Genomic DNA, 54775 nt, shown 5'->3' with positions numbered 1-54775 from the left:
ATGCTCAAAGCCTAAATATCAATTTTACCCACTTCGTTAATCTTCAGGCTATGATGCAAAGCCGTAGAATTAGACCTGAAAGAACCCAGGCCGCACTTTTTTATTGCCGAAAATAGCCAAACTCAAGTGGGCTGTCAGGGGACAGCCCAGGGTCAGAGGACGACCCAAGGTGTGGAAGTCTGAAAGAGGTGGGAGGGGTCATCAGGCATTTGTTGAAATGTCAAAAATCAACCTCAAATAAGCAGTTGAGCTGGTATAAGGAAATCCCAAATAACAAAAGGACAAATCTCAAATAAGCTCCAAGGCACAAAATGAGAAACCTCGAAAACAACCTCCAACTCCGTGGTCTGTCCCCCGACGGACCTTAACGAAAGTCTTTTGCGATGTGTTTGGGCTGTCAGGGGACAGGCCAAGGTCAGAGGACGGCCCAAGCGACGGCGGATCTGGTGGCGTAGAAGGTTTCGAATTTCGCTTATTCGAATTTGAGATTTATTTGCCTTTTGGCGCTTGTTATTTGGGTTTTGTCTTCAATAAAAGTGCTATTCTCTCAGCTTCAGCGCTTTCACTTCCTCAATATTCTTGCAACCAGCCAAGCCCATATTGAGCTCAAAATCTGCCGCCATGTTCCTGATCACGTCATACACCCCTTGCTCTCCGGCAATGGCAAGTCCAAACGCATAACTTCTTGCCATGCAAACGGCTGAAGCACCCAGTGCCAGTGCTTTCATCATATCCGCCCCTGAGCGTACGCCCGAATCGAGCAAAATGGGGAAGTTTTCACCAACGGCTTTTTTCACTTCTGGCAACATTTCAATAGTGCTGACAGCACCGTCCACTTGCCTGCCCCCGTGGTTAGAAAGTATAATGCCATCCATTTCATGCTCCATGGCCATTTTCGCATCTTCGGGGTGCAGAATGCCCTTCAACAGTATGGGTAGCTTGGTTCTTTTTCTCAGAAATGCGAGATCTCGCCACGTAAGGGAGGGCCGGGAGTAGATGTTGATAAATTGTCGGACGGCTGCCAGTGGCTCGCCTGAAAAGGCGTTTTTAAAGAAGTTGCCTGGGTAGTTGTTTAATAATTGAATAAGGGACAGAAAGGTAGTTGGCCTGATTTTCCTTTCAACAGGAGTTTCCTCGCCGATGGCTTTCTCTTTTAGCAGGCGCATAAACACCGGATCGCTTGTGTATTGTGCAATGCCCCTGGCTTTCAGGAAGGGGAGGAAGGCCAGGTCGAGGTCCCTGGTTCTCCAGCCGAGCATGGAGGTGTCGAGCGTTACGACGATGGCCGAACAGCCACAATTCTCGGCCCTTTTCACCAGGCTTTCCACCAGCTCATTCGACTTGCTCCAGTAGAGTTGAAACCACCTTGGGCTGTCGCCCATGGCCCTGGCAACCGTTTCCATAGGCACAGAAGCCTGATTGGAAAAGATAAAGGGAATACCAGCTTTTGCAGCAGCCTTTCCCACCGCCAGGTCGGCTTTTTTGTGCACCATTTCGAGCACGCCCACTGGAGAGAGCAGCAGTGGTAGGGGAAGCTTTTGGCCAAAGAGGGTAGTAGAAGTGTCTCTTCGTGATACATCGTTGAGCATGCGGGGAACAATCTTCCATTTTTTGAAGCCTGAGAGGTTTTCAGCCATCGTAGTCGCCCGACCTGCGCCACCAGCAATATAGGCCCAGGCCTCTTTGCTCATTTTCTTTTTGGCGGCTTTCTGAAGTTTGGCAAAGTCGACAGGTACCTTCGGTAAAATACCAGCCATGCCGTCAAGGTAAATCTTCTTTTGCCAACTGAGGGCATCCATGGGTTCGCTCATGTGTGTGTTGTTGTTATGCAAAATGCCCATCAACCATTTGCTTTTCGGGCGTTCAGCATAGCTATTAAAAAATCAAACTAGCGTCATATCAATCTAATGCAAAAGACGCACATTCTCAACTGATCACACCTCAATCCCGTCGACAGTAAGGCGTCCTTCCTGCCAGTCATTGTTGAGGAGCACCATCACTTGCGTGAGGCCGGCACTGATCAACTGCTCGGCTGTTTCGATGAAAAATCCAGTCATTTCCTGCGTATGATGGCTGTCGGAGTTTATCATGATGGGAATCGACATGTCCTTCAGGTAGCGAAAAACCCACGGTGAGGGGTAGCTCGTTGTGGTTTTCTTTTTATATAAACCTCTGGTGTTAATTTCCAGCATCAGCCCTTTTTCTTTCACCGCTTCCAGCGTTTCAATAATCTCCTTTTGGTACCACCTGTCGTTTTCATTGAAGAGAAGCCCATTGCCATTCTGCATTTTGATTTTATCGAGGTGCCCAACGATGGTGGGCGGAGCTTCTTGTATCATTTGTCGGGTAAGGGCGAAATATCTTTGAACAGCAGCTTTTGCATCACCACCAAAAATAGATTGTAATCCATACTCAAAAACTTTCGATGCTCCGTCTATTTCCCAGGGCGTGCCATCCTCAAAGGCATCGACAAAATGAACCGAGCCTATGCTGTAGTCCAGATCGGCGTCTATGATCCAGTCGCTGTTTACCGACACAACGCCAGGTATAAAGTCAACCTCAAGACTGCTGTATACATCAATAATCCCAAGGTATTTCGCTTTGCAGTCTTGTATCTCAGTGAAATAGTCGGACATGGCCTCCTTTTTCATCGTCCACGGCCAGGTAAATGGCGTGGGTGCGTGCGATGAAATGCCATAAGAAATCATGCCAAGCGCAACCGCCCGGCTGATATACTCTTCTGCTGTGCCCTTGCCGTCGCAGTAGTGCGTATGGCTGTGGTAGTTTGTCCAACCCTTCATTTACACAATTTGCAAAAAAGAAGCGGCGTTTTTAGAAAAAATGTGATGAACGAAATGTTATGCGTACCTCAAAAAATAGAGATGAAAAATTTGTTGATGACGATAACCACCAGGAGGGAGAAAAACAATGTTACCTCAACGATTAAAAGGACTTTGCTCCAGGTCTTTCCAATTTTCATTGAACTTAGGGGAAGTAGGTTTCTATTTCAATATTAACAATTCTTCACCTTTCATAAACGATTGTTAATCAGAAGTTTTCCACAATCCGACAACAATTTTGTTGATAACCTGGCCTGGTGTTTCGTATCTTCATGCGAAAATAGACAATCATGCGTAAACTATTCTATATAGGTATTTCAGCATTGCTGCTGACTGCCTGCCAGCAAAAGGAAGTGAAAAATGAGCAAGCTGTTGTTGCTGAAGAGGCGGTCTACGAAAGCTTTGGTGCCACTATATCCGACGATCAGGCCGCACCGGTAGCCGAACTTATAGCGATGCCGGGTGATTCAGCCTACACCAAAGTGAGAGGGACTATTGTTGAGGTGTGCCAGGCAAAAGGATGTTGGATGAAGCTGGATCTTGGCAACAACGAAACCATGAGGGTAACATTCAAAGACTATGGCTTCTTTGTACCAAAAGACGCCAAAGGCAGGGAGGTAGTAATAGAAGGAGTGGCATTGAAATCGCTGACGCCTGTTGAAGAACTGCAACACTATGCCAAAGATGCCGGAAAGACAGCCGAAGAAATCGCCGCTATCATTGAGCCCGTTCAGGAATTATCCTTCGAGGCCGTTGGGGTATTAATGAGATAAGGGAGAATGACCCACATCCGTTCGGCATGTGGGCACTCAGGCTTTAAATTTTGTTGTACGACGTTATGATTCCTTTGATCAGCGCCGAACTGAAGCCCTGATGTTCCATTTCATTCAAGCCAGCAATAGTACATCCCTGCGGTGTAGTTACTTTGTCAATCTCATATTCAGGGTGTCGCCCGCCTTCAAGCAATAGGCTCGCCGCTCCTTTTACTGTTTGCGTGGCGATTAGCTGCGCTACTTTGGCACTAAATCCAATTTCGATGCCGCCCTGAGAAGCTGCTCTGATGAACCTGAGCGCATAGGCAATGCCGCAGGCGCCAAGAATAGTAGATGCATTCATCAGCTCCTCCTGAATGTAGATAGCAGAGCCAAGCTGTGAAAAAAGCTTCAGAACTGCCTCCGAGGCATCTTTGTTGCTCTCGTCTCCTGCCAGGCAGGTCATCGACTCGCAAATGGCGATGGCGGTATTGGGCATGGCCCTATAAACTAAGGCCTGTGCTCCCAGTATGGCCTTCATGTCCTGAATAAGTACGCCAGTAACTACCGACACAACGATAGGTCCCTTCTTTTCTACTGCGAACTTGATTTGCTGCAACACCTCTTTGGTTTGCTTGGGCTTGATGGCAAGAATCACCATGTCGGCCGACTCGGTGGCCTGCACATTATCGGCGCTGATGTTCACACCCTTTTCGGCCAGGTGATCCAGCAACTGGACGTTTCGACGGGTAACGGTAATGTCTTCCGCTTTAGCGTACTTCTTTTTAATTATCCCTTCGGCAATCGCCACCCCCAGGTTGCCACCACCTATTATCGAAATCTTCATAAAGCGTCTGTTAATTGAATGTTTATCTAAGCGAGCGCAAAGGTTAATGAAAATTTGGTCAAGAAGGAAATACGCAGCTCATTTCTGCTAAAAATCCCCCTGTTTCACCTCGAAAGAGAGAAATTGGCAGGTCACTTACTTTGGTTTGTGCATAGCGGTTTGATGATGATTTCGATGGCATTGCAGGCGGTGCTCAGGAATAAAAAAAAGGAGGCTCCATCACCAGGAACCTCCTTTTATAAAGCCATTTGAGCCGTCTTTTACTTGAAAGCAGGAATTCCCGTGATATGATTTCCCAAAATCAGCAGGTGGATGTCGTGCGTGCCTTCGTAGGTCAACACCGATTCCAGGTTCATCATGTGGCGCATCATAGGGTACTCTCCGGTGATGCCCATACCGCCGTGTATTTGTCTGGCTTCTCTTGCTATGTCCAGCGCCGTTGCCACGCTGTTTCTCTTGGCCATCGAAATCTGTGGTGTGGTGGCCTTGCCTTCGTTCATCATTTTGCCGAGCTTCCAGTTAACCAGCTGTGCTTTCGTAATTTCCGTAAGCATTTCCGCCAGTTTTTTCTGAATCAGCTGGAAGCTTCCGATTGGCTTGTCGAACTGAATACGCTCCAGAGAATACCTGCGGGCTGCATCGTAGCAATCCATAGCCGCACCAATCGCTCCCCAGGCAATGCCGTAGCGGGCGCTGTCGAGGCACTTCATGGGAGCGCCAAGGCCGCTTTTGCCGGGCAGTAGGTTTTCCTTAGGCACTTTTACATTGTCAAACACCAATTCGCCGGTGCAGCTGGCTCTCAGCGACCATTTGCCGTGAGTTTCCGGCGTAGAAAAGCCTTCCATGCCCCGCTCTACTACCAGGCCATGGATCCGGCCTTCTTCGTTTTTGGCCCACACCACGGCGATGTCTGCTTTAGGAGCGTTTGAAATCCACATTTTGGCTCCATTGAGGAGGTAGTGGTCGCCCATGTCTTTGAAGTTAGTTTTCATGCCTGACGGGTTCGAGCCGAAATCAGGTTCCGTCAAGCCAAAGCAGCCAAGCATTTCGCCACTTGCCAGTTTGGGCAGGTACTTCATTTTTTGCTCCTCGTTGCCATAGCTATAGATAGGATACATGACCAGAGACCCCTGCACAGAGGCGGTAGAGCGCATGCCCGAGTCACCTCTTTCTATTTCCTGCATAATCAGGCCATAAGAAATATAATCCAGCCCGCCTCCGCCATACTCTGTAGGAATGGTGGGGCCAAAGGCGCCAACTTCTCCGAATTTCCGAACGATCTCATAGGGAAAATGGTTATTTTCGGCCCAATGTTCGATATAGGGAGTGATTTCTTTCTTGACAAAATCCCTTACTGAACTCCTGATCAGTAGATGTTCCTCAGTTAGCAGGTCATCGATTTCATAAAAATCGGGAGATTCGAATAGGTCTTGTTTTTGATTTTTAATGGCTTGGGTGCCTGGGGTTAATGTATTTACGGACATGCTATTTTTTGGTTAAATCCCTTTAAACATTCAAATTTACAACTAAAACAATTAATTCCTTTGTTTGATGAGCAATTCGGAAAAAGATCAGAAGATCGTATCTCAGATCAGAAAATTGGAGGAGAAGTATGAGGCGATGGGACAAGATCTGTCATCGTATCTCGACGGTCTTTTGCATGCTGATTACCTTACCTACTGGGACTATATTCACCTCGATACCCTGCTGAGTTTGCAGACGCCGAGAACCGGTTTTCCTGATGAAAAGATATTCATCCTTTATCACCAAATTACGGAGCTCTACTTTCAGCTGATAAGAAACGAAATGAAGCAGCTGTCGTTCGACGACGCCGATGATATTGGCCTTTTTAAAATGAGGATCAAAAGAATCCTTCGCTACTGGAAACACCTGGTGGATTCTTTCGAGGTAATGATCGATGGCATGGAGCCTTCACAGTTTCTGAAGTTCAGAATGGCGCTGCTGCCTGCAAGCGGATTTCAGTCTGCCCAATACCGACTGATAGAAATCGGATCGACATCATTGATCAACCTGACGGATAAGGCCTACCGGGAGAGTGTGCACGGCGAACCTTCGGTGGAGTTACTTATCGACAATCTGTACTGGAAAAGAGGGGCAACGGAGCTGGCTACATCAAAAAAGACGCTGACACTTCGCCAGTTTGAGGATAAATATCATCGTGAGTTCATTCAATTTGGTGAGGAGATCAAGCACCGAACGATTTGGGACGTTTATCAGCAGCAGTACGAAAAGCACCTGGATGAAGAGCTTATAGAATTAATGAGGGCTTTAGATCAGGAGGCGAACGTTAAGTGGCCGCTTTCGCACTTTAAGTCGGCCACCAGGTACCTGCAAAGAGAGCCTGATGTAATTGCTGCTACAGGTGGCACCAACTGGCAAAAATACTTGCCACCCCGCTTTCAAATGGTTACATTCTTCCCTGGTCTTTGGAGTGAAGCCGAGCTGGATCGATGGGGGAAGTCAACCGGTGTAGTTGCAGCGCCAAGTCAATAACTAAATGGTAGCGACGGTCTTTAAACAGGTGTTCTTGCTGGCCTTTGGCCTTTTATGTGTCGTTCAGTCGTTGAAGGCGCAGGAGGAGAAGTCTGTTTACTATGACCAGGAAAAAAAGTACCTGAAGGAAAAATACCACGTTTCCTATGCCAACCCCAGAGAGCTGCAGGGACTTTACGAATCCTACTACGTGACTGGCAACAAGCAGATGATGGGCAACTACAGCCGGGGAACAGCTACGGGGCTGTGGGAGTACTATTATGAGAGTGGTGGGATAAAAATGAAGGGATATCTCGAAAATGGAATCCCCTTCGGAAAATGGGAATACTTCTACGAAAGTGGCAAAAAGAGCATGCAGGGAAGCCTCTATGGCGAAGTGCGGGGAGGCAACTGGACGTTTTACTTTGAGCATGGAGACATAAAGAGTGAGGGGGCATTCAAAAATGGGGAACGCCAGGGTATTTGGAATTACTTCTACGAAGACGGAACGCTGAAGGCTCAGGCGTTTTATGAAAACGGAACAGGTATATATAAAGAGTTTTATCCATCAGGACAGCTAAAAGCACAGGGCTTGAATAAAGGCGGAAAAAGTGAAGGCAAGTGGGTGTACTATTTTGAAGATGGAAGCAAGCAGGCTGAAGGCATGTTCAGGGAGGGTGAACGAGTAGGGGATTGGAAATATTTCCATACCAATGGAGAGATTTCTGCAGAGGGGGCGTTTGAAGCCGGGACGAAGGAAGGCAACTGGAAGTATTACCATGAGGATGGAACGGTTAGTGCTGAGGGCAATCTGGCAGACGGCAAGAAAGATGGCTCTTGGAAGTTGTTTGAAAGAGATGGGCAGACGAAGGGGAGTGTTCTTTACCAGGACGGCTTTGGCACCTACACTGAGTACTTCGAGAGCGGTAAAATAAAGGTGAAAGGCGACTTGAAGGATGACGTGAAAGTTGGCCAGTGGTACTATTATTTTGAAAGCGGGGTGCTGGAGGGAGAATGCTTTTTTACCGATGGTGTGGGCATTTTTCGTGGCTATTATGAGAATGGTACCCTAAAAATGGAGGGAGAAGTTCGAAATGGCGATAGAGTAGGCGAGTGGAAGCTCTACCACGAAGATGGTAGCCTGGCAGGCCTTTATAGACCTATTTACGAGGATGATAAACCGGTGTTCAGGCTTTCGGAAACTGAAAACCTTGTGCCTGACAAGGTGCCATATAACAAACCAGAGTATAAATTTAAGAATCGAAACTCCCGGTATTTTACACCACGGGTGGGTGAGTACAAGGGGTGGATTTTTGCCACTAACCCCGTTGCACCTTTACTTGGGGGCTTGCCGGTGTCTGTCGAACACTATTCGCAGGAGAGGCTGGGCTACGAATTTCAGTTTATTTATCTGAAGCAACCATTTTTCAAAGGATCCTCCTCTGTGCTGGACAATAAACTCTTTCTGCAAGGAAGCAGAATTAAGCTGCGCCAAAAGTTCTACGATAGCGATAACCTGTTTGGGATGTTCTACTTTGGCCAGGAGGTGGCATTTACTTCTATTGACCACCGGGCCCATATCATCGATTCGACGGGAGTGAACAACCGCCGCATTACAATAGGCACACAGGAGCAGAAAATTGAATACGGACTATTTATTGGCAACCGGTGGCTGAGCGACCCGGGAGGTAGTGGGTTCACCGTGGACGCTTATATTGGAGCAGGTATCGGCTATAGACTCCTTAGAAAGAATTATCAGGAAACGGCTGAACGAAATAATGTGTTTTCTGATTTAAACCAGAGCAACATTTCATTTCCAATAATAATAGGGGTGAATATAGGATTCTTAGTTGGGCCCAAAAATGGCCCCGGTTTTTTTGTTAACTAAATGAGTAAAAAGACAGTAATACTAGGCGCTACCACCAATCCTGAGCGGTATGCCTATATCGCAGCTGACAGACTTTTGAAGGCAGGCCACGAAATTGTTCCCGTAGGCATCAAAAAGGGAGAGGTCTTTGGTCATAAAATTTTAGACGTAACATCCTCGCCAATAGTCGATGAGGTAGACACAATTACAATGTACGTCGGCCCTCAGCATCAGAAGAGCCTTTACGACTATATTACCCAACTGCACCCAAAGAGAGTAGTGTTCAACCCAGGCAGTGAGAACCCTGAGCTTGAGGAACTGCTTCGTAGTGAAGGAGTAGAGGTAGTTGAAGGATGTACACTCGTTATGCTTTCCACCAATCAATACTGAAAAAGGCTGATTTCGAATTTTCGGGATTTCGGTTCATCTAAGGATAAGCATAGTTGGGCGAAACCGTATCCTGCTTAGTCGAGTCTTCAACACCTGTGTGATTTGGCGCCGTACTTTTAGGAAGATTTAAGAATTTCTAAGAGTACGGCTATGAAGAATGTATTAGTTTATTTTACCATTTTATCAGGAATATTTACCACAGCGCAGGGGCAGTCAGTAATCAATGCCTATGCTAAAGTCACCAACGTTTCTGGTGCCAACCTTTCACTATCAAACGTAAATGAGACTTACGCCACTTTCGAAGCGGGTGAGAAAGTTCTCATTATGCAAATGCAGGACAATGTTATCGGCTCTAACACTGGTAACAATGCAAACTTCGGAAACATATCAACAATAGGTAGTGCCGGGCTATATGAAGAGGCGACGATTCAGTCTGTTACCGAGTCGGCGGGTACTCCCACATCAGTTATACTAACTTCGTCACTCACCAACTCATACGTGGTGGGTACAAATAGCTCAATTCAAATTATCTCATTCCCCGAATACGTCAACTACACTACCTCAGCTAACCTTACTGCCCTTCCCTGGAATGGGAATGTAGGTGGTGTTTTTGCTATCGACGTGAATAACACGCTGACCCTTGCAAATAACATTTCTGTGAACGCTCAGGGTTTCACTGGTGGGCTTCCAAACCCCACAGGCGACGGAACAGGCTGTGATGCAGCTACCTATATTACTAACTCGAATAGCTACGCCAGAAAAGGCGAGAGCATTTATAAAGTAACATCTACTAACTATCGTGCTGCCAGAGGCAAGGTTGCCAACGGCGGCGGTGGGGGCAACTTCCACAATGCAGGCGGGGGTGGTGGTGGCAACTACACTACAGGTGGTGCCGGTGGCCCGGGTTGGGACGGTTCTACAGGCGGATGTACCCCCACATCCGGTGGCCTTGGAGGGCTGGACCTTAGCTCTTATATCAATGCCTCACGGGTGTTCCTTGGCGGCGGAGGTGGCGGTGGTCAGCAAAACAACGGTGCGTCTCTCACAGGCGGAGCAGGTGGAGGAATCATCATCATCAGGGCTTCAACTGTTCAAACCAATGGGGGTTGTGGCGGCTTGTCAATCACAGCTAATGGAGCAAGCAAAGGCCTTACCGGAAACGACGGAGGTGCTGGTGCTGGTGCCGGAGGATCGATCGTCTTCCAGGTAAACAACTGGAGCCTGAGCTGTGCTGTTGCTACAGAGGCCAAAGGAGGAAACGGAAGTTCTGTCAACGACGGTAATACGCATGGCGGTGGCGGTGGCGGCGGCAAAGGAGTGATTATTTTCTCCGGAACAGTGCCGGCAACCAATTTTTCTACAAGCAATGCGCAGGGTACTGGTGGTGCCAATGGAACCAACGGAGGTGCTGGAACTGCCGTTGCCGGAGGCACAACTCCTTCGAGTGCAACGGCTGATGCTGATGGTGTTATGGAGTCTTCTTCAGGTGTGTTGCCGGTTGAGCTGCTTAACTGGAACGGAAAGGAAGTTGACAATCAGGTTTTACTAACCTGGACTACCGCCGCCGAAAAGAACAATCATTACTTCACTATTGAAAGATCTTCTGATGCCAAAAATTGGGAAGTCTTTGAAATAGTAGAAGGCGCTGGCACCACTGACCGCAAAATGTATTACGACCTGATGGATGAAGAGCCAATGCCTTCAACCAACTATTACAGGCTGTCGCAAACTGACTATGATGGAACCACAGAAGTGTTTGAAATAGTGTCGGTGAAGCTCGACCTTTTTGCTACGAACTTGCTGCTATACCCCAATCCAAGCAACGGATTGTTCAAAATCAAGCTACCCGACGTATTGCTGGAGGCCGACTATGCCATACAGATGTTTGATGTGAATGGAAGGGCGGTTGAGGCCAACGTAAGCCAGGAGTGGGGAGAAGTTGTTGTGGACGCAACCTCGTTGTCAACTGGATACTACTTTGTAAAAGTGGCCGTCGGCAGCTATATCCAAAACATCAAAGTAATTATCGATTGATAGCTTAGTTATATCTGAATATCAGCCAGTTATGTCTGATTATAAAAGCTCTACTTGTTCGGTGGTTGCTACGATGGAAAGTTTAAAAGTAAGGTGTCTTACCAACGATCGAAATTCTGGACTGTATGCAAGTTGGCTCTCGATTCCCGTTGCCGGCCGCTGGTTGGATCGTACCGGGCACGACGGGCAGCCGCTGAAATTTGGTCTGAGAAATGATAATGTTCGACGAATTTTTCCGGGAGTTAGTCGACACTTTCCATTTCACATCTTATTGATACCTATATTCATTTCACCTAAATAACAGTGCCATGAAGTCAACGCTCATTTTTCTCGCCTTTTTATCCGTGGCACTTCTAAGTGCCGAAGGAAAAGCCACCACTGATGGAACGAAATTAGTTAATAACGAGACTGAGGTTAACAACCTGGAGGTGACCAACCATGCTCGGTCTCAAGACAACTGGAGGTTGGACTTTGAGGGCGAATTGCTGGATATTATGTTCGAAGTTAGCCCGGAACATTGGCCAATTGCAGACGATGAGACAGAGGCCATTGTGGGTGATAACGTTAGCCGAGGTGCACATGCCTTATTTCCAGAGGCTTCTAAATTGAGCTTACGTGGCTGGACTGCCAGTGCCACTAATGGTCACGTGGAACTTTCCTGGGTTACAACCAGCGAAAACAACAACAAGTACTTCACAATAGAAAAGTCGTCTGATGCCCTCAACTGGTATGTTTTAGGCATCGTAAAGGCAGCTTGCACAAAACCCAGTGAAACGCAATACAAGTTTGAGGATAAAAACCCACTGCCGGCTGCCACTTATTATCGTCTGTCGCAGACAAGCAGCGAGGGTGTCACGGAGATGTTTGACGTGCGAAAAGTAGCGTTTGATTTTGTTGACCGCAAACCTGCCGTTCGCAAAGCCAAAGAGCAAAAAGCTTTTGAAATCAGGCTGGAAGATCCTTTGTACGATCTGGAATACGCAACAACTGTGCTTGATCACAATGGCACTCCCGTTGAATTTAGTATGAGGCAGGAATCAGACGGAATCTTTTTTGATGTTTCGTCCCTTGCTCCAGGTCAATACTCAGTGCAGTTTGATATTGGCGACTACGATGAGCAGTTCGACGTAGTAATTGACTGATCGGTGCGTATTATGCAGCTAACCCCTTAGCTGGTTATTGTTCGAGCGTTGAAGCGCACCATCTAGTTGGCCATTGCTTTATAATCAATAAGGATGTCATTGGCCGTCATGTATTTTTTTAGGAATTCCACTGTGTCCGCTTCTTTACCTGTGAAATCCCTTATGAGCTCATTGTTAAAAAAGAAAACCTTGAGCTTATCGAGTTTTGTTACCTCCCTCGGAAAATCCCTGATATCATTGTTAGATACTTTTAGCTCTCTTAATTTTTTCAAAGTCAGAACAAACAAAGGAAACGTACTGAGATAATTGTTGTTGACGTGGAATATTTCCAGATTATTCAGTTTCCCAAATTCTTCCGGCAGGTAGCTAAGCCGGTTGTGGTGAAGGTACAGGGCTTTGAGATGAGCCAGGTCTGCTATTTCGGCAGGAACAGAATAGAGCTTGTTGTAAGAAGTATACAGTATTTCCAACTCACTAAAATTGTTGATAGCGGGATCAATCACCTCAAGCTCATTGTGATAAATGTCGATCACTTTAAGCTTTCTCAGATTGTAGAAACTTGCAGGTAGTTGGCTGATCCTGTTTTTGTACATTGAAAAAGCCTCCAGTTGTTCAAAGCCATCGATCCAGTCTGGAATATCAAGAATCGCATTATTGTTGAACTGCAGGTTGTTGAGTCCTTTTAGTGCCAGGAGATTTGGCGTGAGGTAGTTGATGTCGTTGTTGTCCAAATTCAATAGCTGCAGGCGCCGTAGAGGTCGCAGGTTTTGTCCGTCTGTCTGAATGCAGTTGTTCTCCAGCTTCATGGCCCTAAGTGTTCTGATGCGGCCGGTTCTCGATGGGAGCCTCGTTAATTCATTATTCATGATTACCAGTTCTTCAATTCTCCGAAGCCTGTTTATCTGCTTCGGCACTTCAGTAAGATTGTTTTGATTCAAATAGATCTTACTGATTCGCCAATTCCATCCTGCCGTCAATCCCAGGCTGTCTAGCCGATTGTGCGAGAGGTCAACTATTTCCAGCTGTTTGAGCTTTCGCAGTTTGCCTGGAATCCTGTCAATAAAATTGCTTCTCAGGTCAAGAGACTCTAGTTGCTTTAACCGGAAAACAAAAGCCGGTATTTCCCGCAGACTATTGCCTGACAAATCAAGTCTTTTCAGAGAATCGAGCTTAATACCAGGCAGCTCATCGGGATTAAAAAGCGTGCTGTTTAGACTTAAACTGGTAATATGAGGATAGCTATTCAGGATGATGCCTAAACTATCTGTTCTACAGTGCGAAAGATTGAGAAATTTAATTGTGTCTTTTCGACTGTTAGCAACAGCGTTTCGCCAATTAAATTCCCCCATTTCAATGGAGAACTTGCTCCTCATTTCGTTGCCCCTTTTTACTTCAGATGACTGTTGAGCCAACAAAAAAACAGGGAAAATAATGATTAAAAACGATAACGCTGCATATTTGCTTTTCATACCTTAAAACTAAGAACTTAGTTAATTATTTCCTACTGTTAAACATGTATAAGAGTGATAATTATACTATTTTTGACGAGCTTAAAACTGAAAGATGAGTGACGAAAAAGGAAGTAGCAAAAGCAACAATTATTCAGCACAAAATATCCAGGTCCTTGAAGGACTAGAGGCCGTAAGAAAGAGGCCAGCCATGTATATAGGTGACGTGGGCATCAGAGGCCTTCACCACATGGTTTGGGAAGTAGTAGACAACTCCATTGACGAAGCGCTGGCAGGCTATTGTGACCTTATCAAGGTGACAATTGAAACTGATAATTCCATTCTTGTCGAAGACAACGGTAGGGGTATTCCCACTGATATCATGGAGAAAGAACAGAAGTCTGCCCTGGAGGTAGTAATGACTGTACTCCATGCCGGCGGTAAGTTTGACAAAGACACTTACAAGGTATCGGGAGGTCTCCACGGAGTGGGTGTTTCTTGTGTGAATGCGTTATCGACGCAATTGATTGCCACTGTTCATAGAAATGGTAAGATTTATCAGCAGGAGTTCGCTAAGGGTATACCCCAAACCAAGGTAAGCGAAATTGGCGAAACAGATCAGCGTGGTACTACGATTCATTTCAAACCCGACGGAAGTATCTTCACTTCGCTGGAGTACAACTATGAGACAGTTGCCAGCCGGTTAAGGGAGCTGTCTTACCTCAACGCCGGTATACACATCACGTTGACAGACAAGCGGAACCTCGACGACAATGGTCTTCCCACCACTGACGATTTTCATTCGGAAGGAGGGCTTGCCGAATTTGTTGAATACCTTGATTCCACCCGGGAGAAGCTCATTCCAGCACCCATCTATATCGATGGTGAAAAGGGAGATATCCCTGTTCAGGTAGCAATGAACTATAATACCTCTTATTCTGAGAATGTGGTGTCGTACGTGAACAACATCAATACCATTGAAGGAGGTACCCATGTGGCCGGCTTCAGAAGGGCGCTGACACGTACATTGAAGGCTTATGCCGACAAGTCAGGGCTTCTTGACAAGGTGAAGATGGAAATTGCCGGTGATGACTTCAGAGAAGGACTTACGGCCGTCATTTCGGTGAAAGTAGCTGAGCCTCAGTTTGAAGGACAAACCAAGACTAAACTTGGCAACTCCGATGTAATGGGCGCTGTTGATACCACTGTTTCGGAGATGCTTCAATATTACCTCGAAGAGCATCCGAAGGAAGCGAAAATGATCGTTTCTAAGGTGATTCTTGCTGCTCAGGCACGTCACGCAGCTCGCAAGGCCCGTGAAATGGTGCAGCGCAAGAACGTATTGTCAGGAACAGGCCTTCCTGGTAAGCTGGCCGACTGCTCGGACAAAGATCCCGCAGCATGTGAATTGTATCTAGTGGAAGGTGACTCTGCCGGTGGTTCGGCCAAGCAGGGCAGAGACAGGAAATTCCAGGCCATTTTGCCTTTAAGAGGTAAGATTCTAAACGTTGAAAAAGCACAAGAGCATAGGATATACGACAACGAGGAGATCAAGAATATGATCACAGCGCTTGGCGTGAGCTTTGGCACTGAGGACGATGAGAAAGGCCTCAACATGGAGAAGCTTCGCTATCACAAGGTGATCATTATGACGGATGCGGACATTGACGGAAGTCATATACGCACGCTTATCCTGACATTCTTCTTCCGTTACATGAGATCCTTGATTGAAAAGGGCTACCTCTACATCGCACTACCGCCTTTGTACCTTTTGAAAAAGGGCAAGGAAGAGCGTTATGCCTGGTCGGAAGACGACAGGATAAGAACAGCCAAGGAAATGGCAGGTGATGGCAAAGAAGATTCTATTGGCTTGCAGCGTTACAAAGGTCTCGGTGAAATGAACCCTGAGCAGCTATGGTCTACTACGATGAATCCTGAGTTCAGGAGCTTGAAACAGGTGACCATAGAGTCGGCTGCGGAGGCCGATCACCTTTTCAGTATGCTTATGGGCGATGAAGTGGCTCCAAGGCGTGAATTCATTGAAAAGAATGCCAAGTATGCTAAGGTAGATGTTTAAATAATCGAATCGGAAAAGCTAATTTAGGGTTCGACATTGTCGAACCCTTTTTTGTTTACAAATATATACTTACATGAGCGACCTGATCCTTAAAGACCGCTATTCAACACAAATAGACAATAGTCAATACATTAGCCGGGATTTGAGCTGGCTGAAGTTTAATCATCGGGTGCTTGATCAGGCCAAAAAGGAAGGCAGACCCTTGCTCGACCGACTGAAGTTTCTTGCCATTACGGCTTCCAATGCTGATGAATTTTTCATGATCAGAATGGGGTCGCTGTACAACTACCTGGACTATGGGAAGGAAAGAGTGGATCTCTCCGGACTCAAGGCAATTCCGTTCAAACGCAGGCTCTTAAGTGAGTTCAAGATATTTACCAAAGAGCAAACAGACTACTTCGTTGAGCACCTTTTGCCAGAGCTCCCAAAGAATGGTATAAAGATTACTCATGTAGAAAACCTGCAAAAGAAGGAGCAGGAAAGGGTTAAAAACTACTTTCAAAAAGTGGTTCACCCCATGCTCACTCCAATGGTATTCGACTCCTTTCATACGTTTCCTATCCTGGTCAACAACGTGCTCATATTCGGTGTGGTTACCAGAAGCAGGGAGGAGCATGAGGAGAAAAGGAAGATGTCTTTTATTCAGATTCCCACTAACCTTCCCAGGTTTTATGAGATAGAACGGAACGATACTTTTTATTTCGTGCCGATAGAAGACATCGTCAGAACATATATCGACTCTTTTTTCAAGAACGTCGAAATAATTTCTGAGACCTTGTTTAGGGTAACGAGGAATGGTGATTTTACTTTGGAGGAATCGGAAGACCTGGAGGCCAACTTTATCGATGAGCTAAAGAGTAAGCTGAAAACAAGGAAAACAGGAAGGGTCGTTCGGATTGAGGTGGAGGATAAGTACGATAAGTGGCTCATAAAGCAATTGAAGCTGAGGTGGGAGCTGGACGAAGAAAACGTTATCACTGTGCACAAACCCGGCTTGATGGACTACACCGGCCTCTGGCAGATCGTGAAACATCCTGAGTTTTCGCACCTCTGCACGCCTATTCCAGCTCCGGTTCAGCCGGTCAGTATCAGTCAGGATGCCGACGAAAACATCTTCAAGATATTGAAGCGCAGAGATATCATGCTTCATCACCCATACAACTCGTTTGAGCCGCTGATGAACCTGCTTGAAAAGGCAGCAGAGGATCCTCATGTATTGTCGATTAAGCTTACCATTTACCGGCTGGCCAAAAATAGCCGAATTATAGAAGCTTTGTTAAATGCAGCTGAAAACGGGAAGCACGTGTCTGTGCTTTTTGAAGTCAAAGCACGATTTGACGAAGAGAACAACATGCGGGAGGCCAAGCGCCTGCAAAAGGCGGGGTGCTTTGTGATCTATGGTGTGGGACTATTAAAAACCCACACAAAGCTGATGCTGATTGTGCGTAAGGAGGGGGAGAAGGTTACCCGCTATGTGCACCTCGCCAGCGGCAACTACAATGAGGCCACTGCCAGATTGTATACTGACGTAGGTATCCTAAGCACCAACGAGGTATATGCCAGCGACGTGTCGGAGTTTTTTAACGCCATTACCGGACATTCTTACCCTGAAAAATATGAGAACCTGATCACAGCACCGAGGGAAATGAGAAACTCATTGATAGAGCTCATTCTCAATGAAGCGAAGAACGCCACCTCAGGCTTACCCAGTGGCATAGTCATCAAAATCAACTCGTTGCAAGACATCGATGTAATCAATGCCCTCTACCAGGCTTCGCAGGCTGGTGTCCAAATAAAGCTGACAGTTCGGGGTATTTGTTGCCTTCGTCCTGGCAGAGCCGGGCTAAGCGAGAATATTACTGTGAGCTCGATTGTAGGAGAGTATTTGGAGCATTCCCGTATCTTTTACTTCCACAACAATGGCGAGCCAAAAGTGTATGCAGGCAGCGCCGACATTATGGTAAGGAGTTTTGATCGCCGCCTGGAATCACTTTTTCTGATTAATGACCCATTCCTTAAAAAGCAGGCCATCAATATTCTGAAGTTCAACCAGAAGGATAACTACAACAAGTATGTAATGCAGGAAGACGGTAGCTACGAAGCTGTTCAACCTGGGGAAAATGAACCGATCTTCAACATCCACAAAGAGTTTTACCGGGTAACGAGGGACATGATTGAGAATGCCAGCTTGTTTTAAACTTTCGGCTGGGTGGCTGGAAAACTCCACAATGCTCCGCCATCACAAGGCATTGTCTTGAATGATAGTCTGAAGTTGCTCGTTATACTCGTTTAGTCTGGAGAGCAGTCTTTCTTTCGATTTGTCACTATCTAGTTCTATTTTTTGACCATCGTCAAACTTGATGTACGCCTGGCAGCTCTGCGACTGGAAATCAAATTTTGCTCCGCTTCGGCTCACCATCCTTTCTGATTCCACTATTTTGTTGATGAAAATCTTCTCGATGCCAGTATAGTTCTTCCAGGTACCGCTTTGAAACCAAAGCAGCGATACGAATTCTTTGTATTGCTTTTGAGAGGTGTCAATAGACAGCCCATATCTGGCAGTAAGCATAAGTGCGCCTAAAAAGATCGAAGCGGAAGAAACCAGAAAGCCGAACAGGTTGATGTGTTGTGTGAAAAATATGATGGCAAAGATTAAGGCGAGTATGCCAAAGAACCTGAATTGCTTTGGCAGCACATAGTCGTGCATGATATTGAGAGGCTCCATGGCGCTAAGTTTTTGGATAGATGAAATTACGATTCAATGGATAACAAAAAAAGCCACCTCGCTGGAAGTGGCTTTTGTAAATTCGGTTTTGACTTTGTTAGTGTGCGGCCTCAACGGCAGGCTTCTTGCCTTTCTGCCAGAAGAAGAAGATGGTGAATGCCACTATCAGGATGCCTGGGAAGAATAACATGGTAGTCAACGTCTCTTGTCCTGCAGCTAATTCCAGTGCATCTCCGGTAAGGCCCTGCGACAGCGCTTCAGCTCTGGCATCGTCAATCCATCCGCCAATTATTGGCTGCCAGATAGAAGTAGAAAACATACCTACACCACCGACGATAGACATACCGAGAGCACCACTAAGGGGAGCTCTTTGCGCAACGGCTCCAACCATAACTGGCCAGAAGTAGCAAACGCCAATGGCAAATATAACGGCTGCAGCGTAGGCCATAGGGCCGGTAACGGTACTGAATAGGTAGATTCCAATGAAAGTAAAAATAGCTCCTCCGAGTAAAACCCCGGTTTGGCCGAGAGCTTTTACAACCGGGCCGGCGAAGAATCGGCCTACTGCCATTACACCTGTGGTTAACGCCAATAGTACCATTCCGCTAACGCCACTGCTATTGAGTACAATGTTTACCCACTGCTGAGGGCCAAATTCTGAAATGGCTGTAAAGGCCATGAATACAAAGAGGAAAATGTAAACTGGTGAGATCATCGCCTTGAAGTTTTCAGCCAATGAGGACTGGCCTTCAATCTTAGGTTTAGGGAATGTTTGTCCCCAGAACAAATAGGCATACACAAGGGTAGGGATGATAAGCACCCAAATTTGAGACTGCCAGGTCATGCCGGCGTCGGTCATGAACTTTGAAATAAGGCTACCAATAACAATACCCCCAGGGAACCACATATGGAACCTGTTTAGCATTTTATTCATCGTTGTACCCGAATAGGAGTCAGCAATCATTGGGTTACACGCTGCTTCAGTACAGCCGTTGCCAAAGCCAATGAAAAGTGTCGAGATGATCAGGGTCCAGTAACCACCTGCATAGATGGTGAGCAGAATACCTATAGCATGTGACAAGAGGGCCACCTGCATGATAACTTTAGGGCCTACTGAGTAGTAAACCAGCCCACCAATGATCATGGAGATGGGAAAGCCCAAAAACCACATTGAATTGATGAAGCCGAGTTGTTCGGCAGTCAGGTTGAATTCCTGGCCCAGCTGGGGTAAAATTCCCGCCCGAATCGAAAAGGTGAAGGCAGTGGTGATCAGAGCAAAGCAACTGCCATAAAATAGCCTGTTCTTGTTATCTGTTTCAGACATGTGTAGTGTAGTTTAAGTGGTTCATAGAATTCCCTGAAATTATCATTATTTAAATTTTTTTAATATCCCTTTCACGTAAAAATACTTTTTACTAAATTTATTGTCATAAAAGCTAAATATTATGGAGTTAAGAGCTTTAAGCGACAATAATGTTAGTATGAGTAGTGTCTCGTCTTATGATTCGAGCCATTTCGATGACCAATATAAGATAAAGATCACTTCGAAGAAGCTTCACTCGGGAAGATGCCAGGTAAAATTTTATGCCAGTATTGCTGATCGCAAACAACTGTATGGCTATGTGCTGGTGAATGCTGAGGAAACACTTAAAAAAGTGATCGAGAGAATCCGTATGCGGCTTGATCGGATGAATACCAGTGATTCATTTCACCACATTAATTTGTACAGCATCGGCAAAAAGGATGCTGACGACCTTAACTTTATTATTTTTGACGCTTGATAACGCTATTGATATGGTTAATATAAACGAAAATATACGTTTTTTGAGAAAGCAGAAGGGCCTTACTCAGGAACAGTTTGCTGAGAAAGTCGGCATCAAGCGATCTGTGGTAGGAGCGTACGAGGAGGGGAGGGCATCGCCACCACTTGAAACGTTGCTTAAGATGGCTGAGCTTTTTCAAATCACAGCGGACGATTTTATCAGCAAAAACCTGAGTAAGGGAGAGACGGCATCGCCAATTGGAACTGGTGGAAGCTCACCACAGTTCAAGGTGTTGTCCATTACTGTGGACAAAGATGACAATGAGAACATAGAACTCGTGCCACAAAAAGCTTCTGCCGGCTATCTGAATGGATTTGCTGATCCGGAGTATATCGAAGAACTGCCACGTTTTCAATTGCCAGTGCTTCCAAAAAATGCTACTTACAGGGCATTTGAGATTAGCGGTGATTCCATGTTGCCCCTTGAAAGCGGCACGATTATCATAGGCCAATACCTGGAGAGTTCGGATCACATAAAGAATGGGAAAACCTATGTGCTTGTAACTAGCAAAGAGGGCGTTGTATACAAAAGGGTATTTAATTACCTGAAGGACAACGGCAAGCTATACCTGGTGTCCGACAATGCCGTTTACACACCTTATGAAATTCAGGGAAGTGATGTGCTGGAGATTTGGGAGGCGAAGGCTTTTATTAGCTTCAAGTTTCCTGATGACGGAAAGTCATCAGAGCTGAGCCTGGAAAAGCTTACACAAATAGTATTGGAGTTACAACAAGAGGTTGTTAAGCTGAAGGACCGCTAATAAGGTCTTCAAATGAAGCTTCCAGCTTGCTGAGCCATTCTTTCTTTTTACTGATATGGAGGTTGGTCTTTGACAGGTTGAACCATTGACCACCCCCAATATTCAGGAAGGTATCTCCCTTGGTATTATAGTTTGGTTGCACGTCCTCCGGGTAGTATTCGGCGATATAAATTTGCTTTAACACCTTTCCAAGCTTTTCCCAGGGGATTTTTTTATTGACAACCAATCCACCAAGCCGCTCTTCAATGAAGGCTTCTCTTTTTTCAAACGAACCTTTCAATGAAAGCTTTCTTTCGCCTTTCACAAAGTCCATCTCAAGTGGCTTTTCAACCTTAGCAGTTTCGATGCAGGCTTGCTGCAACTCCTGAAGCCAATATTCCCAGCTACCTGTGTTGGCAGGATATTTTGCCTCGTCTCCCGCAAGGGTCACTTTTATTTTGCACCGACTCAGTTTGTCAGCCTTGCCACTCCAGCTAGTTTTTTTGATTAGGTCTTCCAGCGATTCGTTCCATACGCCGGGAAGTGAGCCAGACCAGTTGATGTCATCATCTCCAGTGAATCCTTCGTTTAGTATTTCATCTTCCTCAAGCGCTTCTCTGTCTGTATATGTGAGGCTAAAAGAAACCGATACACTGTCAGCGGGTGCTAGCTCTGCATGAATATGAAAAGAATATGGAGCAGGAATGTTCTGTGTGAAATAGTCAATGGAGATTGTGTTGGTCATGTAGTTGTGCTTCAAAGGACAAATTTAAGACAAAACTGAATCAACTGTTTTCAATTTGTCGACTTTGCCGGACGATGTTTTTATAAAGTGCTCTAAAAAATAAATATGCTTCGGGGCATGATAGGCTGGGAGCTTGGCCTTTAAAGTTTCAATCAGACCAGAGACCTCGATGTTTTGAGCCGACTCAATGCAGAGAACTAACCTTTGGCCCAATTTTTCGTCAGGCACCCCAGATGTGAAGAACTGTGCGCCGGGCACCACAGCTTCGAGTTCGGAGGCAATGAGTTTGTCCACTTCTTCAGGGAATATTTTAATGCCCCCTGAATTCACGACATTGTCATAGCGGCCTTTCCATAAGAAGGTGGAAGGACTTGTTAGTTCCACAATATCGTTGGTGGTCACCGGTTCGTTCCCGGTTACCCCCCCGCTAACTACAAGGCATTCACGCTCGTCAGTTGCTAGTTCAATGCCGGGCAACGATTTAAATTCGTCGGAGATGTCTTCACCGTTTAGGAGTTTTAAGGCCACGTGGGAGATAGTCTCCGTCATTCCATACGTATGGTACACAGGAGGGGTAGTCAAGGTTAATTTTGTCAGATAGATTGCCTGAACAGGCGCTCCTCCGATGAGTATGGCACTGGCCTTGTTCAAAATTTGCGGTGCGGCGTCGAGCAAGTTGTATAATTGAACAGGAACCAGGGATATTAAACCCAAAGAAGGCAGCGCCTCAAGGTGATTCATTAATTGTGTTGTTGGGCTAATGATCTGCAAGGGCAGGTCATGGATAAGTGCTCGCACCAGTTGCATTTTTCCTCCAATATATCGGGCATCTATGCAAACCGTGACCGGTGTTCCCGGTGCAATCTTCAGAAAATTTATAGTTGCCTTGGCGCTGGCAATCATCTGGTTTCTGGTCACTTGAATTTCTTTTGGAATGCCAGTGGATCCAGATGTGTGGAGGGTGAAACTATTTGCGCCTGACAGCCATTGTTTGATGAATAGGAGAATTCCCTGTTCGTAGTTGTCGAATGTACTCAGGTTGTTAGCTGACGTCAAATCAACTTTTTTGTCGTTTAACCAGATGGTGCTATTGTAGGTCAATCAGTGGACAGTATTTAATGTTAATGATCAAATGAGGGCAAATAATAGATTTGTTGGACTGAATTTATATTTTTGATTTTCCATCAAATATAAGTTGATAACAATACTAGAACTTGGCAGAGTCTGATTTTTTACTGGTTGAGCGGTTACGCAATAAGGAAGAAGGGGCATTTGAGATTGTTTTCAACTCGTTCTACTCGATTCTTTGCAGCTATGCTAACAAATACCTGAATGACCCGGAGTCGGCAGAGGAAATTGTGCAGGATGTATTTGTTAAGTTTTGGGAGAAGTGTGAGTCACTGGCGCCCGACTCATCAGTTAAATCTTACTTGTTCAGGTCAGTACACAACACTTGCCTTAATCACCTGAAGCATTTGAAGGTAAGGGATGCCTATAAGCAATATGTTGTCAACTACCTTGAAAAAGAATCAACCTACGCCTATGGGATTCACGAAGAGCCGGATTTGGAACAGAGAATTGAGGTGGCAATAAGCTCGCTGCCCCCACAATGTCAGCGAATTTTTAGAATGAGCAGGTTTGACGGGCTGAAATACCAGGAAATAGCCGACCATATTGGTATTTCCGTAAAGACCGTTGAAGTGCAGATGGGTAAGGCACTTAGACTGCTGCGTGAAAAGCTGAAAGATTTTTTGAAAGACAATTGACAGTTGTTTTTTTGAATTAGCCCGCCAAATTTCAGAACTTAGGAAGCTATTGATACATAGCTTGATCCACTGCTAATGAACCGCATGCACATATGAAATCGCATAGATTTCATTTTTTGTTTTCAATACTGCTGTTAGGCTATTGCTGTACTGTGAGTGCGCAAAGTCAGAAGTCTGTGTTGGACAGGGTAATTGACGTTCAGGTTTGGGAGGTAAATCTGGACTCTGCAATTATCAGGGTGTCGGAGGTTTCTGGTATTTTTTTCTCTTACAACGCTGATATCGTACCCATCAAACAGAAATTCACATTAGCTGAGTCCAATAAGTCAGTCAAGTATGTGCTGAGCAAGCTTCTTACCGGCACTGGCCTGGAATATAAGCTCATCGGCGATCAGGTCATTATATTCAAGCCTCAGGTGACTGTTGAGGAGGCCAAGTTTAAGGAGCATGTGATGCTTTTTGGTACGGTAACCGACGACGCCACCGGCGTTCCTATTGAAGGGGTGAATGTTTTTGTTGCAAAGTCAATGTTGGGAGACGGCACTGATCAGAATGGCTTTTTTAGTATTGACCATCTGCCTTTGGGTACCTATGAGGTCACTTTTTCACATGTGGCCTATCAGCTGGGAGTAAAGAAAATCAACATTCAGGACACTACCGACATTGCGCTGCGGATAGCTTTGATTTCGAAGCTGGGTCAACTTGAAAGCATTGAGGTTATCTCCACCAGAGACAAAAGCTGGGAGAGGCACTTGCGAGCTTTTCAAACAGCCTTTCTGGGCTCTACACCTAATGCTTCCCGCTGTGTGATAACAAACGACCATGTACTGGACTTTCAATACTACGGAAACGACGACCTGCTCATAGGCTACGCCAGTGAGCCATTGATCATAGAGAACTGGGCCCTGGGTTACAGGATTTACTATGTGCTGGAGTTGTTTGAGCAACGGGGAGGAACGACGAGGTATGTAGGAAAATCCAGGTTTGAAGAGCTGACCCCTTCTGACGAGGGAGAGCTAAAGCGGTGGAACAAGAACCGTTTGCGAGCCTACCGTGGTTCGCTGGAACACTTTATCCGATCCTTAACGGCTAACAGGTTGCGAAAAGAAGGGTTTCTTGTTTATAAAGTATACGATTTGCCGACTTCCGGTCCTGTGCCATTTTACGAGGTTACTATCAATAACATACTAAAAAATGGATCACATTCGTATGAGAAAAAGTTGTCGTTTAAGGACTACCTCCAGGTAATGTACCTTCGGGAAACAGAGCCAATGTCGTACCTTGAGGAAAAGCAGAAGCTTCTTAGTAATAACCTGGCCTCACCGGCAGGACTTAATTACAGGATGGCTGGAGAGTCAGGAGGAAGCAGGCAGGTGTCCTACTTGCAGTTGAACATTCCAACGGTGTCGGTAGATAGACGAGGATTTATTTACGACCCATTGGCCGTTACAACTTTGGGGTACTGGTCATGGGAAAGGTTGGCGGAAAGTCTGCCGATTGAATATGAGCCCGAAACCCGACCTCGCAAATAAGTTTTCTGTGTATCTTTGCACGTTTATTGTATAATTGGATAAGGGTCGGGTAAGCAGATAGTGTTACAAGACTAGATATTTCTAATAGGTCGAAAATGATAGAATTGTTGGCTAAATACCTCTCAGGTAATGCCAGTTTAGAAGAGCAGCAGCAAGTTGAAGAATGGAGAAACGAAAATCAAGAAGAGTTTCTTTCGTTCTCAGAAGCATGGTCTGCTACTGACGTAAAGTCCTTTGATGTTGAGAAGGCAAGGGGCTCCGTTATGGGGAGAATTTCCACCCAAAAGAATTTTGCTCAGGTAAGAGAGCCAGCTAGCGGCTTCTCCGGGAAGATATGGGCTGTAGCAGCATCTATTGTTGTGCTGCTGGGTATAGGATACTTTCTTTTTGTGGGTAGCGGTGCTAACACCAGTGACGAAATAACCGTTGACGGATGGGTGGTAGTAGAAACCGATGCTGGTGAGTCTAAGGATGTTAAGCTGTCTGATGGGTCTGTGGTTGCTATGAGCGAGATGTCACGGCTTAGTTACCCCACTCAATTTGCAGATGAAAGAAGAGTTGTGTTCAATGGCAAGGCATTTTTTGACATAACGCCTGATCCTGACCATGCGTTCAAGGTAGAAACTATCGAGGCGCTGGTAACTGTTGTTGGTACTTCGTTTCAGGTGAAGACCGAAAGTGAAGCGAAGTATTCGGAGGTAATTGTTGAAACTGGCGTAGTGAGCCTGACTAAAAAACCACAGCCCAATGTGGCTGAGAGGCCGATAAAGGTCGAGCTGTTTCCAGGTGAAACAGGTGTGGTTAGAAGGGAAGGTCAGGGCGTGTCCAAGTCGAAGAACATGAACCAAAACTACCTGGCATGGAAGACCAATAAGATGGTGTTCAAGCAGACAAGCATGAAGGAGGTGGTGAATACGCTTAACGAAGTTTACAAAGCCGACATCAGGCTGGCTAATAAGGATATTGGCGATTGCCGATTGACAGCTACTTTTGATGGCAAACCTATCAGCGAGGTGATGGAAGTAATCAGCCAGACGTTTTCTTTTGAAGTGACTGGTTCTAAGAATAAGTATGAAATAGACGGAAAAGCCTGTAGGTAGGCTTGTCTGGCAAGAAATAAAAAAAGGGTGCGCTAGCTCCCTTTTTTCGTTTATGGAAACTTTGGAAATTTCTTGAAGTCAGGTGCTCTTTTTTCAAGGAAGGCATTTTTTCCTTCCTGAGCTTCCTCAGTGAAATAATAGAGCAAAGTTGCATTGCCTGCCAGTTCCTGAATACCAGCCTGCCCATCCAGTTCAGCGTTGAGACCCATTTTGATCATTCTCAAAGCCATAGGACTGCGCTGCATCATGATCCTGCACCATTCCACTGTAGTCTCCTCCAGCTGATCCAGCGGCACAACTTTGTTGACCATGCCCATGTCTTCAGCTTCTTTGGCGCTGTATTGCTGACAAAGAAACCAGATTTCACGGGCCTTCTTTTGCCCTACATGGCGAGCCAGGTAGCTCGAACCAAAGCCAGCATCGAAACTTCCCACTTTAGGGCCTGTTTGCCCGAAAATGGCATTTTCTGAAGCAATGGTTAGGTCGCAAACCACGTGAAGCACGTGACCACCACCAATGGCGAAGCCATTGACCATGGCTACCACAGGCTTAGGCAGTGACCGTATTTTCTTTTGCAGGTCAAGCACATTCAGGCGGGGAACACCGTCTTTGCCCACATATCCGCCAATGCCTTTTACGTTTTGATCGCCACCGCTACAAAAAGCCTTGTCGCCTTCTCCGGTAAGCACAACCACGTAAACGTCCGGGTCTTCCCGGCAGTAGTCCATTGCCTCCGACATTTCATTGACTGTTTGCGGTCTGAATGCGTTGCGTACTTCCGGGCGGTTGATAGTTATTTTGGCTATTCCTTCCAGGAATTCAAAGCGAATGTCTTCGTACTCCTTTATCGTTTGCCATTCAAATTTTGATACCATGTCAGGTGTTTATATGAGATTTGAAATGATTAAAGAACAACTGATTGTTTTCCTTGTTTGTTTCAACTTCAAAGATAGCCCGATTCTCATCTTCCATAAATGAGATCAGCTGGCTATTGAAATCTTCCTCGCCAGTACTTTTGAAATAGCTAAAACCAAATTCCTCTGCCATTCTCACGGCAGTTCTCGGTTGTTGCGTTTCAAAAAGTTCTTCTAGTTCTGGCTGCTGGGAAGGCCCGGGAATAAGCCGGAAAATCCCGCCACCGTGATTGTTTAAGAGTAAGATCTTGAAATTGGCGGGCAGGTAATTGTGCCAAAAGGCATTGATATCGTAGAAGAAAGACACATCCCCTGTAATCAGATAGTTGGGGACAGCACAAGTGAGAGTAATGCCGACAGCGGTGCTGGTGCTGCCATCTATACCGCTGGTGCCTCTGTTCGCATGCACCGAAATATTGTTTTGCTGGGAACTGAGGCCTACAAAATTGGCATATCTCACCGCCATGCTATTGGCGAGGTGCAATTTGGCTTCTCCTGAAATGCTTTTGATAAACCTGTATGCTGCCTGAAATTCGTTGAAAGGTTGGTGAGTAAAAATGCTGTTAAAATTCTCCTTCACTTTCTCATCGGGACTTCTCCAGCTTTCCATGAATTCTGGAGATTTTGGTGCGACACCCGTGTCAAGTAGTTGTTTGAAAAAGTGAGGAGGACTCATCCTAACAATTCGTGTAAGTGATTGCATCGGATCCGGAACGTTGTCGGCCTGGGCAATGTGCCAGTGGGCAATGGCCTGGTGCTGCCTGAGAAACAGTTTGAGGTTCTTGCTGATCACCGACTGCCCTAAAGTGATCAGAAGCTCAGGCTTTAAACTAGCAGAGGCTTTTGGTAAAAAAGCATCCGAATGCCTGATAGTGCCTGCAAAGCCATGCAGGTTGGCAATGATGTCGGCCACGACAGGAATATTGAGCTTAAGCGATACAATCGAAAGAGCGTCGATAAGCGACTTGTCGGGTTTGTGCTGCCCAACGACTATGACAATTTTGGCATACTGGCTTAATTCTTCCGATAGGCGCAAAAGTGTGTCTTTGCCTGGGGAGTTTTCAAATGCAGGTTCGTCTATGAGCTTTATCGCTTTGTCAAAGACCAGTTTTTCGCCTTTTTCAGGGTAGAAAGGCTCCCTCAAGGGTACATTAATATGCACCGGGCCATTCCCGAGCGACCTGGAACAGTTGATGGCCTCGTTCACCAACCGATGTGAGAACCATAAGGCATCCTTATGTTCGAAACTGTCGGGAAAGCTGAAAGACTTTTTTATATGAGGCTCAAATATTGCCTTCTGATTGATTGTTTGGCCATCCCATTGTTCAAGCCATTCTGGTGGCCGGTCGGCTGTTAATACCAGCAAGGGGATGTTTCGGTAGTAAGCCTCAGTGACCGCTGGGGCATAGTTAAGTACAGCGGTGCCTGATGTGCAGATAAGTATCGTTGGAGTTTCTGTTCGCTCAGCCATGCCCAATGCGATAAACGCAGCTGCCCGTTCATCGGGAATTGTGTATATGTTGAAGTCGCCGTGCCGGTTAAAGGCAAGCGTAAGAGGTGCACAACGTGAGCCGGGAGAAAGCACGACATTACGCAGTCCTTTCAGGTAACAAATGCTGGCTATATCGTTGATTGCTTTGATAACCATGTTGTGGCTTAGAACAGACACATAAGCGTTTGAAGTTTCAGTTCGGTTTCTTCAAATTCTTTCTCCGCTATCGAATCTTCGGTAACTCCAGCTCCAGCAAATAACCTGGCCCTATCTGAAAGTAGTTTCATGGACCTCAAGTTAACATAAAGCTGGGTGCTGCCTTGCATATTTAAGGGGCCCAGATAGCCCGTGTAAAATTCCCTGTCGAAGCCTTCAAACTCCTTAAGGAATTGCAGCGATGGCTCCAGTGGCATGCCACAAACTGCCGAGGTGGGGTGGAGTAAATCCAGCATCACGCTACCTAACTGCGGGAAATTGACGGCCTCCATGTCCACGTAGAACTCTGTTTTCAGGTGGGCCAGATTACCTGCCTTCACAGACTTGGGGCCCTTTTCTTCATACTCCCTTAATCGTATTTTTTTAAAGCAGTTGATAATGTACCGGCAAACCAAGGCTTGTTCTTCAATTTCCTTTTGGGTCCAGGCTACCTGGGAAAGATCGCCTGACTCGGGAATTTTTTGAGTGCCGGCTAAAGCCACACTCTTGAACCACCTGCCATCTACTATGCTGAGCAAAAGCTCCGGAGTCGCTCCCATCCATATGCCAACACCGGGAATGCCGAAAATATAGACGAAGGCGTTGGGGTATAGCTGGTGAAGCTTTTCAAAGGCGGATATAAAGTCCCAGCCTGTTGGGTAGTAAACCTCGGAAAATCGGGAAGGCACCACTTTATGAAATACTTCCGCTTTTATGTTTTCCTTTGCTTTGTTTACAATGTCTATAAACTGGGCTTTTTCACTATTGGCGGTGTTGCCCGTGGTTGGGAAGTACGATTCGAGTGATGCTGGGCCTAGCGGTTCAGATGAATCCTTGATAAATGAGTCAGTGTGCTCATTAATTACACCAACAGCCGGGTTTACCTGGAAGCCGGAACTATTGTCGGTCGGAGTAAATACAAGATCCGCATTGATTTTGATATTTTTTTTTCTACCCTCGTTCAGGAAAGGGCTTACAATAAAACCAGGGCTGGCTTCTTCTAAGTCTCCCTTGTCTGTTGATGGTTGCTCGCCCAGGTCAACGATTCCCTGGAGTTGGGGTTGACCTTGTTTTTTCCAAAAAGCGAACGATTTCTTTCCATTAATGGCTCCCGAAATGGTCTCCCTGATGTGAAGCTCTCTGATCTCTGTTTCCGTACTGCTCTTCTCCTTCAAAAAAGTGGTCGTTTATGAATGGTGTCGAAATTTAGCACTGAATGAATTACCCGCAAAACAGCCTGTTGAATTAAAATGTTTATAGGGGGACATATTTATTCTTTACTCGTAATTTTGTGGCTCATTTGACAACTAGAGCGTGAAGCAGTTATACATCGTTAGGCATGGGGAAACCCAGTTTAACAGGGAAAAGAAGGTACAGGGGCGAGGAGTGAATGCCCCGCTGAACCAAACAGGACAAGAGCAAGCCAGGGCATTTTTCAATCATTACAAAGATGAAAAGTTCAATAAGGTATACGTGTCTTCGTTGATTCGTACCTATCAGTCAGTGGAATCATTTATTAATCAGGGTATACCCCACGAGAAACTTGAAGGACTGGATGAGATTAGCTGGGGGAATAAAGAGGGACTTGCCTTTGAACCAGACATCCACAGTCATTACCTGACCACACTTGAGGCATGGCAACGAGGTGAGCTTGATCAGCGGATAGATGGGGGAGAGTCGCCGATTGAGGTCATGGAAAGGCAGAAGCAGGCAATGAATTATATTCTAAGCAAATCAGATGAAGAAAAAGTGCTGATATGTATGCACGGACGAGCTATTCGAATTCTCGTTTGCTGGATGCTCGGTTATCCGCTTCAGCTAATGGAGAGCTTTGGCCATTCAAACCTTGGTTTGTACGTTTTCAACTACACCGGGGGGCAGCTTTCGATGGTGACGTCCAATGATGTCAGCCATCTCGTAGGTGTGGAACTAATCTGAAGTCAGCCGGGCTAGCTCTCTTTCAGCGCTCGAATCGATGCTGGCTTTGTAAGGATGGTTATCGAATGCCATTGCTTTTTCAAAATACCCTTTTGCTTCTTTGGCTTTCCCAGCATTCTTCATAATAAGCCCAAGCTGTAAAGCAGCATTAGCACCCATGTACCACGGCTGCCGTTCGGAGAGCTTCAAGGCCTGTTGGTAATGAGGGATAGCTTCAAAATTTTCTCCTTGCAAATGATAGAGCCTCGCCAAGCGATAATAGTATTCACATAGCCACTTTCCATCAAGTTCCGATGGTTTTGCAACGGACAGTTGCCCCTGAGCTTCTTTCCAATAACCTCCGTCAGTTAAAAGTCTGGCCTTTAGCAGCGGGATCGGATATTGGTTTATTTCTGTTAGAAATACATCCGCATTTCTGTCTGGTTCAGTGGTGCTTCGCTGCATTTTTGCAGCCTTTTCGCTCCAGCTATTTGCACTGGGTGTGTCGTTTTCCAGGTAATAGGAGGCCGCTATTTTGCTCATTGCATCTTTCTTGAAGCTCTCGCCATTACACGATTGGATGAACATGGCGTAGTACTCCCGGGCTTTTGCCATATCCATTTTTTCAAGATACAGGTCGCCAAAAAGGTAATATACTGGAGCGAGTTTTTTTTGTTGACCTGCTGGTATTTTCGATAAGATCGCCAGTGCCTGTTCACCCTTGTGCGCTTTGTTGAGAGAAGTGGCCAGCATAAAATGGGCAAGGGTGCTGTTGGGCTGCTTTTCGAGGGTTTGCAAAAACAGGGCAGTTGCTTTTGCTGGCTCATGGAGTGGGTAGGCATAGAAGTATCCAAGGATGATGAGGGCCTCGTCAGCCAACGGACTGTTGCTGGATGAAAGCCTAGTGAGTTGTTCAATTCCCCTGGCGATATCGCCCTGAAGACCAATCAATCGGATGGCCCATTCGTACTTTTCGGGCGTGAGACCAATGAGGATGTTGATGACACCAGATGACTTTAAGAACGGGAGGATTTTGTCATCACGGTTTTGAAGCTCATCTATTTGGTTGTGGACCTGCATCAAACTGTAAAGCCCCGACAGGTAGTCCCCAAATTTGATTTTAAATAGCGCCTCCTGCAATTTCATATCTGCCAAATAGAATGCTTTTCTGGCATCGCCGTCCGATAGTTCCTCAATCCAAGTTCTTCTCTCATGGAGATTGCTGAGGTAGTTTTCGTAGAAGCTGTCGTCCTCAGTGTAGATCATCTGAAGAAAGTCGCTGAGGTTAAGGAGGTAGGCTTTTTCTGGTGAGCTGGGGAGAGTTGCCAGGAGGGGCTTGGCCTCAGAGAGCCTGTATTGTAGAATTAGTTCGTGGGTTGCTACCACAGAGGGCTCCCATCCAAGCTCGGTTTGCATGGCGGAAGTGTGAAAAAATGAGAGGAGGGCAAACAAAAACAGGCGAACCTTGAGGCTCACCTGCTTATATGGGATACAAACGAATGGCAAGAAATTACTTTCTCGTCCGTTTTGTTGTTTTGCCTTTTGTGTCTTCTTCTTCAATCTCGTCATCAACTCCAGCTAATATACGACCGCAGTGTTCACATACGATGAGTTTTTTCTTCTCTCTGATGTCAGCTTGTCTTTGAGGAGGAACAATGTTGAAACACCCACCACATGCGCCTCTGCGCACAGGAACAACAGCTAAGCCGTTTACTGCGTTAGCCCTTGTTTTGTCGTAGGATTTGAGCAAACGCTCTTCGATCTTCGCTGCTGCGGCTTCACGCTTTTTGCTAAGTGCTTTTTCGTCGTCTTCGCTTTCTTTCACGATGACGTCAAGCTCTTTTTTCTTGCTTTCAAGGTCTTTGCTGCGTTCGCTAAGAACGTCCTTCGTTCCTTGTATTTCTTCTTTTTTGGTATCGATCTTTACGTAAGCCTCTTTGATCCTTTTTTCAAGAATTTGTATTTCAAGCTGCTGTAATTCAATCTCCTTGGTGATTGCGTCGTACTCACGATTGTTGCGGACATTCATTTGCTGCTCACCGTACTTTTTGATGAGTTTTTCTGCGTCCTTAATTGCGGTCTTGTTGTCTGAAATAGAGCCTTCAAGTTCTTCCAAATCCTGGTTGAACTTCTGAACCCTGGTCTCATAACCGGCAATTTCATCCTCAAGGTCCATCACTTCTTCTGGAAGTGCTCCCCTGATTTTTTTTATTTCGTCGAGGTTTGAATCAATTTCTTGGAGGTTGCTGAGCGATTCTAATTTTTGTGCTACGGTGCTTTCCATTCAGTTCTATAAGTAATATCTGACGGGGTTTGTGTTTGCTTTAGACAAACGGAGTGCAATATTAGTGAATTTTTGTTTTAATTTCCTATGAAGCAGGTTTTTTGTAGAGACCTCACTTTCATAGTGCCCAATATCTGCCACGAGTACCCTGCCTTCGGCATCAAAATACTCGTGATATTTGAAGTCGGACGTCACAAATGCGTCGGCCGATTGCTTTTTGGCGCTTTCAAGTAAGAAGCTTCCAGCCCCGCCGCAAACTGCTACGGTATGTATCTTCTTGTTGACCGGTGTATATTTTATTACCTGAAGGTCGAAAACTTCCTTAAGATGGGCCAGAAATTTATCGGGTTGCATGGGTTCGGGCAGGGTGCCAATCATTCCCGATCCAACTTCCTGATATTGGTTTTGCAGCGAAGTGAGGTAATAGGCTACTTCTTCATATGGGTGGGCAGTTTGAAGTGTGTTTACGATCAATTGACTCAAATGCGATGGGAAGATTAGCTCCAGGCGATCTTCATGTACTTGCTCAAGCTGGTGAGGGGTACCTATGTGCGGGTTTGCCTTGTCGTTTGGACGGAAGCTGCCTGTGCCCGCCACCCGAAAACTACAGTGGTCATAGTTGCCGATGTGTCCGGCGCCCGCTTCGTGCAAGGCCGCCAGAACCTCACCGGTATTGTCTTTTGGACAAAATGTAACAATTTTGGAAAGGATTCCTGATTTTGGAGCCAGTATTCTCTGATTTTTCAGTCCTATGATGTTGGCAATTTCGGCGTTGACACCGTCAAGTACATTGTCAAGATTTGTGTGGATGGCGTAAATAGCAACGTCGTGTTGGATAGCCTTGATCACTGTTCGCTCCACATAGTTGCTTCCGGTGAGTGTCTTAAGTCCCTTGAAGACAATAGGGTGATGGGCAACAATAAGACTACAGCCGGTGGCAATAGCCTCATCAACAATTTCTTCTGTGGCATCAAGCGAAATGAGTACTCCTGAGACATGATTCGAAGAATTGCCTACTATCAAGCCAGCGTTGTCGTAACTCTCCTGATACGCCCTTGGAGCCAGAGTCTCCAGGTACGAGATTATTTCTTTGATCCTTATTTCTTCTTTGCTCATTCGCTTCTCCTTATCGCAAGTATACTATCTTTAGGCCCACAATACAATTGACTAATGCAACTACTTAGGGTTCTTCTTGCGGCACCATTTTCCTTTGCCTGGCTATGCATTACGAATATCAGAAATACTTTCTATGACCTGGAGGTGTTAAAGAGCACTGGTTTCAGCATACCTGTAATTTGTGTTGGCAACCTCTCAGTAGGGGGCACAGGCAAAACACCAACCATCAATTACCTTGTCGATTACTTGTTGTCGATGGGTAAGAATGTGGCGGTGATCAGCCGGGGATATGGCCGAGTTACAAAAGGTTTTTTAGTTGTCGATGAGCTGTCTGGTGCTGCGTCAGTCGGTGATGAGCCACTTTTGTTTTTCAAAAGGTGGTCTGGAAAAGTTGTTGTGGCAGTGGGTGAGAAAAGGGTGACGGCTATCAAAAGTATAAGGGAGAAATACCCAAAACTGGATGTGATTCTCATGGACGATGGTTTCCAGCACCGGGCTGTGCGACCATCTACTTCAATACTTCTCACTTCATTCCAAAACCCTTTTTATCGAGACTTTATAATGCCATCTGGGTCTTTAAGAGAAGGGCGAAGGTGGGCCAGAAGAGCTGATATTATTGTAGTGACAAAATCGCCTGAGAAAATGTCTCAAGGGAAGAAGGACGAAATGAGAGCAAAGATTCAAACATACGCACAGGTAGGCACACCTGTCTTTTTTTGTTCTATACAATACGGACGCCCCGTGTCGTTTGGGAAAAAAGGTGAGTGGAATAAGAGAGTGTTTTTGATTACAGGTATTGCCAGCCCGGCGCCATTATTGGATTATTTGAAAATTGAGGGAATTGAGGTGGTAACGCATTGGGAAAGGGCTGATCACTTTGCCTACAGTGATCAGGAAATGGAAAAGATCATCGGTGAATATCAAAACATCGGCAATTGCGTTATTCTTACCACAGAAAAGGATTATGTAAAAATGAGCAATCCGAAGTTTCAGCAGTATTTGGACAGTGCGCCATTTTTTTATATCCCGATAGAGTTTTCCTTTTCAAAAGAAAAAGAAAACTTTGAGGCTGTAATAGCAGAGAAGGTAACTAAAAACCTGGGCAAGTCAATTTGAAGATCACACTAAAAATTGCGGTAATTGGATGTTTCGCCACGGGGCTTGCTCCGAGTGTTTCCCATGCACAGATGCTGGACGATTCAACAAAAAATGTTTATTCCTCCAGAACAACGTTTTGGTTTTCAGAAGCTGACGTAAAAGCATTATCTGATTCACTCCATGTGCTAGATACCCTGCTCTATGGGCTGGAGAATTTTGACGCAGTTGATGTTTCAAACCATACCCTGGTTGACCTGGGCAACAATGGAACAGCCACCAGGTCTTTGTACTACTTGTTCCCGTCGACAATAGGAGCGACGTTAGGTATCAATGCCTACGACCCCTACTTTATACCCTCCTCTGAGATAAAATACTTTGATACAAAATCGCCCTGGATCAAAATAAAAACTGTCGTGGGCGGCTCAGGAAGAAGCGTGGTGGACGTTGGTTACTCAAGAAACATCAATCCACGGTGGAATTTAGGGGTAGATTTTAAATTGCTAACATCGGATAAGCAGATTGGTTCTTCTTCCAGTCGGGGTGACCGAAATGTGAACAGCACGACCTGGGATTTGTACACCAGCTATAAGTCAAAAAATGAGAAGTATCAACTGCTTTTTAACGTTGACCGGATCAAACACCAGGTGCTTGAAACTGGGGGTATCGATGTGAGTGAAGATGCTTCAACCGCTGAGCTTTTTCAATACCTTGATTCTCCTATCAAGCTCACAGGGGTGAAAGCTTACGACTATAAGATCAACTTCCACCTTTTTCAGAAATACAAAATCACTGATGAGCTTCAGGTTTACTATCTGCTCGACAAAGGAAGGCACGACAATAGTTTTGAAGACCCTACGCCAACCAGCAACGCCTCGGCCTATCCAAATATCTTAATCACCAGCGACAGCACGGCAGATCTGATTCAGATGAGAGCGCTGCTTAATGAAGCCGGGGTGCTGGGGAAAATAGGCGGGTTGAGTTATAATTTTTACCTGAAGCAGAGGTATGTGACTTACAATGACCGCTTCTCGTCTCCTTTTGGCCGCCAGTCAGAGAGCTATGGAGGGGCAAAAATCAATGTAAGGTTGTTTGACATATGGGACACAGATGCCAAAGTTGAATACCTTCAGGGAGGACTTTTTGATATTGAGGGGAGGACTACTTTGCCATTTCTCAATTTGTGGTTGCGAAGCATGAGGTACAAGCCAGGCTACCAGCAGCTCTATTATTTTGGAAATCACTATAGCTGGGTTAATGACTTCGAACCACAAAGAGCTGATAGATTGGGGGGTGAGTTGAATGTTAAGCTTGGCCCCGTCACACTCAAGCCTGGGCTTAATCTGACCAGGGTGGCCAACTATGTTTACTTTGGTGCAGACTCTCTTCCACATCAATCCCTATCAGCTGCCGGACAGTTGCTGGTTAATCCCAGTGCTGCGGCGGAGCTTACCATTGGCAAAGGCTTTCACCTGAACCCTCAAGTGATTTACACTGCTGTTACTGGTACTGACTCAGAGATTTGGAGGATGCCTGAGTGGCTGATCAATACGAGGTTCTACTATGAAGGGGTATGGTTCAACGACTACCTGCCTGTGCAACTTGGCGTTGACCTGAACTGGAAATCGACTTACTATGGACATGCTTACAATCCCGTTATTCAGCAGTTTTACATCCAGAATAGCTTTGCCATCGATTCGTATTTGACTGTAGATGTATTCCTGAACTTCAAAGTAGGCAATGCACGATATTTTGCCAAGATGACGCACGCAAACCAACCCGGCACCGCCGATGGCTATTTCATTTCGCCCTATTACCCGGGACAGCGCCGGGTATTTGACCTCGGTGTCACCTGGTATTTCTTTGACTAAATAACTGCCTCAATGGAAGCAAAGAGTAAAACCACACTTGGCCTGGAGCTGCCTACCGATCCCCGCTGGACAGATATCGCCAATATGCAGATTGAGGATATTCTCGTCGATCATGCTTATTGTGAGCAAAAGGCGGCTTCTTCATGCATTTCACTCATCATGCTCTATCCTGAACGAGAGAAGTTGTTGGAAGTGTTGGTGCCTGTGGTGGCAGAGGAGTGGAGTCACTTTGAAAGAGTGATAGAGCAACTTAAGAAAAGAGGCTTCGGCTTGGGGAGACAACGGAAGGACGAGTATGTGGCCAGGCTTAATGAGGTAGTGAGAAAGGGTGGCTCCCGCAACCAGCAGTTGGTGGAAAAGCTATTGCTGAATGCGCTGATTGAAGCCAGAAGCTGCGAGAGGTTCAAACTGCTGCACAAGCATATTGCGGATGAAGAGTTGAAAAAGTTCTATTATGAATTGATGGTTTCAGAAGCTGGCCACTATCATAATTTCATTGAGCTGGCGGAAGAATACATGCCAAAGGATTATGTGAAAGTTAGATGGAGCGAGTTCTTAGAAGCTGAGGCCGCAATAATGAAATCGCTTACTGTGAGAGGAGACAGGATGCATTGACGAACCAGGAATATATAAAGCAAAAAAGGTTTAGGAGTCTCCCCTAAACCTTTTTGTTAATGCAGAATTGAAACTAGCCAAGTTTTATCTGCTGTTGCATAAATGGCTGCTTATAGAAACGCTGTCCGGTAGCTTTGTACATAGCGTTGGCCAGCGCACCTCCTGCCGGTGGCAACGATGGTTCGCCGAGACCCGTAGGGTCATTCGTGTTTTTGACAAAGTGACATTCAATAACCGGAGGCGCTTCTCCCATTCTGATCAGCCTGTAGTTGTTGAAGTTGCTTGCCTGTGGCGCACCATTCACAAAGGTCATGTCGCCATACATAGCGTGCCCGATACCGTCGATGATGCCACCTTCAATCTGGTTTTTGGCAGCTATTGGGTTGATCACTATCCCGCAATCAACAGCGCAGGTTACTTTTCTTGTGCTCGGCTGGCCTTTTTTGTTGACAACCTCGGCCACCATCGCCACATAAGAATTGTGCGAGTAGTAAGCACTGAAGCCCTTGCTCACTCCATCTTCAGTAGTTGACCAGTTGGCTTTTTCGGCAGCAAGCCTGATCGCACCAATCATTTTCTCTGGCTCGAAGTCTACCGTGCCAACGGGATCAGATTTAGCCTTTTCGAGTAAATCAAGTCTCAATTGCACAGCATCAACTCCCATCTCCTCGGCCACTTCGTCGATAAAGCTTTGTTCGGCATAAGCCAGGAAGTTGGTGATGGGTGCACGCCAGGCGCCTGTGGTAATGTTGCTGTCCTGTCCATACGACTCCACCCTGTAGTTAGGAATGGATCCAGCCGGAAACCAGTTTTCACGAGTCCAGCCGTTACCGTTGATGCCGGTGCCAACTAAATGGTATGCCACCAGCTTGCCGTCTTTTACACCGGCTTTGAATTTGTATTTGGAAGCCGGGCGATAAATGCCCGCTGTCATGTCGTCTTCTCTTGTGTACACCAGCTTGATGGGCGTGTTGGATAGTTTTGAAATTTCGGCTACTTCCAGCACAAAATCACCATAAAGCCTGCGGCCGAAACCGCCGCCCATACGGGTCATGTCGATGAAGATTTCCGTTTCGGGCCGTCCTAATAGCTCAGACACCTGGCGTCTTGTTCTCTCGGGTGTTTGTATAGGGCCAATGAGATCAACCTTGGCTGCCGTCACATGTCCGTAGAAATTCATGGGCTCCATGGGATTGTGCGGCAGAAAAGGGCCTTCGAAAGTTTTCTCAATTACTTTGTCGGCGGTTTTGAAGGCGGCGTCCACATCGCCATCGTTTCTTCTGGGCTCTCCATTTTTTGTGCCCAGCAAGGCCATCATTTGCTTGTCATGATATTCCGTGCTCTCGGCAGGTGTTTCTTGTTCCCACTCAGCTTTCAGCGCTTTCTTGCCTTTCATAGCTGCCCAGGTTGTGTTGCCCAGTACCGCTACTTTGTTGCCAAACTGGATAACATCAGAAACACCGGTTACCTTTCTGGTTTCGCTGTCGTCGAACGACTTTAGTTTGGCACCAAAAGAAGGGGGGCGTAGCACGACCGCTACTTGCATTCCTTCTTTCTTCAAATCCATGCCATACTGTGGCTTGCCGGTAATGATTTTTTCTATGTCAACGTTTTTGGTGTCGGTGCCAATGATTTTGAAGGCAGATGGGTCTTTCAACTCCACCTCTTCAGGCACGGTTACGGATGCAGCAGCGGAGGCTATTTGTCCATAGGTGAGTGTTTCACCTTTTACGTTTTTGATGACTCCCTCAGAAGTAGTCAGGGTTGAGGCATCTACTTGCCACTGTTTGGCAGCCGCTTCCATCAGCATCTTTCTGGCCGTAGCTCCCGCCATTCTCAGCCCTTTCCATGAACTTCTCAGCGACTGACTGCCGCCAGCCACTTGTCTCACAAACTTCTCGGTGTCGAGCGGGGCTTGCTCAACAACGACGTCTTTCCAGGCCACATCCAGCTCTTCAGCCACTATCATCGGCATTGAAGTTTTGATGTTTTGGCCTACTTCCGGGTTTGGCGACATGATGGTAACGAGGCCGTTCTCGCCTATCTTGAGATAAGCATTTACATTGAACCACTCTTTAGGCGCTCCTTTTATCGCAGTTTCAGCGCTGGGACTGCACGATACCAGCCAGTTGAAGCCTATCACTAAGCCACCACTACCAGCCGCTGACACTTTCAGAAAGGATCTTCTGTTGTATGATGTTTTTATTAAAGTCATGATTTCGGATTTTTGGAATAGACTTAAACGCTTGCGGAAGCCGTCTTGATGGCTGCCTTGATACGGTTGTAAGTAGCACAACGGCAAATATTGCCATTCATGGCGCTTTCTATTTCCTCGTCCGTTGGAGAGGCATTTTTCGACAGCAGGGCTGCGGCGTTCATGATCTGACCTGCCTGACAATAACCACACTGGGGTACGTCGTGCTCTCTCCAGGCGTTCTGAAGAGGGTGAGAGGCATCGGCAGATAAGCCTTCAATGGTCACCACAGACTTGTCTCCCAGCGTTGAAATCGGCATAGAGCAAGACCGGACAGCATCGCCATCAACATGAACCGTGCATGCACCACACATAGCTATTCCACAGCCAAATTTGGTGCCTACCAAATCGAGGTTGTCACGAAGCACCCAAAGCAGTGGGGTGTCCGCATCTACATCAACCTGGTGTTCTTTTCCATTAACTTTTAGATTAAACTGGGCCATAATGTAAGAGTTGATTTACTGAATACTTTCAAAGTACCAATAATTGGTCAGATTTCATAGACGTCTGGGATGGCTGGAAAAATGCAGTTGTAAAGTGTTTCGAATACCATGCTATCCAGTCACTTACGAAATCATAAAGCCGTGCAGGAAGCTATGAGCGTTCTTCACTTTTCTGCGTGTAAATCGCTTTGGTCTGGTCTTTTTAGTTTGATAAAAGCAACCGAAATAGCTGCAAGTATTAACAGCGTGCCAGCCAGCCTGATAGCATTTACCGGACTATTGCCAAGCCACGATGAGTAGTACATTGGTATTGTGAACGTTTCGAGCAACATAGGAGTGACGATAAACATGTTGAAAATGCCCATATATACGCCCGTTCTTTCCGGCGGAATACTGCCTGCAAGCATGACATAGGGGTTTCCCATCATGCTTGCCCAGGATAGCCCCATACCAATGATAGGAATGAAGACCATGCCAGGAGTGTTTAGCTCCGGAATCAAGAGCAAGCCAGCACCGGCCAGAAACATACATGCGCCGTGAATCCACTTTGGGCCATATTTTTGTGCCAGCATAGCTAACCCGAAAGCCGCAAAAAAGGCAATGAAATTGTAAAAAGCCCCAATTTGCCCCACCAGCAGGTCAGCTTTTCTGAAGCCAGGGTCAAGCACATCAGTTGTGCCAAAAAGCGATTTTGATAGCGACTTGGCTATGTACTGCCAGTAAATGAACATAGCATACCAGCTAAACAGCATCATGGGCAGCATCTGCTTCATCGTGAGAGGCATTTCTTTGAAAGCCGTCGCAATTTCAGCAATGGTCGAGCCTATGCCCTTGGGTTGGCTTCTGATGTGGGCCTTTTCTTCCTCCGAAATAGGGATTTCTTTCGTGGTTTTCAACGTCCACAGGATAGAGCCTATGGACACCACAGCGCCAATCATGAAAGCGATGATTGTTGTGACAGGGATACCGCTGTCATTTTTTGCAAGTTCACTGACGCCGAAAAAAATAAGTAGAGTGGGGGTGAGGTATGAGAGGGTTTGTCCAAGACCGGTGAAAGCACTTTGGGTTAAAAAGCCCAGGGAATGTTGCTCCTTGGGCAGTTTGTCGCTAACAAACGCCCGGTAGGGCTCCTGAGTGATATTATTGGCCGCATCTAGGATCCAAAGCACGCTTGCTGCCATCCACACAGTGCTGCTATATGGCATCACGAGCAGACTAAGACTACAGAATATAGCGCCTATGAGAAAATACGGAGTCCGGCGGCCCCATTTGGTGATGGTTTTGTCGCTTATGGCTCCGATGATGGGCTGAACGATGAGCCCGGTCATAGGGCCTGCCAGCCACAGGAGGGGGAGCTCACTTTCTTCAGCCCCCAAGTATGAGTAAATGGGGCTCATGTTGGCTTGCTGCAGGCCGAAGCTGTACTGGAGCCCGAAAAAGCCAAAATTCATGTTGATGATTTGCCAGAATTTGAGTGTAGGCTTGCCCATAAAAAACTCTGATTACTAACCTGGTTGTTGTCAGGAAGGTAATAACGTGCAGAAAATTGTTTTTGCAATGGAATTCCCACCTTTTAACTGCCACTCGCAAAAATTGTTTGCATCCACTGTAAGCCGTTTCTATAACAGCATTCCAAAAGCTGCTACAACTGTCATTGCTATTATAAACCACCGATACTGCTTCTCAGGAATTTTCTTAATGATGGCCACTCCGATGAGGGCGCCAAGACCAATCGCCGGTAAGGTGACAAGGTCAAAAAGGAAGGAGTCTACCGTGATGGTGTGCCAGCTGAAGATGTGAAAAGGCAGCTTGAACCAATTGAGAACCATAAAGAACCAGGCTGCCGTACCGATGAATGAATTTTTTGGCAAGTGTACGGAGAGCAGGTAAAGGGCCATAACAGACCCTGCGAGGTTACCAACCATTGAGGTAAACCCGCCTGCAACGCCCATGAGTGCTGCAAACCAAAAGTAAGCCGGCACCTTTTCTTCATTTTTTTTCCTCTTCTCCAGCCAAATCATTAGGCCGACCGAAACAAAAATGATGATGGCCATGATGAGCTTGAAGGCCTCGTCGTCGATATAGTTGCCCACCCAGGTGCCGAGCAAGGTTCCTGCTGCCGCCCAGGGAAAGAGCTTCCAGAGGTGATCCCACGCAGCATGCCGGTGGTAGTACACCACTCCAAAAATATCAGCAAGGCACAAAATAGGCAGGAGGAAGCCGCTCGACTGCTTGCCACCAAACACAGCAGCCAGCAGCGGCACCGCTATCATTCCTGCCCCATGAACGCCTGTTTTGGACATGCCAATGAGCACTGACACCGAAAGTATCATCCACAAATCAGAGTGGGAAAGCTCATAGGAGAAAAGTTCTATCAACTAAGAATGAGGTTTGGCGGTGGTCAGTTTCTATCAATAAAATTGAAGGTGAAACTAGTCAAGGCCAAATTAATAACCGAAATTTTTTAAGCCGGACAGTTTAAAAGATCAGGTTTTCTGCTTTTTCTTTTTTGCAGCCGGGAAAAGTATGTTGTTGAGAATCAGCCGGTAGCCAGGGGAATTGGGGTGTAGATTGAGGTCGGTAGGGGGGTCGCCCACAAGGTGTTGGTAATCTTCAGGGTCGTGGCCACCGTAGAAAGTATAAAAGCCCTTGCCAAATATGCCATGAAGATACCGCACTTCGCCAATGCTCTTGTTTTCTCCCATTACCACTACATCGGGCTTAACGGTTGCATTTCTAAAAGCAGTTGTTTGTCCCATAAAACCTTTGATGATCCGTTCATGGTTCTGGGTGAGCATGGTGGGAATGGGATCCCACTTGGCGCTGAACTCAAACAAATTGAAGTAATCGTTTCTTTCAATGACTCCCCGCTCGTTGGGCTGCATGTCGATGTTCGAGTATTCGTATTCAAGTGGCCGGCGTTCCAGCAGGAAGTCGCCGAAAGCAAATGTTTTACTAAAATCCAGCTTTTGCTGTGCCCGTGGGTCGGCCGGATCGCCGTCGTACATGCTTTCGCAGATGTCGATACCCTCCGCAGCCAGGGCAATGTCGTAGGAGTCGGTAGCCGAGCACATGGCAAAAAGGAAGCCGCCGCTACCCACAAAGTCTCTGATTTTTTTCGCCACGCCCAGTTTCATTTGCGATACTTTCATGAAGCCGTGCTTTCTGGCCATTTCTTCATAGTCCCTTTGCTGCTCTATGTACCAGGGGTAGTTGCCATAGGCCCGGTAAAACTTTCCATACTGGCCTGTAAAATCTTCGTGATGCAAATGCAGCCAGTCATACTTGGGTAGCTCGTTGTACAGGATTTCTTCATCAAAAATGACGTCGTATGGGATTTCAGCGTAAGACAGCACCATGGTTACAGCATCGTCCCAGGGTAGCTTACTTTTTGGTGAGTAAACGGCAATTTTTGGGTATTTTTCCAGCCGCATGGCGTCCATATTGGAGGAGGGGCTTGCAATCACTTCAAGTATCTGGCCGGCTTCGGCATCGGAAATTACCTCATAGCTTACGCCCCGGATAATCAGCTCATTCTCAAAAGCCTGGTAATATTTGAACATAAAACTACCGCCCCGGTAGTTGAGTAGCCAGTCTATCTCAATATCCTTTGAAAGCACCCAATAGGCCACACCGTACGACTTCAGGTGGTTCGTTTGGCTGTTGTCCATGGGAATAAGGATAGAAGACGAGAATGCCTTACCACCAATAAACAGAAAGATACACAGGAGAAATATAATGCGTTTCATCTACTCAAAATTTTTAAATTGAACCCGGCTGATCGGAGCCACCTTCTTGCTCCTGAAGTTCAACTTTGTCCATTAAATCTAACAGAACTAACGTTAAATTCAATGAGTCGTTTCCTCCTGGCGGAAAGTTGAGCAATTTGGTCACTTTCAATAAAGTTGGGAACAGTTTTCAGGCAAAGTTAATTCTCTTTTAAGCATGATAGCGTTAGAAATTATTTTCCTGTAGCACTTCTGCTCTCTTTTTTAGCCTCTGCACTGCCCGGTTGGCGGGATCAAGTTCCAACGCCTTGTTGATATATTTGTAAGCACTTTCCAGGTCGCCTTTTTGAAGGTAAATATCGCCAAGAACAACATAGGGCTTTGGTACTTTCTTGTCTTTGAAGCATTTCTTGAGCTTGAAGGCAAGTTCGAGTGCGTTATCATAGTTGCCAAGGGCTGCTTCCAGCGTTGACTCGTAGCCAATGAGGAAAGGGGCAGGTTTTTTAAGCGATAAATTATAGCTCTTGAGAGTGTCGAGTGCTTTTTTTGGCCCGTATAAGTAGTTTACGATCTCGAAATATTCGGAGATAAAGTATACCTCTTCAGGGTATTTTTGGCCAATCAAGCCGAAGTTTTTCAAGCCGGTCTGTAAAGCAATAGCAATCTTTTCTGCCGTTTTTGCGCTGTCCATTTCTTCCCTGGCGTTCAGGAATTCTATCAACATCACCGACACATCTGCCACTAGCTGCTCGTCCTCTGTAGCAAGATGTTTTTTTGTATTTATCTTTTCAAGTATTTCGTAGCGTTCCTTAATGTCGGGTGATATCCGGCCAACAAGGCTCTGGCCCAAGATAAATTCAGGGTCAAATGCTATGGATTTCCGGTATGACTGCTCAGCTTTTGTGTAGTCGGCATAGTCCATGATCTGCTTCCACCCAAGGTAATAATAGTGTTTAGCGGAGTCAGATGCGGTGCTCAGGGGCAATAACTGTGCTTTGGCTTGAATAAAAAACGTAAAGAGTGTAATAAAAAGTAATAAAACCCTACTCATTAACTGCATGTTGATAGCTTCTCAAAATGTAAAGCTATGCAAGTGAAGACGACCGCACAACAGGGCTTGGTATGAATGGCAAATGTAGTCGGTTCTGAGGTCAATGATTTCTCATAATGGGGTTTTGAAGTGCGCTTTACGTGCTGCAAAATACATTTAATAGAGATACACCATTAGTTATAGAAGGCGTTAGGAAACTGTTTTGACAGTACATTTATTAGATTTGCGAAGAATTTAAATTTCTTATGATCATCTTAGAAAACATCCGGGAAGGTATCAAGGCTGTGCAAACGAACACCCTGAGGTCAGTTCTTACAGCGATGATCATTGCGATAGGCATTACATCTCTGGTGGGTATTCTAACAGCCATAGAAGGTATACAGGCGTCTATCAACAATAGCTTATCTGATTTAGGAGCTAACACCTTTGATGTCAGAACCAAGCGATACGATAATCGCCGGTCGAGCGGAGTGGAAGAGAAACGATACCCGGCCATCAACTACCGTGAGGCCCGAAGGTTCCTTGACTTGTACAACTCTTATGGCACCCCCTCTCTAACTACCTGGGTAACCGGAGTAGCCGAGTTGAGCAGAGGGTCGAAGGTAACCAACCCAAACATGCGAATTGTGGGAGGAGATGCCAATATTCTGGTCGTTGAAGGTGGCGAGTTGTCGCAGGGGCGTAATTTTTCTCAAATTGAAGCCCAAAACGGGGCTAACGTCGTCATTATTGGCGACGAGGTGTATAGTAATTTGTTCGAAAAGAACGAAAATCCCGTCAATCAATTCATTACCGCCTATGGGATCAGGTTCAGAGTGATTGGAGTGCTTGAAAAACAAGGTAATATTGGCGGCGATAGTGGGCTGGATCGGTATTTTTTGGTGCCGTTGGAAACAGCAAGAAGGGTGGATCCACGACGAAACCTTCAATATACTATCACCGTAGCCATCAACGACCCTACCCAAATGGAATATGCGATGGGCCAGGCCACAGGTCTCATGCGATCTATTCGCAGAGACCCTTTAGGTGAGCCCGATTCATTTGATGTCGCCAGAAACCAGTCGTTGGCAGAGAGCCTTGAAGAGATTACCGGATACCTCCGAATAGGTGGCTTTGGAATCGGGTTCATCACACTTTTGGGGGCTTCCATTGGGCTTATGAATATCATGCTGGTTTCAGTAACGGAACGAACCCGGGAGATAGGCGTGCGAAAAGCACTTGGTGCCTCACCGACTAAAATCAGACAGCAGTTTCTCATAGAGGCCATAGTTATCACGCAAATGGGTGGTATAGGTGGTATTATATTGGGTATTCTGGTAGGCAACCTCATTGCTAAATTGCTGGAAGCCGATGGTTTTGTTATCCCCTGGTTTTGGATGATGGTCGGTTTGCTCATCGGCATGTTTGTAGGGATACTCAGCGGCTACCTTCCAGCCTACAAAGCCTCAAAGCTTGATCCCATCGAATCTCTCCGATTCGAATAATTGCCATGTAGTGGTAACAATTTCGTAAATTGTGCTTTCTTGCTTTTAAAGAATTCTGTTTCCGTGCAAGTACAATTTATGTTATCGACTACCTGGAAGTGCTTGTGGATTTTTTTCGGGCTAATTTTCCTATCCTTTTTTGCAAGGGGGCAGGAGATCGCCATCACCGGGGTTTACCAGGGCAAATCTTTATTTATTCAAAACCCACTCTCTGAGGGTGTAGAGAAGTTTTGTGTAAGGGAGGTATTGCTCAATGGACGAACATTGAATCTCAATCTGAAACTTTCAGCGCTTGAGATTGACTTCAAAGGACTCGACTTATACACGCCGGTTTCGATAAGAGTGCTGCACGATACCATTTGTTCTCCGAAGATTGTGAACCCGCAGGCCATTTTCTGGCATAGCTCCTTTCGGTTTAATAGCATTGTTTTCATTGAAGAGGAAATCAAGTGGAACACCAGAGGAGAGAGAGAAAGAGCATCTTATATTATAGAAAGACTGGGAGGGGAAGACTGGATAGAAATAAACGAAATTCCTTCACAGGGGCAGTTTGCGTCCAGTGATTATTCATACTTTCCCGAATTGACTGAAGGCTCGAATAAATTCCGGGTGAAGTACAGGGCGAGTGCTAACAACTATCTGTATTCTGATGAGGTTGAGTTTGTTTACTACAAGGTGCCCATCACCTTCACGCCAAAGGTGGTGTCAGACAAAATGACGCTATCGAGGGCAACTGCTTTCGAAATCCTAAATGAAAAGGAAGAGGTAATCCTGACAGGGAACGCCAAAGAAATCCCTCTTCGCCTTTTGAAACCCGGCAACTATTACATCATTCTCGACGGTTTTAAGGAGTCGTTTGTTAAGAAGTGATTGGTGATGCTGGTTGCTAAACCAATGCTATTCCAAAGAACCTGTCCAAAACAGTCAAGACGAAGATAATACCCAACACAATCGGACAGAAGTAGCTTACCATGATGTTGATGAATTTTTCAACGAAGGAGCCGTGATAGTTAGGATAACCCTGGGCAATTTCTTCATTGAGATTGTGTTTTTTCCATACATAGGCACCGAAAAACGAAATCAGGCAGCCGCCCAGTGGCAGCAGGCTATCATTAGCAATGTCCGACACCAGCGTCATGAAATCGGTGGGATTGTCGTTACCCATATAAGTAATAAAAGAAGAGAAGAAAGAAGAATAGCCATTGGCCATCAGCGATGGGATACCTACGATAAAAATGATGGCAGCTATAAGCCAAACAGCCTTTTTTCTATCTATTTTGAGTTCATCTACTGCATAGGCCACGGGTACCTCTAGAAGCGATACGGTGCTGGTGAGAGCTGCAAAAGAAAGCAAAAGGAAGAAAGAGGCTCCGACCACAATGCCGAGAATTGGGCCAAATGACTCAAAAACGCCAGGAAGTGTGGCAAAAATAAGGCCCGGACCACCGGTGACCTCGTGCAAGTTTCCCTCACTCATGTAGGCAACGAATGGAAACATCATCAAACCTGCCAAAAATGCCACGGAAATATCTGTGAGGGTGATCAGAGCTGCGGAAGAGATGATGTTCTCTTCTTTGGACACGTAGCTGCCGTAGGTAATGAGTGCTCCCATACCTAAAGAAAGAGAAAAGAATGCCTGACCAAGTGCACTGTATACTACTTCAAAATTGATTTCGGAAAAGTCGGGTACGAGGTAAAACTTAACTCCCTCCATGGCGTGTGGTAGGGTCATGGCGTATGCTACCAGGGAAATAATAAGAATGAGGAGGGTAGGCATCAGAATTTTGGAAGCCTTTTCGATGCCACCAGACACACCTTTTGAAACGATAAAAGCTGTAGAGAACATAAACACGGCACCGTAGGCGCCAATTTTAACCACATCTTTGATGTAATCTCCAAACTGCCCTCCGATGGCAAAGTTGCCCATTAACATTTCGAGAAAGTAGCCAAAGGCCCAACCGGCCACCACGTTATAGAAAGAAAGGATAAGCACACCGGCTAGCACCCCCATTTTCCCAAGAAACTTCCATTTTGGAAATCCGAGCGCCCCAAATGCTCCAACTGGGTCTTTTTGGGTTTTTCGGCCGATGGCAATTTCAGTCACCATCACCGGAAAACATAGAATGAAGCAAAAGCCGAGGTACATCAACACAAAGGCTGCTCCTCCACCGTCAGCCACTTCAAATGGGAATTTCCAGATGTTGCCCAAACCAACAGCCGAACCAGCTGCTGCCGCAATGAAACCGATCTTACTATTGAAATTCCCTCTAGAAGCCATTTGGTAGTTAGGTTAAGTTTGTTTCCAACACGCAATCTATCAAATGCGATGAAAAATCTTCGTTCGACAGTCTGAGAATTATTTCTACGGTTAATCATGCGATGTGTGTAAGTGATTTAACAGATACAATCCATGATTGGATATCAGCTAGTTAACCCGGATGAGCGCCTCTTTGTGGAGAGACTGGTGGATGTTCAGTTTCATCCCATGTAAGGTTAGCATCCTAAGTCATTTATCGGGGATGGGGTATTTTGCGAAGTCAATGTAATTCCTTTTTGTCTTCAGCTTAAGTGTATTTGTTTTTATGGAGAGATTATTTAGCGAAAGTGAGTAACCAAAGCTGATTATTTACATCTGAAGGTGGCAAAATTCAATTTTTTCCGGTGTGGTGAACTAGCTGAGTGAATAGAGACGAGGTACTGGTTGTAGTCCACACTTACACGTGTATTAATTCGAAAGAGATTGACAAACAGGCTACTTGGACGATTTTTATATTTGAAAAATGCTGGGGTTGCATTTCGTGCGAACTCGAAATGACGTGACTACTTATAAATAAGTATTTATTATCAGCCAAATTAAATTGATATGAATATTATTGGTATTAATTATATAATTCCTATGTTTATGCCTCAATTGTATTTTTACAGGTTGTTGCACCGCTACTGAGAGATTTTATAGGTTAAGTTGTATGAATAATTTGATGTTGACCAATCCCACAAAAACTATAAAATAGAATAATAGCCAACTTTAGTTTTTCTTTAGGTAACCCCGAATTTTCATCAGCTATTCCTGGATTATTAGGATCATAACTTGATCTGAGGTCAGTGGTGTTTAGCTAGTCGTTCAACAATCTTTTAGTTCAAACACCTCTTATCTTCGACGAAACTTTTTGTAATAGCTCAGGTTCTTTGCTATTTGTATCGTCAATAGTTATGACTTTTTGACAAAAATAGTGTAATTATAAATCAGTGTTTTTTTCATCTGATCAAAATATGAATTGGACCATTTCTAACCTTAGCCGGTCATGAAGATAAATTTGGCAAAAATCAAACTGGCAATAATAGTTTGCCTTATTCCTTTTTTTGGTGCCAGGGCTCAGGAGTTCTCAGTGGGTGTTAACACTCTTACTCCCAACAGTAACGCTGTTTTGCATCTGGTTTCCCCAAATAGTAACCAGGGATTCCTTGTTCCGCAAGTTTCCACCAGTCAGAGGCAGTCTATGATTCCGATACTTGCTAGCGGAACGACAAACAATGGACTGATTGTGTACGACGGTGATGAAAACAGTTTCTACTACTGGGCCAATGGAGCCTGGCGCAAAGGATTAGGTGTGTTTGAAGGGGCTGTGGCTGGAGGAGATTTGACCGGGACGTTCCCGAACCCTGTCTTGAAGCCTTCCATTGTTACCTTCGATAAGCTTGCGCCTTTTAGTGTAATCGGCGAGAAGATAGCGCCCGGTGCTGTAACGACTGACAAAATTGAAAATGGTGCTGTTACCTCTGATAAATTGGCGGTAAGCGGAGCTACGGCAGGCACATTTGGCAATGAGACAACCGTGTCGCAAGTGACGGTGAACGACCGTGGCATTATCACGAGTGTGGCTAATGTGGCCATATCTATTGTGTCAGACAATATAGTTGATGGGAGCATTATTAATATTGACCTGGCTGACAATACTATTACTATTAATAAGATTGACGCCGAAGGGACGGTCTCCTCTGTATTGGGGACGGATTCAGCAGGTGCCCCAACCTGGATACCGCTGAGCAATTTTGCGAGCTCTACTTTAGCTACAAGCAATGTTTTTATTGGCAACGACACGGGGACGGCCTCTGCTCAACCCGTTATCGGTGATGCCACCCTTACCTACACAGCTTCAGGTGCCGACTTACAACTGGCAGCAGATGCGGTAACGGCCAACGAAATTGCTACAGATGCTGTCACTAGTAATGAAATTTTGGATGGAGCGGTACAGACCGCCGATATAGCTGATCAGAATGTTACAACAGTAAAAATTGTTGACGACGGTGTAACCGCTACCAAAATCAATGCTGATGTGGCTGGAGCGGGCCTAAGCTCCAATGGTACCACTGGTGCCCTGGATGTAAATGCAGGTAACGGATTAACCATCAATGGCGATGATCTGGAAGCGGACATTGCTCAGTTGGCTGGCCAGGGCCTGGGTGCAAACACAGGAACTGGGGCAGTAGATATTAAAGTAGACGGTACGTCGCTGGAAATTGCCTCGGATATTGTGCAGGTAGCGAGTGGGGGAATTAGCAATGCAAAGCTTGCCACTGATGCTGTTACTTCCGATAAAATTGCTGATGGCAGCGTGAGTGCAGCCGACATAGCGACCGGAGCCGTTAGTACCGATGAGATTTTGGATCTTACCATTACCACGGCGGACATAGCCAACGACGCAGTAACTAAAGATAAAATTAATGCTGATGTAGTAGGTGATGGCCTTGAACAATTTACCGATGGAACGCTAAGGGTGAAAGTAGGGAGTGGACTCTCATTCGATCCTGATAAAAAGTTACAGCTGGCGATTGTGCCTAACGATGACGAATTTTTGATTGGTACATCATCGGGTTTTGAGGGAACCACGGTTGTAGGAGACGTTAGTATGACTTACAACTCTGGTACAGACCGAATTGACTCCAAAATACAGCCAGATAAAGTGACTGCCACAGAAATCGCCACGGATGCGGTTGGGAGTGCTGAAATTCTAGCCGGGGCCGTAAACATCTCCGAGCTTGCCGATGGCGCTGTGACCAATCCGAAATTAGGTGCCGGTGCAGTGACCTCCGACAAAATAGCTGATGGTACTATTCAGGCAGTTGACATAGTGGATTTGGGCGTAACCAACCCCAAGATTGGTGACAATGCCATCACCACTGGTAAAATTGCAGACGGCCAGGTGCAGACATTGGATATTGCTAATGCAAATGTCACGACTGCAAAGATTGCCGATGGAAACGTGACAACAGCCAAAATAGCTGATGACAATGTTACGGCTGCCAAACTAAATCCTGATGTAGCCGGTGAGGGATTGCTTCCAAATGGGACTTCAGGGGCGCTTGATATTGGGGAGGGGAATGGAATCAAAGTAAACGCAAATGACATAGAAGTTGATCTGGGTGATATTGCGGGGGAGGCGCTGGCCGAAAACGTCGGTACAGGCGAGCTTGATGTTCAGTACGATGATGTGAGTATTGGATTGAATGCAAATAATCTGGAAGTTAAGGTCGATGGTATTACTACTCCAAGAATAAAAGATTTGGCAGTTACGGAGGATAAGTTGGCTGCCGGTTCAGTGTCGACAGGTAAAATACTTGATGGCACGATTCAAACAGGCGACCTTGGTGATAATATCATTACTGAAATAAAGTTGGTTGACAACTCAGTTACTACAGACAAAATAAGAGACGGTCACGTGCAAACTGCTGACATTGCCGATGACAATGTGACAACAATAAAAATTGCCGATGGCAATGTGACAACCGCAAAAATCAATGACGATGCGGTAAACGCTGCTAAACTCAATGCAGATGTAGCTGGGGCTGGTCTTATTCAAAATGGAACTACAGGCGCTATAGATATAGGCGCTGGCAGCGGGATCATAGTTAATGCGGACGACATTCAGATTGATATTTCCGGGATAGCTGGCACGGCCCTGTCTGATGATGACAGCGACGGAACCCTGGACGTGCAGGTAGATGGAAGTACAATTGGGGTAAATGGGAATGACCTTTACGTACCAGCTTCCGGTATTACAACCACACAACTTGCTGATGACGCAGTTACCACAGCTAAAATAGATGATGATGCTGTCACTACATCCAAAATTCTGGATGCCAATGTTACAACAGCCAAGCTCAACAACGACGCTGTTACAGCCGCTAAGCTCAATGCCGATGTTGCCGGAGCTGGTCTTATTCCGAACGGAACAACTGGAGCGATGGATATTGGCGTCGGAAATGGTATTATAGTCAATGCAGATAATATTCAGGTCGATATTTCGGGGATAGCGGGGACTGCACTCGCCGACGATGGAGCCGATGGAACCCTCGATGTGCAAGTGGACAATAGTACTATTGGATATAATGGCACTAGTTTGGAAGTAAAGGATGCTGGCATTACTACTACCCAACTTGCCGACAATTCTGTGACAAATGCTCAGATGGCAGACAATGCCATTAGCAATGCTGAGATGGCTGATAATGCCGTTGGGACTGCTGAAATAGCAGACGGTGCAATAACGACTGCTAAGATATTAGATGGAGAAGTACAAACTGGTGATATAGCGGATGGCACCATCCAAACAATAGATATTGGAGATAATCAAGTGACAGTTGGCAAACTCCAGAATGGGACACCAGGCAATACCCAGTTGATAGTTGCAGATCAAACTACTGGAGAGCCGGGTTATGTAAATCTATCAACGGTAATTGGGGATTTGGCAGGTAACGGGCTGGTAGGGAATGTGGAAAAGATCGATGCAAACGTCGATGATGTTACCATTGAAGTGGTAACTGATAAATTGCAGTTGAAGGATGGGGGAATTACCAATCCCAAGATAGCCAGTAGAACTATTACATTTGACAAGTTGGTTGGTACTACAGGCTTAGAAAATTCATTTTTAGTTAATAACTCGTCTAATTTTCCAAATTGGAATCAGCCAGGGCCTAATGCGGTTATTATTACAAATTCAGGAGGTGTGATTGGTTCTAAGCCGATTGGTGATTTTGCCACTAATAACCTCTCCTATGGAAGTATTTTTATCGGAAATTCGTTGGGAATAGCGACCCAGTTGAGTGTTAGTAATGATGGTAGTTTAATTATCGGTAATGGATCGTCAGCTGCGTCGCTGCCCTTGACTGGGGATATTAACCTAAATAGTGCTGGTGCGACGACAATTCAAAACAATGCTGTTCAGGGTGATGATATTGATGTGACCTCCGGTAACTTCGTTGTAGCTGGAGCCAATCAAGTACAGTTGAATAACGCAAACGGCCTTCAAGTAGCTAATGCCACTGATTTGAACGGTAGCCTCACGATGGATGGCTCAACTTTCAGTTTGGATGCAACCGGCGCATCGAATGTATCTACTTCTGGAGGCGCTTTAACACTGCAAGGTGCCGGTGGAGTGAATATCGGAGCCAACGGCGTGCTAACTGATGTGGTCGGTGGCTTGAATGTGACACAGGATGCTGACATTGACGGGAATGCTACTTTAAATGGTAATGTCACGCTCGGTAATGCTGCGATAGACGGCGTTACTGTGACAGGTGAAATACTGGGAGCGACACCGTTTAATTTTGAAGGGTCGGCTAATAATGACGTTTATACAAGCTTTGCAATCACTAACCCAACTTCTGCCCGCACGATCAGTTTTCCGGATGCGAGTGGTACGGTTGTCTTGTCAAGCGGTTTGTCGTTAGCCAATAATATGGCCTTAACTTCCGACAACAATGGTCAAATTGCTACAGCTGTCGATCTTCTGCCGTTCACGGTTGAAAGTAATGATATTAATATAGGAGATGACGCCGGTGATCAGATAGATTTCATTGGTCAGGTAGATTTTGCAGGCAATGTAGATGCGAACAATGGTTTGGATGTAAGTGGAGCTGATTTGACAGTAGCTACGAATGCATCGATTACAGGTAATACGACAGTGACTGGTAATACGAGAGTAGACGGCACCTTCCAGTT

The 54775-nt window shown here is 45.8% G+C and carries 42 protein-coding genes; 20 read left to right on the top strand and 22 right to left on the bottom strand.

All coding sequences use genetic code 11. The annotated features are described in order from the left end of the window. Window positions 1–539 precede the first annotated feature (539 nt). Window positions 540–1841: an alpha-hydroxy-acid oxidizing protein gene (locus tag GC130_RS24025; protein WP_226940594.1), complete on the bottom strand. Its 1302-nt coding sequence runs from the start codon at window positions 1839–1841 to the stop codon at window positions 540–542. Window positions 1842–1934: 93 nt separating this feature from the next. Then, on the bottom strand, window positions 1935–2801 hold the full coding sequence (locus GC130_RS24020; RefSeq protein ID WP_152000916.1) for a histidinol-phosphatase: 867 nt from the start codon (window positions 2799–2801) through the stop codon (window positions 1935–1937). A 329-nt stretch (window positions 2802–3130) separates the two neighbouring features. Between GC130_RS24020 and GC130_RS24015 the strand changes: the two genes are divergently transcribed. After that, window positions 3131–3613 carry a DUF4920 domain-containing protein gene (locus tag GC130_RS24015; RefSeq protein ID WP_152000915.1) on the top strand — a complete coding sequence of 161 codons (483 nt, stop codon included), beginning with the start codon at window positions 3131–3133 and terminating at the stop codon, window positions 3611–3613. 43 nt (window positions 3614–3656) lie between these two features. Here the strand turns inward: GC130_RS24015 and proC are convergent, their stop codons facing one another. Then, a complete protein-coding gene (proC, locus tag GC130_RS24010; protein WP_152000914.1) occupies window positions 3657–4439 on the bottom strand; it encodes a pyrroline-5-carboxylate reductase in 783 nt (260 codons plus the stop codon). 260 nt (window positions 4440–4699) lie between these two features. Next, a complete protein-coding gene (locus GC130_RS24005; protein WP_152000913.1) occupies window positions 4700–5923 on the bottom strand; it encodes an acyl-CoA dehydrogenase family protein in 1224 nt (407 codons plus the stop codon). 67 nt (window positions 5924–5990) lie between these two features. Here GC130_RS24005 and GC130_RS24000 point away from each other — a divergent pair, with 67 nt between their 5' ends. From GC130_RS24000 to GC130_RS23980, 5 genes are all read left to right on the top strand, one after another. After that, entirely contained in the window at window positions 5991–6953 is a 963-nt protein-coding gene (locus tag GC130_RS24000; protein WP_152000912.1) for a tryptophan 2,3-dioxygenase family protein, read from the top strand. Between the two features lie 4 nt (window positions 6954–6957). Beyond that, complete coding sequence (locus tag GC130_RS23995) at window positions 6958–8820, top strand: toxin-antitoxin system YwqK family antitoxin (protein WP_152000911.1); 1863 nt, start codon at window positions 6958–6960, stop codon at window positions 8818–8820. Continuing rightward, a complete protein-coding gene (locus tag GC130_RS23990; RefSeq protein WP_152000910.1) occupies window positions 8821–9189 on the top strand; it encodes a CoA-binding protein in 369 nt (122 codons plus the stop codon). Between the two features lie 150 nt (window positions 9190–9339). After that, window positions 9340–11223, top strand: coding sequence for a T9SS type A sorting domain-containing protein (locus GC130_RS23985; protein ID WP_152000909.1), 1884 nt, complete (start codon window positions 9340–9342; stop codon window positions 11221–11223). 308 nt (window positions 11224–11531) lie between these two features. Then, a complete protein-coding gene (locus tag GC130_RS23980; RefSeq protein ID WP_152000908.1) occupies window positions 11532–12365 on the top strand; it encodes a hypothetical protein in 834 nt (277 codons plus the stop codon). A gap of 62 nt (window positions 12366–12427) precedes the next feature. Here the strand turns inward: GC130_RS23980 and GC130_RS23975 are convergent, their stop codons facing one another. Next, window positions 12428–13738 carry a leucine-rich repeat domain-containing protein gene (locus GC130_RS23975; RefSeq protein WP_193217981.1) on the bottom strand — a complete coding sequence of 437 codons (1311 nt, stop codon included), beginning with the start codon at window positions 13736–13738 and terminating at the stop codon, window positions 12428–12430. 190 nt (window positions 13739–13928) lie between these two features. On the opposite strand from GC130_RS23975, the gene gyrB reads away from it, so the two are divergent. Both gyrB and ppk1 read left to right on the top strand, forming a co-directional pair. Then, a complete protein-coding gene (gyrB, locus tag GC130_RS23970; RefSeq protein WP_152000906.1) occupies window positions 13929–15890 on the top strand; it encodes a DNA topoisomerase (ATP-hydrolyzing) subunit B in 1962 nt (653 codons plus the stop codon). Between the two features lie 73 nt (window positions 15891–15963). Then, window positions 15964–18087: a polyphosphate kinase 1 gene (gene ppk1 / locus GC130_RS23965; protein ID WP_152000905.1), complete on the top strand. Its 2124-nt coding sequence runs from the start codon at window positions 15964–15966 to the stop codon at window positions 18085–18087. A gap of 42 nt (window positions 18088–18129) precedes the next feature. Here ppk1 and GC130_RS23960 read toward each other — a convergent pair whose 3' ends face one another. Together GC130_RS23960 and GC130_RS23955 are read right to left on the bottom strand one after the other, a co-directional pair. Then, the gene (locus GC130_RS23960) at window positions 18130–18615 is read right to left on the bottom strand and encodes a hypothetical protein (RefSeq protein ID WP_152000904.1); all 486 of its coding nucleotides are present in this window, start codon (window positions 18613–18615) and stop codon (window positions 18130–18132) included. Between the two features lie 97 nt (window positions 18616–18712). Continuing rightward, entirely contained in the window at window positions 18713–19939 is a 1227-nt protein-coding gene (locus GC130_RS23955) for a sugar MFS transporter (protein WP_152000903.1), read from the bottom strand. Window positions 19940–20060: 121 nt separating this feature from the next. Between GC130_RS23955 and GC130_RS23950 the strand changes: the two genes are divergently transcribed. Then, on the top strand, window positions 20061–20396 hold the full coding sequence (locus GC130_RS23950) for a hypothetical protein (RefSeq protein ID WP_152000902.1): 336 nt from the start codon (window positions 20061–20063) through the stop codon (window positions 20394–20396). Between the two features lie 13 nt (window positions 20397–20409). Continuing rightward, on the top strand, window positions 20410–21198 hold the full coding sequence (locus tag GC130_RS23945) for a LexA family transcriptional regulator (protein ID WP_152000901.1): 789 nt from the start codon (window positions 20410–20412) through the stop codon (window positions 21196–21198). Here GC130_RS23945 and GC130_RS23940 read toward each other — a convergent pair. Both GC130_RS23940 and GC130_RS23935 read right to left on the bottom strand, forming a co-directional pair. Further along, window positions 21179–21937, bottom strand: a complete 759-nt coding sequence (locus tag GC130_RS23940; RefSeq protein WP_152000900.1) for a hypothetical protein — start codon at window positions 21935–21937, stop codon at window positions 21179–21181. The genes GC130_RS23945 and GC130_RS23940 overlap by 20 nt on opposite strands. 9 nt (window positions 21938–21946) lie before the next feature. Beyond that, window positions 21947–23023: an AMP-binding protein gene (locus tag GC130_RS23935; protein WP_152000899.1), complete on the bottom strand. Its 1077-nt coding sequence runs from the start codon at window positions 23021–23023 to the stop codon at window positions 21947–21949. Between the two features lie 113 nt (window positions 23024–23136). Here GC130_RS23935 and GC130_RS23930 point away from each other — a divergent pair, with 113 nt between their 5' ends. From GC130_RS23930 to GC130_RS23920, 3 genes are all read left to right on the top strand, one after another. Further along, the gene (locus tag GC130_RS23930) at window positions 23137–23688 is read left to right on the top strand and encodes an RNA polymerase sigma-70 factor (protein WP_152000898.1); all 552 of its coding nucleotides are present in this window, start codon (window positions 23137–23139) and stop codon (window positions 23686–23688) included. Between the two features lie 92 nt (window positions 23689–23780). Next, a complete protein-coding gene (locus tag GC130_RS23925) occupies window positions 23781–25220 on the top strand; it encodes a carboxypeptidase-like regulatory domain-containing protein (RefSeq protein WP_152000897.1) in 1440 nt (479 codons plus the stop codon). A gap of 95 nt (window positions 25221–25315) precedes the next feature. Further along, window positions 25316–26320: a FecR family protein gene (locus tag GC130_RS23920; RefSeq protein ID WP_152000896.1), complete on the top strand. Its 1005-nt coding sequence runs from the start codon at window positions 25316–25318 to the stop codon at window positions 26318–26320. 50 nt (window positions 26321–26370) lie between these two features. On the opposite strand, the gene menB is transcribed toward GC130_RS23920, so the two are convergent. Genes menB through GC130_RS23905 form a run of 3 tightly spaced genes read right to left on the bottom strand, consistent with a single transcriptional unit; the run spans window position 26371 to window position 30096 of the window. Continuing rightward, a complete protein-coding gene (gene menB, locus GC130_RS23915) occupies window positions 26371–27195 on the bottom strand; it encodes a 1,4-dihydroxy-2-naphthoyl-CoA synthase (RefSeq protein ID WP_152000895.1) in 825 nt (274 codons plus the stop codon). A 1-nt stretch (window position 27196) separates the two neighbouring features. Next, window positions 27197–28882 (bottom strand): 2-succinyl-5-enolpyruvyl-6-hydroxy-3-cyclohexene-1-carboxylic-acid synthase, encoded by a 1686-nt coding sequence (gene menD / locus GC130_RS23910; protein WP_152000894.1) that lies wholly within the window; start codon window positions 28880–28882, stop codon window positions 27197–27199. Between the two features lie 8 nt (window positions 28883–28890). After that, complete coding sequence (locus tag GC130_RS23905; protein WP_152000893.1) at window positions 28891–30096, bottom strand: chorismate-binding protein; 1206 nt, start codon at window positions 30094–30096, stop codon at window positions 28891–28893. Between the two features lie 139 nt (window positions 30097–30235). Between GC130_RS23905 and GC130_RS23900 the strand changes: the two genes are divergently transcribed. After that, the gene (locus GC130_RS23900; protein WP_152000892.1) at window positions 30236–30859 is read left to right on the top strand and encodes a histidine phosphatase family protein; all 624 of its coding nucleotides are present in this window, start codon (window positions 30236–30238) and stop codon (window positions 30857–30859) included. Here GC130_RS23900 and GC130_RS23895 read toward each other — a convergent pair. From GC130_RS23895 to GC130_RS23885, 3 genes are read right to left on the bottom strand one after another with little or no spacing between them, the layout of a single operon-like run. Then, window positions 30851–32407 carry a tetratricopeptide repeat protein gene (locus GC130_RS23895; protein ID WP_152000891.1) on the bottom strand — a complete coding sequence of 519 codons (1557 nt, stop codon included), beginning with the start codon at window positions 32405–32407 and terminating at the stop codon, window positions 30851–30853. The genes GC130_RS23900 and GC130_RS23895 overlap by 9 nt on opposite strands. Further along, window positions 32349–33122 (bottom strand): zinc ribbon domain-containing protein, encoded by a 774-nt coding sequence (locus GC130_RS23890; RefSeq protein WP_152000890.1) that lies wholly within the window; start codon window positions 33120–33122, stop codon window positions 32349–32351. The genes GC130_RS23895 and GC130_RS23890 overlap by 59 nt, the downstream gene beginning before the upstream one ends. Window positions 33123–33128: 6 nt before the next feature. Then, window positions 33129–34238, bottom strand: a complete 1110-nt coding sequence (locus GC130_RS23885) for a Nif3-like dinuclear metal center hexameric protein (protein WP_152000889.1) — start codon at window positions 34236–34238, stop codon at window positions 33129–33131. A gap of 54 nt (window positions 34239–34292) precedes the next feature. On the opposite strand from GC130_RS23885, the gene lpxK reads away from it, so the two are divergent. Genes lpxK through GC130_RS23870 form a run of 3 tightly spaced genes read left to right on the top strand, consistent with a single transcriptional unit; the run spans window position 34293 to window position 37819 of the window. Continuing rightward, on the top strand, window positions 34293–35354 hold the full coding sequence (gene lpxK, locus GC130_RS23880) for a tetraacyldisaccharide 4'-kinase (RefSeq protein ID WP_152000888.1): 1062 nt from the start codon (window positions 34293–34295) through the stop codon (window positions 35352–35354). Next, the gene (locus GC130_RS23875) at window positions 35351–37204 is read left to right on the top strand and encodes a putative porin (protein ID WP_152000887.1); all 1854 of its coding nucleotides are present in this window, start codon (window positions 35351–35353) and stop codon (window positions 37202–37204) included. Before lpxK ends, GC130_RS23875 begins: the two co-directional genes overlap by 4 nt. Window positions 37205–37216: 12 nt before the next feature. After that, window positions 37217–37819, top strand: coding sequence for a tRNA-(ms[2]io[6]A)-hydroxylase (locus GC130_RS23870; RefSeq protein WP_152000886.1), 603 nt, complete (start codon window positions 37217–37219; stop codon window positions 37817–37819). A 73-nt stretch (window positions 37820–37892) separates the two neighbouring features. Here the strand turns inward: GC130_RS23870 and GC130_RS23865 are convergent, their stop codons facing one another. From GC130_RS23865 to GC130_RS23840, 6 genes are all read right to left on the bottom strand, one after another. Then, a complete protein-coding gene (locus tag GC130_RS23865; protein ID WP_152000885.1) occupies window positions 37893–40034 on the bottom strand; it encodes a xanthine dehydrogenase family protein molybdopterin-binding subunit in 2142 nt (713 codons plus the stop codon). A gap of 23 nt (window positions 40035–40057) precedes the next feature. Next, window positions 40058–40516 carry a (2Fe-2S)-binding protein gene (locus tag GC130_RS23860; protein WP_152000884.1) on the bottom strand — a complete coding sequence of 153 codons (459 nt, stop codon included), beginning with the start codon at window positions 40514–40516 and terminating at the stop codon, window positions 40058–40060. A gap of 164 nt (window positions 40517–40680) precedes the next feature. Continuing rightward, window positions 40681–42006 carry an MFS transporter gene (locus GC130_RS23855; protein ID WP_152000883.1) on the bottom strand — a complete coding sequence of 442 codons (1326 nt, stop codon included), beginning with the start codon at window positions 42004–42006 and terminating at the stop codon, window positions 40681–40683. A gap of 129 nt (window positions 42007–42135) precedes the next feature. Further along, window positions 42136–42894, bottom strand: a complete 759-nt coding sequence (locus GC130_RS23850) for a sulfite exporter TauE/SafE family protein (protein ID WP_152000882.1) — start codon at window positions 42892–42894, stop codon at window positions 42136–42138. Between the two features lie 108 nt (window positions 42895–43002). Beyond that, window positions 43003–44265: an asparagine synthetase B gene (locus GC130_RS23845; protein WP_152000881.1), complete on the bottom strand. Its 1263-nt coding sequence runs from the start codon at window positions 44263–44265 to the stop codon at window positions 43003–43005. 205 nt (window positions 44266–44470) lie between these two features. After that, window positions 44471–45295, bottom strand: coding sequence for a tetratricopeptide repeat protein (locus GC130_RS23840; RefSeq protein ID WP_193217980.1), 825 nt, complete (start codon window positions 45293–45295; stop codon window positions 44471–44473). 245 nt (window positions 45296–45540) lie between these two features. On the opposite strand from GC130_RS23840, the gene GC130_RS23835 reads away from it, so the two are divergent. Both GC130_RS23835 and GC130_RS23830 read left to right on the top strand, forming a co-directional pair. Then, window positions 45541–46779, top strand: coding sequence for an ABC transporter permease (locus tag GC130_RS23835; protein WP_152000879.1), 1239 nt, complete (start codon window positions 45541–45543; stop codon window positions 46777–46779). 102 nt (window positions 46780–46881) lie between these two features. After that, a complete protein-coding gene (locus tag GC130_RS23830; RefSeq protein WP_193217979.1) occupies window positions 46882–47649 on the top strand; it encodes a hypothetical protein in 768 nt (255 codons plus the stop codon). Window positions 47650–47665: 16 nt separating this feature from the next. Here the strand turns inward: GC130_RS23830 and GC130_RS23825 are convergent, their stop codons facing one another. Then, window positions 47666–49057, bottom strand: coding sequence for a sodium-dependent transporter (locus GC130_RS23825; RefSeq protein ID WP_152000877.1), 1392 nt, complete (start codon window positions 49055–49057; stop codon window positions 47666–47668). A gap of 1024 nt (window positions 49058–50081) precedes the next feature. On the opposite strand from GC130_RS23825, the gene GC130_RS23820 reads away from it, so the two are divergent. After that, window positions 50082–54775, top strand: a 4694-nt coding sequence (locus tag GC130_RS23820) for a hypothetical protein (RefSeq protein ID WP_152000876.1), incomplete at its 3' end; no start/stop codon positions are given.

Source organism: Imperialibacter sp. EC-SDR9 (genome assembly GCF_902498805.1).
GTDB lineage: Bacteria > Bacteroidota > Bacteroidia > Cytophagales > Cyclobacteriaceae > Imperialibacter.
This window is presented reverse-complemented; position numbering and strand designations above follow the sequence as displayed.

Coding starts and splice junctions, on each gene's coding strand:
- GC130_RS23995 (WP_152000911.1), top strand. CDS start 6,958: ATGGTAGCGACGGTCTTTAAACAGGTGTTCTTGCTGGCCTTTGGCCTT.
- GC130_RS23845 (WP_152000881.1), bottom strand. CDS start 44,265: ATGAAACGCATTATATTTCTCCTGTGTATCTTTCTGTTTATTGGTGGT.
- GC130_RS23835 (WP_152000879.1), top strand. CDS start 45,541: ATGATCATCTTAGAAAACATCCGGGAAGGTATCAAGGCTGTGCAAACG.
- GC130_RS23975 (WP_193217981.1), bottom strand. CDS start 13,738: ATGAGGAGCAAGTTCTCCATTGAAATGGGGGAATTTAATTGGCGAAAC.
- GC130_RS23895 (WP_152000891.1), bottom strand. CDS start 32,407: ATGACGAGATTGAAGAAGAAGACACAAAAGGCAAAACAACAAAACGGA.
- GC130_RS23890 (WP_152000890.1), bottom strand. CDS start 33,122: ATGGAAAGCACCGTAGCACAAAAATTAGAATCGCTCAGCAACCTCCAA.
- GC130_RS23945 (WP_152000901.1), top strand. CDS start 20,410: ATGGTTAATATAAACGAAAATATACGTTTTTTGAGAAAGCAGAAGGGC.
- GC130_RS23980 (WP_152000908.1), top strand. CDS start 11,532: ATGAAGTCAACGCTCATTTTTCTCGCCTTTTTATCCGTGGCACTTCTA.
- GC130_RS23825 (WP_152000877.1), bottom strand. CDS start 49,057: ATGGCTTCTAGAGGGAATTTCAATAGTAAGATCGGTTTCATTGCGGCA.
- GC130_RS23885 (WP_152000889.1), bottom strand. CDS start 34,238: ATGAGCAAAGAAGAAATAAGGATCAAAGAAATAATCTCGTACCTGGAG.
- GC130_RS23855 (WP_152000883.1), bottom strand. CDS start 42,006: ATGGGCAAGCCTACACTCAAATTCTGGCAAATCATCAACATGAATTTT.
- GC130_RS23925 (WP_152000897.1), top strand. CDS start 23,781: ATGAAATCGCATAGATTTCATTTTTTGTTTTCAATACTGCTGTTAGGC.
- GC130_RS24020 (WP_152000916.1), bottom strand. CDS start 2,801: ATGAAGGGTTGGACAAACTACCACAGCCATACGCACTACTGCGACGGC.
- GC130_RS23985 (WP_152000909.1), top strand. CDS start 9,340: ATGAAGAATGTATTAGTTTATTTTACCATTTTATCAGGAATATTTACC.
- GC130_RS24025 (WP_226940594.1), bottom strand. CDS start 1,841: ATGGGCATTTTGCATAACAACAACACACACATGAGCGAACCCATGGAT.
- lpxK (WP_152000888.1), top strand. CDS start 34,293: ATGCAACTACTTAGGGTTCTTCTTGCGGCACCATTTTCCTTTGCCTGG.
- GC130_RS23950 (WP_152000902.1), top strand. CDS start 20,061: ATGGAGTTAAGAGCTTTAAGCGACAATAATGTTAGTATGAGTAGTGTC.
- GC130_RS23990 (WP_152000910.1), top strand. CDS start 8,821: ATGAGTAAAAAGACAGTAATACTAGGCGCTACCACCAATCCTGAGCGG.
- gyrB (WP_152000906.1), top strand. CDS start 13,929: ATGAGTGACGAAAAAGGAAGTAGCAAAAGCAACAATTATTCAGCACAA.
- GC130_RS23920 (WP_152000896.1), top strand. CDS start 25,316: ATGATAGAATTGTTGGCTAAATACCTCTCAGGTAATGCCAGTTTAGAA.
- GC130_RS23860 (WP_152000884.1), bottom strand. CDS start 40,516: ATGGCCCAGTTTAATCTAAAAGTTAATGGAAAAGAACACCAGGTTGAT.
- GC130_RS24015 (WP_152000915.1), top strand. CDS start 3,131: ATGCGTAAACTATTCTATATAGGTATTTCAGCATTGCTGCTGACTGCC.
- GC130_RS24000 (WP_152000912.1), top strand. CDS start 5,991: ATGAGCAATTCGGAAAAAGATCAGAAGATCGTATCTCAGATCAGAAAA.
- GC130_RS23960 (WP_152000904.1), bottom strand. CDS start 18,615: ATGGAGCCTCTCAATATCATGCACGACTATGTGCTGCCAAAGCAATTC.
- GC130_RS23865 (WP_152000885.1), bottom strand. CDS start 40,034: ATGACTTTAATAAAAACATCATACAACAGAAGATCCTTTCTGAAAGTG.
- proC (WP_152000914.1), bottom strand. CDS start 4,439: ATGAAGATTTCGATAATAGGTGGTGGCAACCTGGGGGTGGCGATTGCC.
- GC130_RS23840 (WP_193217980.1), bottom strand. CDS start 45,295: ATGAGTAGGGTTTTATTACTTTTTATTACACTCTTTACGTTTTTTATT.
- ppk1 (WP_152000905.1), top strand. CDS start 15,964: ATGAGCGACCTGATCCTTAAAGACCGCTATTCAACACAAATAGACAAT.
- menD (WP_152000894.1), bottom strand. CDS start 28,882: ATGGTTATCAAAGCAATCAACGATATAGCCAGCATTTGTTACCTGAAA.
- GC130_RS24005 (WP_152000913.1), bottom strand. CDS start 5,923: ATGTCCGTAAATACATTAACCCCAGGCACCCAAGCCATTAAAAATCAA.
- GC130_RS23870 (WP_152000886.1), top strand. CDS start 37,217: ATGGAAGCAAAGAGTAAAACCACACTTGGCCTGGAGCTGCCTACCGAT.
- GC130_RS23955 (WP_152000903.1), bottom strand. CDS start 19,939: ATGTCTGAAACAGATAACAAGAACAGGCTATTTTATGGCAGTTGCTTT.
- menB (WP_152000895.1), bottom strand. CDS start 27,195: ATGGTATCAAAATTTGAATGGCAAACGATAAAGGAGTACGAAGACATT.